Below are 57,044 nucleotides of genomic sequence, written 5' to 3'. Positions count from 1 at the left end.
AAACGTCCGGTCTTCAAAACGGCTGCGGGAGAGTGCGGTGCCGGGCTTGATCTCCTTGCAAAGCAGCGGTTCCGCCATAAAAATATAGTTATCCCCCGAATCCGGATAGATATGGCCGGATTCTCGTTGAATCAAATCGCCGATGACATCGTTCGGCACACGGCCGCAGACATAACCCGCGATTGCGCCATTTCGCTTCACCGGAGCAACGAACAAAAGCGTAACGGCGTCATGAAACGAAGAGGTTCGCGCGCCAAGCCGAAGCGTAACAGGATCGCGGTATGGTCCAAACAAACAGTAACGCCCTTTTCCCCCGTTTTTTGCATATTGCAGCGCTGGATGAAGAATACTGTCCGTGCCGTATCGCGCTCCGTAATGGTCACTGCTCGTGGTTGCCGTTACGATTCCCGCTTCGTCTATTAGAAAAAGCTCGGTCATATCCTTTGCCCGCTGATACGCATTTTGCAATAGGACGCCGATTGCAGCCGTCTGCTCAAGCGGTTTCCCTTCCTCTGCTTCCTTATCCAGCACCTGCGTCACTTCGCCGCCCAAGCGCTTCATGAGCTCCCAATTATCCGCAGCCCACTCCATTAACAGCTCTTTTCGCGTTTCGGCAATCCCTTCGAATGTTAGCGCCACATCCTCTTTTAAGTCTTCATTCAGCCGCCAAGATATATATAGCGGAAAACCTCTTTTTAGACCTAACCAGTCAAACATCGCAGTTCCCCCTCCACGACTTTCCCCTTTATAATGTTAACTATTCTAACATAACTATCTAGATATTTGGATAATTTTATTTAATCAGGAGGGAAATATATTAAAAAAAAAATTGCGAAACGAGAAATATGAACTATTTATATATTAATTTTGAATTATTCCGTCAAAATTATGACGATAAAGATAATTTAAACCTGACATGAGCAATTCACTTCTGCTTCATGACGCCTTAGTCGCGATCACCCCATTTGGGGTTCAGCCGAGTGCAGTTCTAAGAGTAAATAGCCTGCCGTATCCTTCCTCTATACTCCGCCTTAAAAAAGCAGCTACTCTATTCGCCTGCGTGACGTCCTTATATAAAATCCATCATTGCTCCCCTAGCCTCCAACATCCTATTCATTCCAGGATCAACGATCTAGTCTGTAGAAATTGAGGTGTCAAACATGTTAAAAGTAGAGAAGACTATAGCGGCATTACGTGAGCTATATTCCCAAGGAACACGTAAAGTTCAATGTGAGGAAGGCTTTGTTTATGACAGCGAGCTTATATTTTATGAACCCGCTGCATCCAGTGACCTTTCTGAACTAGCGGAGTCTTACTCTCCGTTACCTGAAGACTATTTAACGTTTTTATCCATAACCAACGGATTTAGACCCTTCTCGAATGTTGGATGCTCCGGTGAAATTGAAATTTTTTCGATTAACGAGGTGTTTCGGACCAATAGGTCCTATCGTAATCCTTCCAAGCTTATCGTTGCCTATGTGTATGATGATTATATTTTGATGGACTTAGATGCAGTGGCGGCTGGGAAGAGGGAGTATATGTTCCTGACGGAGGGTCCTTGTTCGTTTGAATATGCCCGGTCTTTATATTGTGACTTCCAGACATGACTAGATCGATTTGCCATGTCTCAAGGAAACAAATACTGGACTTGGCGCGTGGAAGAATGCAAATTTTAAAAACCGACGGGCAACCCTACGGATACTAGGGGAAGCGGCGCTCTGCGTGATCAAACGGCGCCATTTTTCTTTTGCAATAAAAAAGAAGCTGCATTCCGTGGCCTCGTAGCTTTCGGAATGCAGCCTCTTATTCGATCGGTTATTCGAGCCGATTAACGATTCGTAATTTCCAGACGGTTCATTGCGCGTTGAAGCGCACGTTCCGCTCTGCGGAAATCAATCTCATCCTGACGAGCGGCAAGGCGCTGCTGCGCCCGCTGCTTGGCAGCTTCCGCGCGCGCAACGTCAATATCCTTCGCCATTTCGGCGCTTTCGGCAAGAATGACGACTTTGTCTTTACGAACCTCGATAAAGCCGCCGTTCACGGCTACGACATCGACTTTCCCGCCATCGCGTTTGATCGTGACTGGAGCGATGCGAAGCGGCGTTACGAGCGGGATGTGATTCGGCAGAATACCGAGCTCGCCTTCCACGCCTTTTACGCTAACCATATTCGCAGTCTCTTCGTACACTTTACGCTCAGGCGTTACGATTTCTACCAGAAAGGTACTCATATAGACTCCTCCCGCCTTTCGCTATTAAAGCGACTCGGCTTTCTTCACGGCGTCTTCAATGACACCTACATAACGGAATGCTTCTTCCGGAAGATGGTCGTATTTGCCCTCAAGAATTTCTTTGAAGCTGCGAACGGATTCTTTAACAGGAACATAGATGCCTTTGTTGCCTGTGAATGGCTCCGCAACGTGGAACGGCTGGGACAGGAACAGCTGAATGCGGCGAGCGCGGGCAACTGTAACCTTGTCTTCCTCGCTCAACTCGTCCATACCGAGGATCGCAATAATATCTTGAAGCTCTTTGTAGCGCTGAAGGATCTTCTTCACGCCTTGAGCGACATCGTAATGCTCTTGGCCCAGAATTTCAGGCGACAGGATCCGAGAGGACGAAGCCAGTGGGTCAACCGCTGGGAAAATACCCATCTCGGAAATTTTACGCTCCAGGTTCGTCGTTGCGTCAAGGTGAGCAAACGCCGTAGCAGGAGCCGGATCCGTATAGTCGTCCGCAGGAACGTAGATCGCTTGGATCGATGTAACGGAACCTTTCTTCGTGGATGTGATACGCTCTTGAAGCTGACCCATCTCCGTTGCCAGCGTTGGCTGGTAACCTACCGCCGATGGCATACGGCCGAGAAGGGCCGAAACCTCGGAGCCCGCTTGCGTGAAGCGGAAGATGTTGTCGACGAACAGAAGAACGTCGCGGCCTTCTTCGTCGCGGAAGAACTCGGCCATTGTCAGACCCGTCAAGGCAACGCGTGCGCGCGCTCCCGGCGGTTCGTTCATCTGTCCGAATACCATCGCTGTTTTGCTAAGAACGCCGGAGTCTTTCATCTCGTGGTACAAGTCGTTACCTTCGCGGGTACGCTCGCCTACGCCGGCGAATACGGAGATACCGCCATGCTCCTGCGCGATGTTGTTGATAAGCTCCTGGATCGTTACCGTCTTACCTACGCCGGCACCGCCGAACAAGCCGATTTTACCGCCCTTGGTATACGGAGCAAGCAAGTCGATAACTTTAATGCCCGTTTCCAAAATTTCCGCTTGCGTGGACAGCTCGTCGAACGCAGGAGCGGTACGGTGAATCGGAAGATTTACGTCAGATACCACTTCGCCTGCTTCGTCGATCGGCTCACCCAGTACGTTAAATACGCGGCCAAGAGTCGGCGCGCCGACTGGAATCGTGATTGGAGCTCCTGTGTCGAGAGCCTCCATACCGCGAACCAAGCCGTCCGTTGTGCTCATTGCGATGGCACGTACCATGTTGTCGCCAAGGTGAACGGCAACTTCAAGCGTAAGGTTAATGTCGACACCGCCGTTTGTTGCCTTATGCTCGATCTTGAGCGCGTTCAGAATCTCCGGCAAATTGCCGCGTTCGAACTCAAGGTCGACGACAGGACCCATGACGGATACAACGCGTCCTTTTTTCATTGCTTTCCCTCCTGCTTCCTTCTAATATGCTAAGAATCTAATTACGATTGTGCGCTAGCTCCCGCAACGATCTCGGTAATTTCTTGCGTAATCGCCGCTTGACGAGCGCGGTTGTATGTCAGCGTCAGCTGGTTGATCATCTTCGTCGCGTTCTTCGTCGCGCTGCCCATGGCTGTCATACGCGCGCCAAACTCGGATGCTTTGCCGTCAAGCACAGCGCTGTAGATCAGCGTCTCCGCATACTTCGGCAGAAGCACTTCCAGTACGCCTTCCGGCGACGGCTCGTATTCGTAAGCCGATACAGCCCCGTTATCGCTCATCTCCTCGAGAGGAAGCAACCGGGATTCCGTTGGAATCTGCGTAATCGCGTTTACGAATTTGTTGTAGAACAGATAGAGCTCGTCGTATGCTCCGTCGGCGAACATCTGAACAGCCGCTGAAGAGATCGACTTAATATCAGCGAACGTAGGAGAATCCGACAATCCGATCACTTCTTCAACGATTGGCATGTTGCGGCGGCGGAAGTAATCCCGACCCTTCCGGCCGATCACGAACAACGCGTATTCGTCCGTCGATTTATGCTTCTCTTGAATGGTTTGCGTCACTTTGCGCAAGACGTTCGCATTATAACCGCCAGCAAGACCACGGTCGGACGTAATGACGAGGTAACCCGTCTTCTTAATCGGACGGGATTCCAGCATCGGATGCTTCACGTCTTTCGTACCCGCAGCAATGTTCGCAACAACTTCCTTTAGCTTATCCGCGTACGGACGAGCTGCCGTCGCAGCCAGCTGAGCTCTTCTGAGCCGGGAAGCCGCTACCATCTCCATTGCCTTCGTGATCTGCCTCATGTTCTGTTTGCTCTTGATCTCGCGTTTAATTTCGCGCATGCCTTTTGCCATTTGGTTTCACCCGCCTTCGAGAGCCCCGAAACGAGTTCGGGGCGTGGTAAGGGCCTGCGCCCGGCTGTTCACAGCCGAACGTAGGAGGTTTCTATTTGAACTTTACCTTAGGCAAAGCTTTTCTTGAAGGATTCGATCGCTGCCACGAGCGCTTTCTCGTTGTCCGCGACAAGGTCTTTCGTCTCGCGGATGGAAGCGCCGATCTCCGGATGATTGGAATCCAGGAATGCCAGGAATTCTTGCTCAAAGCGGCCGATTTTGTCGAGCGCGATATCATCCAGATGGCCTTTAACAGCCGTATAGATGGAGATAACTTGCTTCTCAACAGGCATCGGCTGGTTAACGCCTTGCTTCAGAATTTCCATTGTGCGCGCGCCGCGGTTCAGACGAGCCAGCGTCGACTTATCAAGGTCGGAGCCGAACTGCGCGAACGCTTGGAGCTCGCGGTATGCCGCAAGGTCCAGACGGAGCGTGCCGGCAACCTTCTTCATCGCCTTGATCTGCGCGGAACCGCCTACGCGGGATACGGAGATACCAACGTTAACCGCTGGACGCTGTCCGGAGTAGAACAGGTCGGATTCCAGGAAGATCTGGCCGTCTGTGATGGAAATAACGTTTGTAGGGATATAGGCCGATACGTCGGACGCTTGCGTCTCGATGAATGGCAATGCCGTGATGGAACCGCCGCCGAGCTTGTCGCTCAGCTTCGCCGCGCGCTCCAGCAAGCGGGAATGCAGATAGAATACGTCGCCCGGATAAGCCTCGCGGCCCGGAGGACGACGGAGAAGCAGGGACAGCTCGCGGTATGCCGCGGCTTGCTTCGACAAGTCGTCATATACGATCAGGACATGCTCGCCTTTGTACATGAAGTACTCAGCCATGGATACGCCCGCATATGGCGCCAAGAACAGAAGCGGAGCAGGCTCGGAAGCACTTGCCGTTACAACGATTGTGTAGTCCATTGCGCCATGGCGGCGAAGCGTTTCCACAACGTTAGCAACCGTAGATTGCTTTTGGCCGATTGCGACGTAGATACATTTTACGCCGTTGCCTTTTTGGTTGATGATCGCGTCGATCGCGATCGCCGTTTTACCCGTTTGACGGTCGCCGATGATCAGCTCGCGTTGGCCGCGGCCGATTGGAACCATCGCGTCGATCGCTTTAATACCCGTCTGCATTGGCTCATGAACCGATTTACGGTCGATAACGCCTGGAGCCGGGGATTCAACCGGGCGAGTTTGAGTCGTGTTAACCGGACCTTTGCCGTCGACCGGCTGGCCCAGCGGGTTAACGACGCGGCCAAGAAGCTCGTCGCCAACCGGCACTTCCATGATGCGGCCGGTACGTTTTACTTGGTCGCCTTCACGAATCTCTGTGTAAGGACCGAGGATAACGACACCCACGTTGCTTTCCTCAAGGTTGAGCGCCATGCCGACAACACCGTTCGCGAATTCGAGCAGCTCGCCTTGCATCGCGTTTTCAAGGCCGTGTACGCGAGCGATACCGTCGCCGACGTTGATGACCGTACCGACGTCCACGACTTGAATCTCGGATTTATATTGTTCGATCTGTTGTTTAATCAGCGTGCTGATTTCATCAGGTCTGATACTCAATTCGTTCACCCCTATCTACAGTGCTTTAGAATTTAACGATTTTTGTAAACGTTCCAGCTTGCCGGACAAGCTTCCGTCGTAGAGACGGTCGCCGATGCGGACTTGAATGCCGCCTAGCAGCGCTGGCTCGACGATTTGCTCTGCAATGATCTTCTTGCCCGTGATGCTTCCGAACTGTGCGACAACGCCTGCAAGTTCATCGTCAGACAGCTTCTGCGCCGTATAAACCGTCGCATGCGCCTGCCCGAGCGCTTCGCCCGCGATTCTTGTAAACGACTCATACACGTCGCCGATAATCGCTTGACGTCCGCGCGAGATGATAACCTTGAGCGTGTCGATCACAAGCGCCGATACTTTGTCGCCGAATGCCGATTTCAGCACGTCGACTTTGGCTGCTGGAGCAACGCTTGGCAAGGAGAGGAATTTCTCAATCTCCGCATCCTGCTTCAAAGCTTCCGCGATCAGCTTCAGCTCCGCTTCAACCTCCGCTACGGTGCCCGCCGCGGAAGCCAGTTCGAATAACGCCTTTGCGTAGCGCTTCGCTACCACCGTGTCGCGGCTCATTTGCTTCCTACCTCTTTCAGGTATTGGTCAACAAGCTCTTCTTGGGCTTTTTCGTCCACTTGCTTCTCGATAATCTTGGATGCGATTTTCACGGAAATGCCGCCAACTTCGGAACGAAGAGCAGCAATCGCTTTGTTCTTTTCGCTTACGATATCCTTCAATGCGTCGTCCTTCAGGCGATTCGCCTCGTTCTTCGCGGATTGAACGATTTCGTCCGCTTGCTTCGTGCTGGTCGTTCTTGCTTGCTCGATAATGGCGTAAGCTTCTTTGCGCGCTTGCTCAAGCGCAGCTTTCTGCTCTTCCATCGATGTCTCGGCTGCTTTGCGGCTCGTTTCCGCTGTGCTCATTTGCTCTTGAATAAGCTTTCTGCGCTGCTCCATGATAGAGAACAACGGACCGAAAGCGTATTTGTTGAGCAGCCAGTACAAGATCAGAAACGCCACGATCGCGAAGACCGTCGATTCCCATACGAAATCCATTGTGCCACTCCTTCCTTACATCCTTATAGAGGTCGCTCAAACCCGATTTTCCGCGGAAAGCCAGGTCATTTGAACATTTATCGCAATCAATTCGCAATCATAACGAAGGCGAAGAGGGCTAGGCCTTCCCCGCCAATTGCATGTGTTCTGTAATTTCTTAAGCGAAGAACGCCAAGAAGCCGATAACGACGCCGATGATCGGCACAACTTCGACGATACCAACGCCGATAAACATTGTGGTTTGCAGTTTGCCTTGAAGCTCAGGCTGACGAGCGATACCTTCGATTGTTTTGCTCACGATCAGACCGTTACCGATACCAGCGCCAAGTGCGCCCAAACCAACTGCAAGTGCTGCTGCCAAAACTCCGTAATCCATTTAAAAATCCTCCTCAAAAATAAGTTTAATATTTGTGGTGGTGCTTGTTTATAACTAATCCTGCTCAAGCAATCGAGGTTGCGATCCTTTAGGCAGGTCTTAACCCGAATTAATGCACAGCGTCCTCGTCGTGGTGGATCGTCGATTGCGAGATGTACACCATTGTGAGGATTGTAAACAGGAACGCTTGAATCGCGCCGACGAAAATACTGAAGCCCTGCCATGCTGCCAGGAACGGAACCCCGTAAACGCCCAGCATCAGGATCGTGGAGATCAGAACCTCGCCCGCGAAGATGTTCGCGTAAAGACGAAGAGCCAGCGTAACCGGTTTCGAAATCTCCTTGATGATGTTCAGCGGCAAGAAAATCGGGAACGGCTCGATATAGTGCTTGATGTAATGCTTCGTGTTCTCTTTGAGGCCCAGGAAGTGGACCAGGAAGATCACCGTAATCGCAAGACCCGCTGTAACCGCAAGGTCAGCCGTCGGCGATTTCCAGAGCGCGACGTGCATATGACCGCCGTGTTCTGCAAGCTTTTCCGCCGTTACACCCAGCCAGCCTATCTCTTCGTGAACATCGAACACGATACCGAACGGCAAGCCAAGCAAGTTCGAAATAAAGATGAACATGATTAGCGTCATCCCGAGAGAAATATAGCGCTTAACTTTCTCCAGCGGCATTGTACTTGCGATCGTGTTGTGGACGAACTCGACCACCCACTCTAGAAAGTTCTGCATCCGCGACGGATTCTCAACGGATAGCTTGCGAACGGAGAGGACGGCGAGCAGAAAAGTGATGATCGCGGAGATAATAATAGCTCCCCATGTAGAAATATCAATGTTGAAGCCACCCAATTCGACTATGGGAAATTCATGCATGTAACCATTTCACCCCTTTCACAAGTTAATGTCGCTTATGGTGAAGAAAAGCTGATACCAATAGAATAAACGGCATCACCATACTTGCCGCCAGCGTTGCCGGCAGGTTGAACGTCTCGGGATACTTGTAGGCAACCATGGCCACGCACAGCACCATCGCGATGCGGCTTCCAAGTCCCAGCCCCATCTTGCGCATGCCGCGGTTCGCCATTGCTTGTCCTACTATCTCCACTCTACGTCTTAGCAAAAGCGCATTCATAAAACTTGCGAAGGCGCCAAGCAGAAGACCAGCGCATACGCTCTTCCACTCCGGCACAATCCCCCAGAGCAGCAGGCAGGCAGCCGCAAAAAAAAGCGCCCCGCGCATCGCCGATTTAAAAATGTTATCCATCGGTATCCTTCATCACCTTCCTGACAATCAGAATGGCTGAAAGAATGCCGACAGCCAGACCGACAAGCAGCCCGGAGGCCATCCAGACCTTCGGATCGCCGAAGCGTTCACCAGCCACTCGGCCGAGCCAATATCCTAAGAAAATACAAATCCCGACATCTATGCCAAGGGCGCCGACAAGCGCAGCGGCCTTCCACGGATTGTCATTGTTGCGTTTCCCGTTCATATCGCTCCAACCCCTGTCAATCCCCATTTATTTTATCGAAGCGGCGCAAGGTTTGTCAATTGAATATACGGTAATCCACTAGGGGAAAACCCTGATTTTACAAGGTTTCGCGAGCTCTCAAAACCGTACAGTGCCACTGTATGCTGTATATTCAGGCTTTACGCCGCCTCTAAGCTGAAAACTATGAACGTTGTGTGAACGATTCGGGGCGCGCGCTCGATTTTCCAAAATGATGAAGAATCGCGTCAACAATGCGCTCGGACGCTTTTCCGTCGCCGTACGGGTTAGCCGCTTGGCTCATTCGACAATACAGCGCCGTATCGTTCAGAAGCGCCTTCGCCCTCGCATATACGTTCTCTTCATCCGTTCCGACAAGCTCCAGCGTGCCGGCCTCGATTCCTTCCGGACGCTCCGTCGTATCGCGCAGCACCAGCGTCGGCACGCCGAATGACGGCGCCTCCTCCTGCATACCGCCGGAATCCGTCATAATCATGTACGTATGCGGATAGAAATTATGGAACTCGAATACGTCCAGCGGATCAATCAGGCGGATGCGCGGATGGTTGCCGAGAATTTCGTTCGCCGGCTCGCGTACCGCCGGATTCAAATGCACCGCATATACGACAACGACATCCTCATGCTCGTCCGCAATGCGCTTAACCGCGCGGAAGATGTTGCGGTGAGGCTCGCCGAGCGATTCTCTGCGATGGGCCGTCATCAATATCATGCGCTTGCCTTTCGCCCACTCGAGAACCGGATGAGCGAAGGACTCGTCCACCGTATATTGGAATACGTCCGTCGCCGTATTGCCGGTAATATAAATCGAATTCTCCGACTTGTTCTCCTTGCGAAGATTGTTCGCCGACCATTCCGTTGGCGCGAAGTGGATATCGGATAACACCCCTGCCAGCTGGCGGTTCATCTCTTCCGGATACGGGGACATCTTGTTCCACGTGCGCAGCCCCGCCTCCACATGCCCGACCTTGATCTGCTTCAGAAACGCCGCGTAGCTCGCCAGAAACGTCGTCTGCGTATCGCCGTGCACAAGCACGATATCCGGCTTCGCCTCTTCAAGCACGGGCTCCAGTCCTTCCAGCACGCGAACCGTCGTCTCCGTCAGCGTCTGTCTGTCCTTCATCACATTCAAATCATAATTCGGTTTAATTTCGAAGAAGTCCAGCACTTGATCGAGCATCTGGCGATGCTGAGCCGTAACGCATACGATCGATTGAATCTGATCCTCTCGTTTTTGAAGCTCCAGTACGAGGGGCGCCATCTTCACCGCTTCCGGACGCGTCCCGAAAATTGTCATTACCTTTAGTTTAGACAAAAGATTCCACTCCTACATCTTAATTCACTCAATCTATTTAGTTGGTTCCAAACATGCGGTCGCCCGCATCGCCTAGTCCCGGTACGATATAACCTTTCTCGTCTAGACGCTCGTCCAGCGCGGCGATGTAAATATCCACGTCAGGATGGGCTTCCTGAACCGCCTTCACGCCCTCCGGCGCGGCGATCAGGCACATCAGCTTGATCTGATCGCAATTCCGGCTTTTCAAGGAATTAATCGCCGCTATAGCAGAGCCCCCCGTCGCCAGCATCGGGTCAATGACGATCAGCAGACGGTTCGGAGCATCCGTAGGCAGATTGATGTAGTATTCCTTGGGCTGGAGCGTTTCATGGTCTCTCGCGAGGCCGATATGCCCGACCTTGGCTGACGGGATCAGCTTCAAGATGCCGTCTACCATGCCGAGACCTGCCCGCAGAATCGGAACCAGGCCGACCATGCGCCCGGATACAACCTTTGCGTTCGTCACCGCGACAGGCGTCTCCACTTGAATGGTGTCGAGCGGGATTTCCCTCGTAATTTCGTAAGCCATTAACGTCGCAACTTCATCCACCAGCTCGCGGAAATCTTTCGTGTTCGTCTCTTTGTCCCGAATGAACGTCAGCTTGTGCTGAATTAGGGGATGGTCACAAATAACCAGTTTGCTCATGGAGCTTTAATTCCTCCCAGTATCCTTTTCGAAGGTGCCGCGCTAAGCGTTATACAACCTTTTTTCTTACAACTAGCATGGTCACAATCCCATATATTATAGCACTGTAAAGAAAGCGTTGCATCTGGGGTTAGAAAAAAATAATCTCAAGGCTGATCTGCGCTCAGGAAGAAATAATTGGCCCCTTCCCGCATACAATAGTCATCGTACCGCCGAAGCTTAAGGCGCGGCGAATATAAGCATGGCGATGCCCACGGTCAGAGGAGAGGATCCATGTGCTTGAGAAAATAAAGAAAAGAAAGATTTGGCTGGGCGTCACCGACAGGAAATCGATTCTTGCTTCTTCAGGTCGTGAGCTTGTCCAGTATGAAATCTATCTGGATAAGCCGATCCCCCCGGCATCGCATGGCACGGTGACACTGCTCGGCAAACAATAAACCTGTCGGTACGCTTCGCAAAGGGACCCCTTATTTTTTGGGGTCTTTATTCTTTTCTTGGAAAAACTTACATATCGATTTACAAAGGGGGTGCTTTCACAGCTATGAGAAAAATCGGACAAGTCGTATTCGGCACGTTGATCGGCAGAACGATCGTCTGGGTCTTGTTAATCGTTATGCTCCCGGCTGTCATCGAAGAGATGTTCGAGCTCAATCGCTTTCTCTCTTTGCCGTTTCTGCTTCTCGCCGAATGGGAAGCGGCGGGAACGCTCGCGGGCAGAGCGAAATTTCTCATCCTGTTCATCTTGTACGCGTCTCCGCTCGCTATCCTGGCCTCTTTTCTCTTATTCCGGAAGAAAGCAGCGCCGCCTTACCGCTCCTGTCACGATTACGAGAAACTAATCGCCGATGTGAAGGAAACGGTCAAAAACAGGCAGGCGCCGAAAGAATTGAAAGCGGATAAAATCGATCAATTGTTTGAAGCGCTGATCGATGATGTCTGCAACCTGTTCCGCGTGCAAAGAGCCGATGTCAGAGCCGTGCTTGTCGTGAACAACAGCCGCGGCAGGCATAAATTGACGGGGTGGCGCTGGGGCCGCTCCTGCACGCCCGATCAAGACCGGATGGACTCGAAGGCGATTGATAAATTTCTCGAAACGGAGCTGACGTATCCGATCTGGCAAGAGGTCAAAAGCCACTTCGACCATACGGACTCCGACACGCTGCTGTTCTTCCGGAACAGCGGGAAGCTTGAGCTCGGCTGTCTGATTGCGATTGCCGGCACGGTGGATGTGGAGCCTCATATCGAAGAATGGGAACAGATCGTAAAGCCTTTTACGATGCTGGGCCACATCGATAAGCTCGTTCGTTTTGTCGTAAATTATGGTTGAAGGAGTCGGATGGGGAATGAATGTGGTTGGACGGTTCCTGAATAAACGGTTGCCCGTGAAAGTGATGCGGAAGGTCAAGCGCTCCAAACATCCGGCTCTGACGAAAGCGAAGCACGGCACGGTTATTCTGCGGGGCAAGATCGAGGACGATGCGAGGCTGGCCAAATAAAAAATAATGCGCCCCTCCAGCCCTAGGCGAAAGGGGCGTTGTTCATGACGGCTTGCTTTCGGCGCCGCACCGAGAGAACGGCCTCGATTCCCCCGGCAGCCGCAGCGCTGAGGATACAAACGGCAGCATAGTGCATTATGGATTGGTCGACAGCCAGCTCGCGAAAACCTGCCGCCTCTGCCGCGCCTCGCACGACAACAATGACTGCGGGGTGAAGCAGATAGATCCACTGGCTCATGGCGCCCGCTTTGCGGAAACCGCCGATTTTCGCCTGCGCCGCGAGCTGAAGCAGCGCATACACCGCGGGCAAAAGCATGATATACATACTATCATGCCGCGGAAATTCCGCATCGCGAAGAAGAATGCCCTCGAGCAGCAATGCGCCGGCGCTTGCGAGGAACAGGACCAGGTTCCGCGAACGCCTTGGCTTGCTCGCCGGCATCTTGGCCGCATACATGCCGACCGCCAAATAAACCGGCGCAAAGAATAAGCCGTTGCGCGTATAATCGGACCAGCTGAACAGCCAGTCGTATACCGCCCCGAGCGAATCGCTGCGAGCCGCGAGTCCGTAGTAGCTGTCCCCGAGCAGTCCAATAATATACAGCAGCGTTACGAGCGGATACACGGCGGACGACGGCAGCCGTCTTTGCGCATGGTACACGATGCAGAAGCCGGTAATTAAAGCGGGCAAGTACCATAGATGATAGAAGGTGCCGTCAATTAGAATAGCTCGAACGGCGGCGGTAATATCGATCCCGTGCGCAAAATCTCCTTTATATACGTTGACGGGAAGGTAGAAAACAATAGCTGCGGCATACAATCCCGCTATTCTCCAGACGTACCGCCGGAACGCTCGGTCATCCTTCCGCCTAACGCCCGTCAGCTTGCGGAAGAACAGAAAGCCGGACGCCGCAAAAAAGAACGGCACGGCAAGTCTGGCTACTATGCCGGTCAACAGAAAATCCGCGTAAGGGTCGACCGAAAGAAGCGGTCCGGTATGGATGGCGACGACAAGCATCGCCGCGATCAGCTTGACCAGATCGATCCCGCCGAGCCGCGTTTCCCGCGCAGCGCTACGCATCGATATGGATGCCGAATGCCGTCACGATGAAGCCATCCGCGTTATTGCCGGATATCGTGTAGCGGCTGCAGACCGGGAGCGGTATTTCCGTCCATCCTTCTTCTTCGGCCCGGACATAATAAGCAGCGATCCCTTCGCCGCTATCCATCAGCAGCATCCCGCCTTCGAAGGTGAATCCTTTCAGGTAATCGATATATTCCTCCAGACAGAACTCGAGCCGCTCAATTACGGCAGCATGAGGAGCTCCGACGTATCGGAAATGCCAAGGCTCGGGAGCAATGCCTGTCCTCTCTTCCTTCCCCTCCTGGTACCGCTGAATGAACCCGTGCAGCGCTGCCAGCCGCTTAAATGTTAGACATCTTCCCCGGTCCGGGAAGGACGGAGCAATGAAATCAAGCTCCCCTTCGGTACGCTCCCCTACGTCTACGGCAAGCCCGGACTGATGCTCGCTTCTTCCAGGAAGGGCGACATAGCTAGCCGTATAGACAGGCCCGTTGTCTTGAAGCGATTGCTCGTATATCGCGGCTTGTTCGGCTGCGGTCCGGTAGCCGCTGACAACTACGATATCGTCCTTTGCCCCGGCTGCTTCCAATAGCTCCTCCAGCTTGACCGCGCATTCCGTCTCAAGGGCAATCGAAGCGTCCAGAACCCGAACGCCTGCCAGGCTGGCCAGCTCCGTTAAAGCTGCCTCCGGTTCTCCGCACGTCCGAAGCGGATGGGCGGCATTAATCAGGAGCAGCTCTCCTTGATAAACGGCTTCGCGGCTCAATCGCAGACGTTGTGCTTCTTTCCGGGCCGAATGCCTGCGCAGCGTGTAATCCAAATGATCATGTAAAATCCGCTCTTGCATGTCCAATTCCTTCCTCCTATACCGTATAAACGCGTTCGATTCGCTCCGACAACGATGTCGATATTTCCTGGGAAACACTGTCGAGATAAGACGCCAGCTCCGTGCACGTAATCACTTCATCTCCCTGGCTGCCGATAAGCACCACCTCGTCCCCCGGCTCGCACGGGCCCGGCAATCGCACCATCAGCTGATCCATGCAGATCTTGCCGACAACCGGAGCTCTATGCCCTTTCACCAGCATCTCCGAGCACCGCAAGCTTTGCGACCAGCCGTCGGCATAACCGATCGGGACCGTCCCGACCCATTCCTCTTCCTTCGCCTCATAGGAATTGTCGTAGCCGATACATTCCCCCTTGCGCAGCTTCTTCACTTCGATCAGACGGCTGTGCAGCGACAGAGCCGGCCGAAGATGCAGATCTTTTACGAGCCTCTCCGGGTAAAAGCCGAACATGGCCGCTCCAATTCGCACCATATCCATTGCAAGCTCGGGGAAACGCAGCGCGGCGGCGCTTCCCGCGCAATGGTAATGCGCGGCGCGGACGCCCGACGCTTGGCTCCAAGCCTTCATTCGGAGGAACGTGTCCACCTGCCGCTTAAGAAACCGCGTATCCTCCCTGGCTGCCGTCGCGAAGTGCGTATAGAACCCGTCAACCTCTACGAACTTAGACAATAGCCATGGAACGAGCTCCTCCCACTCTTCGCCTGTTCTCAGGCCGATTCTGCCAAGACCCGTATCTGCTTTCACATGCACCTTCAGCTTGCGACTGCACTCGGCATTTCGGAAAGGCGCCATCCGGCGAAACCAATCCGCCCCGGTAACCGTGATCATCAGATCATGCTCGATCGCAGTCATCACTTCGGCGGGATCGATCGGCGTTAGAATGAGAATGGGAAGGCGGATCCCGCCGGCCCGCAGCTTGAGCGCTTCGTCCAAATAGGCAACGGCCAGCCTGTCCGCTCCCGCCTGCTCAGCCGTTGCCGCTGATTCCAGGGCGCCGTGACCATACCCGTTCGCTTTCACGACCGCCATCAGCTTCACCCCTTCCGGCAGCCGCTTTCGGATTTTCGAAACGTTGTCCCTAATCGCGCCCAGACTCACGATCGCAACCGTATCCCTGCGCATGCCCTCACCTCGCGTGCCTTACGGCTTGTCTATCCGCATGTCTCGTCAAGGCGTAGTCCATCAGCTTCTCGATTAATTCGCCGTAAGCCGTGCCGTCCGTGCGCTCCCACATGACCGGATACATGCTGGTGCCGGTAAATCCGGGAAACGCGTTAATTTCATTTAAAAACAGCCGGCCCTCTTTGTTTAAGAAAAAGTCGACACGGGCAAGTCCCGAGCATTCGTGAAGTCCGTACGCTTTAAGCGCGGTAACGCGAACACGTTCCGTCACTTCAGGCGGAACGGCGGCCGGCACCGACATGACAAGCTCCTTATCCAAATACTTCGACTCGAAATCAAAAAAACGGCTCCGATGGATGAATTCTCCCGGCAAGGAAGCGAGCGGCCGCTCGTTGCCCATGACAGCCACTTGTATTTCTCTGCCGTCGATCTCCTCCTCAATGACGAGCTTGCTGTCGTATTGGAATGCCGTCTCGATTCCTTGCCGCAGCTGAATGGCGTCCTCACACCGGCTTATGCCGATGCTGGAGCCAAGCGACGCGGGCTTGACGTAGCAAGGGAAGCCGATTTCGCTCTCCACTTCCTCCATGAGCCGTACCGCCCGTTGCCGCCAATCCTCCAATCGAATGCATCTATATTCCGCCTGCTCGATCCCCGCCTGCTTCAGCAGCCGCTTCGAGACCTCCTTATCGAGCGTAATTGCGGCTGACAGCACTCCGTTGCCGACATAGGCGACGCCTAGCAGCTCGCACAGCCCCTGCACCGTTCCGTCTTCTCCATTGGCCCCGTGCAGCAGCGGAAGGACGACGGCCTGGCCTCCCGCCTCGGAAATCCAACGGATAAGCACGGTGCCCAGCGTATGCGCGGCCGACCTCGCTTCGGGCTGGAGCGCAAGGTCCTCGATGCGATCGGGACGGCGGTCCAGAAGCCCCTCGCAGCACCACAGGCCATCTCGTGTAATATAGACCGGATAGACATCATGTTTCCGGCGGTCAATCGAACCGAGCACGGTAAAAGCCGTTCGAAGCGAAACTTCATGTTCCGGGGACTTTCCCCCGTATAAGACGAATATTTTCAATTTCATGTATAAGAGCCTCCCCATCGACTTGTCATCTGCAACTAAAGATACCTGTTAATCGTTAAGAGGCTTGTAACCAAATCATAATAAAAGCTTAAATCATCCTAAGCTTTTAGTTAGAAATTGGCACACATGCTTGCAATCCCATTTTTAGGACTGAAGCCCTGTTCATTTTGGGCAGGGAAATGCCGTTATTAATGGGGAAAGAAAAATATTCCAAACGAAGGGGAAGGATGAAGTGAAGCCTAGAAGCAATTGGAGCAGTCCGCTCCTCGGAATTCGGAAATGGCTGGCCGCCGCGATTGCATTCGTGCTCGTCACCGGCCAAGCAGCGGGAGTTGCCTACGCGGCGGAGGAGACCGTCACGGGCATCGAGCTGAATTATGCGGCAGCGGATTACAATGACGTGACGGACGCTCTGGAATTAATCGTTGAGGATGGGACCGTCGAAGTTGCCGTGTTCGCTTCGATATCGGGAACCTCTTCCAAAAAGGATGTTACGGAGTCAGCGACTTGGAAGACCTCGAACAGCTCCGCCGTTAAGGTCGATAAAGGCGTGCTGACCGGGGTGGGCAAAGGCTCCGCCACGATTACCGCTACATATAAAGGCTATTCGGCAACTGTAAAAGCCACATCGGACTATGTCTACGACGAAGTGACGATCATGCAGGACGGCGCAGCCGCCCCTGCCGCTATTGCAGACATACAGCTTGGCGAGGAGCTTGCCTTTACCCTCGACGGGAAAAAGAACGGCAGCACGAACAACATCACGAATGAAGCAACCTGGAGCACGTCGAGCTCCTCTATCGCCACTGTCGATGAGGGGGAAGTAACGCTTATCGGAACCGGCACCGTCACGATTACGGCCAAATATAAAGGCAAGTCCGATTCGGTCAAGCTGACGGTAACTTCGCCATACAAAAAAATTGAAATGTTGCCGGAGCCGACGAATGATCTGCTGGAGCTGGAGGTAGGCGGCGATGACCACGAGCTGGAGGCTGTAGCCCACCCTAAATCCGGCGGCACGCTCACCGTCACAGACAAAGCGAAATGGACCAGCGCCAATACGAAGGTGTTAACGGTCGAAAAAGGCGTATTGACGGCTGTCGCAGCGGGTAAAACAACGGTAACCGTCTCCCATCTCGGCGTAACCGACACGTTAACCGTTGTCGTTCGCACGCCATACCAGTCGATTAAGCTGACGCCGGAGAAGGAACTCCATATGCAGCTGCATGACGAGCCGATCCAGATTCGCGCGCAGGTGCAAAGCACCAAAGGCGAGATCGAAGATATTACAACGGACGGAGCCTGGACCTCCTCCGATGTCACGGTTGCTATGGTCTCGCAAGGCAAAGTGACGCCGAAAGCGGTCGGCACAACAAAAATTACGGTCGCTCACAAAGGCATTAGCCGCAGCATCGAGGTTACGGTATATCCGAGCATTACGAAGCTGAAGGCAGCGGATAAGGAAGTTGACGGCTTCAAAGGCATCAGCGGCGAGCTCCCGGCGATTACGGCAACCACCTTCGACGGTTCTACGGTTGACGTATCCAAGCTGGCCAAGTGGTCGGTTGAGGATGAAGATATCGCGGAGATCAAGGATGGAAAGTGGAAGGCATTGGCTCTAGGCGAAACGACACTAACCGCCACGGTTCAAGGTATCAAGACGGAAGTGAAGCTGATTGTACATCTGAAACCGATTAAGCTGATCGCCGAAAGCAAAGATATGAGCATTATTACGGGAAAAGAATCGGATCTGCCGACCGTCCGTGTCGTTTATGAGGATGGCGAGGAAGCGGATATTACGAAATCGATCGATTGGACAACCAAATCCGATAACATCATCATTATGGAAGATGCGATGAAAGGGCTGGAGGCCTCCAGCGTTACGTTGACGGGCACCTACCTGACCAAAACAGTTTCGGTACGCGTCAAAATCGAGGAGGAAATCGTAAAGTTTGTCGTCGAGCCCTCCAAGATCGAGCTGAATCCGGGCAAGTCCAAATCCATTCGGGTAACTGGCTACTATAAAGACGGTAAAAAAGTATCGATCGGCACCAAAATGAACTGGGCCAGCGCCGATACGGAAATTGCCACAATTAACGGCACTTCATCGGTCAAGGCCGTCGATGTCGGGGCCACAAAGGTTAAAGGCTCCTACCAAGGCAAACAGGTCGAGGTCCCTGTTGTCGTAACGCCGAAGCTGAAATCGTTGCAGCCTTCCACCAAAGCCGTGCAGTTGTCGGCTGGGCAAAGCTACAACGTCACGCTGCAAGCCATATACTACACGGGCAGTCCCGTTACCGCCACGGAAAGCGCCGTATGGACAACGTCCAAAGCAACTGTCGCTACCGTGAAGGACGGCAAAATTACAGCCGTCGCCAAAGGCTCGACCACGATAAAAGCGGCCTATGGCGGCAAAACCGTCTCAATTCGGGTCACGGTGAAGTAACCGCAGCACAACAATAAGGACGCTTACGCAGCTTTAACCTAAAAAGGATGCCTTTTGCGCGAACGGCTAACTACCGTTAACGCAGCGGAGGCATCCTTTTCTATTCTAAAAAAAATTGCTGCAATTGTGCAGGAATTTATCGCGATATGGAGCTGCTCGAATAAAGTTCCTGCAAATGTGCATCAATTCATCAACGAACCATCCTTCTCAGCTAAATATCGTGAAAAATACTGCATTATCGCAGGATTTTTCCCATTTCCACTCATTTTCACGCCTAATTCCTGCATTTCCGCAGTAATTTCTACTGAATCAAACGGATATGCCCGACAGAAGCTAGGCGGCAGACAGGCATCCATTCGGATTGGCTGCAGTCCCGAAATAAAAAAGAGGCGAAGCGGATGCGCGGCATCCTGCTTCGCCTCTTTGTATTATGCGTAATGGCAAGCCGCGAAATGGCCTTTGCCCACATCAACAAGCTTAGGCGCATCCGTCTTACATTTGTCCGTCGCGATCGGGCAGCGAGTGTGGAACTGGCAGCCGCTCGGCGGGTTGATCGGGCTTGGCAGATCGCCCTTCAGGACGATACGCTCGCGCTCGGCTTCAACCTGCGGATCCGGAATCGGAATCGCGGACAACAACGCGCGGGTGTACGGATGGCGCGGATTCTCGTACAGCTCGCTGCTCTCCGCAAGCTCGACAATTTTGCCAAGGTACATAACCGCTACACGGTCGCTGATATGCTTAACCATCGACAGGTCATGCGCGATGAACAGATAAGTCAGACCCATCTTGCGCTGCAGATCCTGCATCAGGTTAACAACTTGCGCCTGAATCGAAACGTCCAGCGCGGAGATCGGCTCATCGGCGATGATGAACTTCGGATCAACCGCAAGCGCGCGGGCGATACCGATCCGCTGGCGCTGACCGCCGGAGAATTCATGCGGATAACGCGTCGCGTGCTCCGGATTCAGGTTAACGAGGTCCAGCAGATCTTCGACCTTGCGCTTGCGCTCGGCGCGGCTGCCGGCCAGGTTATGAATATCCAATGCTTCACCGATAATATCGGTAACCGTCATACGAGGGTTAAGCGAAGCGTAAGGATCTTGGAAAATCATCTGCATGTTGCGGCGGAGAGCTTTGAGCTCCGCGCCTTTCAGCTTGTAGATGTCTTTGCCGTCGAACGTTACGCCGCCGCTGGTCGGCTCGTACAGACGCATGATTGTGCGTCCAGCCGTCGATTTGCCGCAGCCGGATTCGCCAACGACGCCCACGGTTTCGCCACGGCCGATTTCGAAGGAAATGTCATTAACGGCTTTCAGTATATTTCCTTTGCCCAAGTTGAAAAACTTGCGCAAATCACTCACTTGAACTAACGGAGAGCTCATACCGGCACCTCCCGATTCGCGTAAGGATGCAGCATCCAGCAAGCTGCAGCGTGGGAATCGCTTCCCTTAATGGCATGCAGATTCGGATCGTTATCCACGCATACTTTCATCGCTTCGTCGCAGCGAGCGCAGAAGCTGCAGCCCGCAGGCGGCTTGATCAGATCCGGCGGCGTGCCCGGAATCGGAATAAGCGGTTCGTCCTTCTTCTGGTCCAGACGCGGCAGGGAACGCAGCAAACCGCGAGTATACGGATGCTGAGGGTTTTGGAAGATCTCCCACTTCGTGCCTTGCTCGACGATACGTCCCGCATACATAACGATGACGCGGTCGCAGACGTCAGCCACGACGCCCAGGTCATGCGTAATCAGAATGATGGAGGTGCCCATCTTCTTCTGCAGATCCTTCATGACGCGCATAATTTGCGCTTGGATCGTCACGTCGAGTGCCGTAGTCGGTTCGTCGGCGATCAGTAGGGACGGGTTGCACGCCAGCGCGATCGCAATCATCACGCGTTGTCGCATACCGCCCGAGAATTGATGCGGGTATTGTTTGATACGAGCTTCCGGATTCGGAATACCGACCAGGCTCAGCATCTCGATCGCTCTTGCTTGAGCAGCCGCTTTGCTTACGTTCTGGTGCTTAATCAGGCCTTCCATAATTTGCGCGCCTACCGTTAACGTAGGATTTAAGGAAGTCATAGGATCTTGGAAAATCATGCCGATTTTGTTGCCGCGCACAGCCTGCATTTCTTTCTCTGACAGCGTAAGAAGCTCTTGTCCGTCAAACTTAACAGAACCGTTTTTGATTCTGCTTGGCGGCGATGGGTTCAGTCTCATGATGGATTGAGCGGTAACGCTCTTACCCGACCCGGATTCCCCTACGATCGCGACTGCTTCCCCCTCCTTCACGTCAAAGGAAATGTCGCGAATCGCCTGTACTTCACCGCCGTATACGTCAAAGGAGACGCTTAGGTTTTTGACTTCCAGCAAGGTCTTCATTAGCAATGACCTCCTCTCAGCAAAAGCTGGGTTGTTATTTTTTCAGCTTCGGATCGAATGCGTCGCGCAGACCGTCTCCGAAGACGTTAAAGGCAAAAATCGTTAAGCTCAAGAAGAGAGCCGGGAATAACAAACGCCATGTGTGACCGCTAAAAATCGCTCCGACGCCGTCGTCAATCATCGTTCCCCATGAGGCAGTAGGCGACTGTACGCCTAGACCCAGGAAGCTAAGGAACGCCTCGGTAAAGATAGCGTTCGGAACCGTCAGCGTCAAGGTGACGAGAATCGGTCCCATCGCGTTCGGAATCAAGTGACGGAAAATAATCCGGAATGCGCTGGCGCCAAGAGATTTGGAGGCGAGAGCATATTCCTGATTTTTCAGCTGCATCACTTGGCCGCGCACGATCCATGCCATATTGATCCAGCCCGTTATGGACATGGCGACAATGATGGTGGTCAAGCTTGGCTCCATGACAACCAAGAGCAGGATAACGACAAGCAGGTAAGGGATGGAATAGAGAATTTCAGAGAAGCGGTTCATCACTTCATCCACTCTACCGCCGAAGTAACCCATGATCCCCCCATAGATTATCCCGATAATCAGGTCAATCAGGGCCGCTACAACACCGACAAAAATCGAAATTTGCGCGCCCTTCCATGTTCTTTCCATGAGGTCGCGTCCGAGGTCGTCGGTACCGAACCAATGCGTGCTGCTTGGCGGTTGGTTTGTATTCTGCAAATTTGTCGTATAGTGATCCTGTGGAGAAATCCAAGGTATCAATATAGAGGCTAAAATGATCAGAATGATGATCCAGAACCCAACCATCGCCAGCTTATTGCTCAGCAGTCTCATTCTGATGTCCTGCCATGCCGTTAAGCTTTTCCGTCCAACCTCATCCTTTAAAACTTCTTCTCTCTCAAGCTTCTCGAACAGCTCAGGGCTTAGATGATCGGAAGCATTTCCATGATGTTGGTTCGCCATCGTTTACTTCGCCCCCTTTCCACCAGATGCGCGCATGCGCGGGTCAACCAGCACATAGGCCACATCCGCCAAAAACCTGGATACCATCAAGATCACCGCATAGAAGATGGTAATGCCCATAATAAGCGGGTAGTCCCGATCTATAACGCTCTGAACAAAGTACTTCCCGATTCCCGGAATCGCAAAAATTTTCTCGATAACGACAGAGCCCGTAATAATACCCGCGGTCAGCGGACCAAGATAGGTTATGACAGGCAGCATCGAGTTGCGCAGCGCATGGCGCACGATGATCACGTAACCGGAAAGTCCTTTGGATTTGGCAGTTTTAATAAAATCCGCATTCAATACTTCAATCATAGTCGATCTAAGCAATCTTGCGATAAAAGCAATAGGACCAGAAGCCAGCGCAATGGTCGGCAATACATAATCCAATGGGCCTTCAAGGCCGGATACTTCAAACCATCTAAGTTTAAAAGCAAGCGTGTATTGCAGTAAAGGTCCTAATACGATACTTGGAATGGCTAAGCCGATAACGGCAATAATCATTGCTAAATTATCAAGAAGCTTGCGATGATACATCGCGGCAATAATACCTAAAATACATCCGACCACCACAGCCGTAATAACCGCGGAGATCCCCAATCTGAGCGATGGTCCGAACGAATCGGCAATCATCTTGTCAACCGATTGGAATTTCTTCTTCATGGAGATACCCATATCCCCGTGAAGGAGATTGTTCATATACTTTCCATACTGCACAATCAGCGGCTTGTCCAAGCCATAATACGCTTCCAAGTTTTTCTGAACAGCTTCGCTTGTCGCCTTCTCAGATTGCAGCGGGCTACCCGGAACTGCGTTCATAAGCATAAATGTCGCGGTAATGAGCAAAAAGAGCGACAGAAGCATATACAGAAACTTGCTTACGATGAAACGGAGCATCTCGATCACCCACTCTCTCAAAATCTTTTTAACATTTCAAAAGGGTATATATAGAGACTATATATACCCTTCTGGAACAAGTTACTCTAAGTTAGCCGCTATAGACAATCAAGGTTGAGTGACCTTATTTCTTGCTGCCGTGTACCCAGTCAATATGACCAGCGTAGTCGGAAATAACGCCTTCGAAGCCTGGCTTAATCATAGTAACAGTCGTGTAATAGTACATCGGAAGTACAGCCATGTCGTCGGACAATGCGATTTTCTCCGCCTCAGCCATCTTCGCCATGCTCTCTTCTGCAGAAGAGGATACAAGAGAATCGTCAAGAAGCTTGTCGACTGCAGGATTGTTGTACTTACCGTCGTTGTTGCCGGATTTGGAGTAAATCAGGTCATACGTGAAGTTGATCGGATGGTTGATGTCCGCACCCCAACCGGAACGCGCAATATCAAATTGACCAGCTTTTCTTGTTTCAAGGAATGTGCCCCACTCTTGGTTAGCCAGCTTAACTTCTACACCAAGGTTCGTGCGCCACATATCAACAGCCGCTTCAGCGATCGCTTTGTGGCCTTCGCTTGTGTTGTACAGTAATGTTACTTCAGGGAACTCAGACAGACCCAGTTCTTGCAAACCTTTTGCAAGCAGCGCTTTTGCTTCTTCAACGTTTTCTGTCGAAAAACCAGTGTCTGGATAAACTTCACGGAACATTTTGCCTTCTGGACCCGCAATACTTGGAGGCACCAGACCGAATGCAGGCGTTTGGTTCGCTTTCGCTACGTTGTCAATCAAAGCTTGACGGTCGATGGACATCGAGAACGCTTTACGTACATTTACGTTATTGAATGGTACTTTATTGTTGTTAAACAGGTAGTAATAAGTCGATGCAACCGCCGTGATTTCAGCTTTCTTCTGCTCAACCAGCTGAGGAATCAGGTCAGATGGCACGGAACCAGCTTGAGCGCCGATCCAGTCGATTTTGTCTGTCTCATACATTTGGTAAACGGTGTTCTCATCTTCAACCAAAGAAATCGTTACTTTAGTGAAGTTGATAGCATCAGCGTTGTAGTAGTCTGGGTTCTTCTCAAGAACCAGCTTGTCTGCGTGCTTCCATTCTGTCAAACGGAAAGGACCGTTGGAAACGATTGTGTTAGCTTCAGCAGCCCAGTCAGCAGCACCTTCTACAGTTGCTTGGTGAACCGGCAGGTACGTGTAGTGCGACAGCAAGCTTGTGAAGTATGGAGCCGGTGTATACAGCTTCACTTCAAGCGTGTAATCGTCAGTAGCTTTAACGCCTACATCATCAGCAGACGCTTCGCCAGCGTTGTACTTTTCGCCGTTCTCAAGATAGAACAGCATGTATGCATACTCGGAAGCTGTCTCTGGGTTCAGAGCGCGTTTCCAAGCAAATTCGAAGTCTTTCGCAGTGACAGGGTCACCGTTGCTCCATTTTGCGTCTTGACGGAGTTTGATTGTGTAATTCTGGTTGTCTTCCGTAATGATTTCTTGAGCAAGCGCGTTTTCAGGCTCGCCTTTTGTGTTCAAACGAGTCAAACCTTCGTAAAGGCCAGCTGCTACGATGGACGATTGCGCATCCGTCATCAGGGCTGGGTCCAAGCTTGGCGGTTCACTTGCAAGCGTGAAACGGAACTCTTGAGGCGTCTTGTTTTCTTCTGCTGCCCCATTGTTCGCTCCGTTGTTCGCCGGATCCTGCGCATTGTTTCCGCCGTTGTTGTTACCGCTACAAGCAGCAAGCAACATGCTGAAAGCAATGACCAGGACTAGCATAAAGTGCACTGGCTTTTTGAAATTTCCTTTCACCAACATCAACTCCCACTTTCTATATAATTTTTGTTAAAACCATAAGTAATGCGACGGAGCTGCTAAAAACCACGAATGTAATGTTTATTTACATGGTTTTTATATTTATTCGACGTAAAACAATATACAACTTCATTTGAACTATTGTCAACTAAAACAATCTCCCAATATCGACCCTGGCGTTGATTTTACTATAACCCGCAGATGAAAATTTATGAGTAAAAGCGCATTTACATACATACGGCTTGTACTTTAATGCATTGCTTCAATTAAGCATTAAAACATTTACGCATTACTGCATATTCGCATTAATGCGGGCTTGTATTGCCGCTTACAAGCTTTTATCCATTTTCGCGCTGACTCAATTATGCATTAACGTACATATCTTGTTATAATCCGATAAGAACCAACAAGGAGGGCGACTCAGAGCATACGCCTTGCCCCGGATTTTGTCAATGACAAGCGCGAACCATTATCCATAACTGGAAGAATAATGTATTTAATATTTATACTTATATAATGAAATAATATTTCAAGCACCCGCCGGTAAGAACATTATAAAGGCAAGGATTGTTAACAAATCATGAAATGATAGAAATGATAACACAACTTTTCCGATATATTTGTGCAGACAACTTTTCACAAAAACAAAAAGCCGCCCGCGGCATGGCTGCCAGGGCGGCTTTATTTTGTCCAAATATTAATAGGTCATGTTCGGGTACAGCGGGAACTTCGCGGTCAAATCGCGTACCATGCCTGTCGCTTTATCCAAGACCGATTGGTCCTCTGGATTTTTCAGAACAAGCGCGATAACCTCAGCAATGACCTTCATCGCCTCTTCATTCATGCCGCGAGCAGTTGCCGCCGGCGTGCCGATCCGAATACCGCTTGTTACAAACGGGCTGGTCGGGTCGAATGGAATTGCATTTTTATTCACGGTAATGCCAACTCGATCCAATACATGCTCTGCCGCTTTGCCCGTAATATTGAGGCTGCGCGTATCGATGAGCATCAGATGGTTATCCGTACCGCCGGATACGATATTGATGCCTTTGGCCATCAGCTCTTCGGACAGAACCTTCGCGTTTTTCACGACGTTCTGCGCATATTCCTTGAAGGAAGGCTGCAGCGCTTCGCCGAAGGCTACCGCCTTCGCCGCGATAATGTGCATCAGCGGACCGCCTTGGGAGCCTGGGAACACGGCCTTATCAATAGCTGCCGCCCAAGCTTTGAGGCACAGAATCATACCGCCGCGAGGACCGCGGAGCGTCTTGTGCGTCGTCGTTGTTACGAAATGAGCGTGCGGAACCGGGCTCGGATGCAAGCCTGCCGCTACAAGACCCGCGATATGCGCCATGTCGACCATAAACAGCGCGCCGACTTCATTCGCGATTTGACCAAGCTTCTCGAAATCGATGATCCGCGGATATGCGCTTGCGCCAGCTACGATCAGACGAGGACGATGCTTGAACGCCAGCTTCCGCACTTCTTCATAGTCGATCGTGAAGGAATCTTCCTGCACGCCGTATGCAACGAAGTTATACAGCAAGCCGGACGCGTTGACCGGGCTGCCGTGCGTGAGGTGGCCGCCATGCGCCAGATTCATGCCGAGCACGGTGTCGCCAGGCTGAAGCGCGGCCAAGTATACCGCCATGTTCGCCTGTGCGCCGGAATGCGGCTGAACGTTCGCATGCTCAGCGCCGAACAGCTCCTTCGCGCGTTCGCGCGCAAGGTCTTCCACGATGTCAACATGCTCGCAGCCGCCGTAGTAGCGCTTGCTCGGGTAGCCTTCCGCATATTTGTTCGTGAGCACGGAGCCCATTGCCTCGAGAACCGCTTCGCTGACGATGTTCTCCGACGCGATCAGCTCGATGTTATCGCGCTGACGTTGAAGCTCCAGGCCAAGCGCTCTCATTACCTCTGGGTCTTGCTTGCGTAAATGTTCCACTTTCAATTCCTCCCTGGACGTTTTGTATAGCAAAACTGCATCATAAGCAGCATAAGCTTCCTTCTATTAGTCGCAAAGCTCAGCGGATTGCTCCGGATTCAGGCGCTGCTCCGCATCATAGACCGCTCTCGCTCCGCCGATCAGCTTCGGCCGCGTTATCGCCATCGTCACGTGAGCCGAACCGATCGTCTTATTCGTCGGTCTGACGGGAACCGCCACCCGCTTCAAATGCATCCCGATAAACGTATCGCCGATATCGATCCCCGCATGCGCTTCAATGCGTTCCACCAAGCACGGCGACTCTAGCTTCCCATACGCATAGGCGGCCATAGAGCCTCCCGCTTTCGGTACAGGCACAGCGTGAACGATCTCCAGACCCAGCCGTTCGGCGGTATCGTGATCGATCACAAGCGCGCGGTTCAAATGCTCGCAGCATTGGTAGACCGGAACAAAGCCGATCTCCTTCCGAACGGCCTCGACGCCGGCGTGAATGGCGGCTGCCGTCTCGACCGCACCGGCCGTGCCGATCCGCTGGCCCATAACCTCGCTCGTGCTGGCGCCGATAACAAGCAGCTGCCCTGCCCGCATCTTGCCCGCCTGCGTCAGCTCCCGGACGGCTTGCTCGACTAAGCCGGCGATTTGCACGGCATTGATTTCCTGGTTCATGCTCATATCGCAGTCCTCCCCGAAGATTAAGGATGAACCGTGAACCGTTTCTCGAGCTCCATCACCTTATTTACCCGGCCGATATGGCGGTCGGCGTTCGAGAAAGGCGTCTCGAGCCATATCTTCACGATCTCGGCGGCAACGCCAGGACCAATTACGCGTTCGCCCATCGCAAGGACGTTGGTGTCGTTATGCTCGCGAGTCGCTTTCGCCGAAAACATATCATGAACGAGCGCGCAGCGAATGCCCGGATACTTGTTCGCCGCGATCGACATGCCGATCCCCGTGCCGCAAATCAGGATACCGCGGTCCGCTTTGCCGCTGGTTACCATCTCGCACACCGGCAGCGCGTAGTCCGGATAGTCGACGGACTGCTCGCAGCTGCAGCCTACATCTTCAATTTCATGACCTAATGCTTCAATAATCGGAACAAGCTCATCCTTCAGTCGGTATCCGCCATGGTCGGCGCCAATTGCAATCTTCAATGTAAACACCCTTCCCAAATTGGTAGTCCGTTATCCTTGCGGCCGAAGCCATCATGGACATGCAAATAAGCGATGTAACCCCATGAAGCTAGTATACCTGTTTCTCCCCGAAAAGACGAAAAAAGAGCATGACATGCTTATTCGCATGCTGCTCTTTGCCCAGGCGACCGGCCGTATATTCCGATGCTCCACCGTGGTTAGCCCACTTCCGTCGCCAGTTACATCGGAAACCGTTATTGTCTCCCTCATCATAGCTCAATTGGAGTAAGAAATCAATCATCAATCGCCCGCGATTCAAACCGATTATCGCCGGTTCGCGAGCTTGTCCAGCAGCTTATGCAGCGCTTCCTCGATCTCCGCCGAGCAGCTGTTATAGACGGACTGAGAGCCGCCGAATGGGTCCGCGATATCGAAGCTCGGAATTTTCTTCTCCAGCTCCAGCAGCCGCTGCCTCTCCTCCGCCGTAAGCTGCTGCCCGAGCGCGCTTTTCATCTGCATCTCCGTGTATAAGCCCTCCAGCTCCAAAATATCGCCCAACAGCGTTTCGTCCTGGTAGGCGAATTCCTTTAGCGTAAAGGTTTTATCTACAGCCTCCGGGAAGTAATGCAGCAGGTCCCGCTTATGCGCGGCTGTCATGGTCAAAATAAGATCCGCCCATTCGACGGCTTCCGCCGTCAGCGCTTTTGAAGAGCCTTTATGCTCGATTCCGCGTTCCCGGAGCGCATTCAGCGCGTTCGAGGATACCGGCAAGCCGTCCACGGTCGACACGCCCGCCGACCTGACGGCAATCGTCATTCGTCTTTGATGCGCCAACCGGTGCAGAATCGCCTCCGCCATAGGCGAGCGGCAAGTATTCCCTGTACAGATGAATAAGATTCGCTTCATGAGGCCAGCTCCTTTCGATCGTTTACGTTTTTCCGGGTGGACCTAGATAATAAAAAGCAAACCGAACACCAGCAAAATCGCGCCCCCGCACGCTTCGCCATATTCCCCGAGCTTGCCGCTTACCTTTCTTCCCAGCAGCAGACCGAGCATCGACATGAGTCCCCCGAACAAGCCGAACAGCAGAATCGTCAGCCACATATCCGCGGAGAACATGCCGAGCGTAACGCCAACCGAAAAGGCATCCACACTGACGCTCATGGCCAGCACCAGCAGCCCTATCGGCGAACGATGGTTAAAGGATTGAACGTCCTCCCCGCGGACCGAGCTGTAGATCATATGTCCGCCCAGCAGCATGAGCAGAACGCCGGCCGCGATCGTCGCCACATTCCCAAGAAGACCGCTGACCAGCTGACCCGTCAAAATGCCGCCTACCGGCATGATCATATGAAACAAGGCAATGATGATGCCGAGCTTCAATATATCGAGCAGCCTGATCCCCTTAAGCCCGATACCCAGACCTAGCGAGAACGCGTCGAATCCAAGCGCCATCGCAATAATGAGCAGCGTCAAAAATTGTCCCGCATAAGCACTAGCATCCATCAATAGAACCCTCCATGTCCGCCTGCAATCTCTAATCAACATATGCGGGCATGGGGACAAACATACTACTTGTCTATTCGAATCACTCTTCCGCCGGCCGCCTTTTGCATGCGGTTCATTAACGCCCCGCCAAGCCCCTCGTCCGAACAAGCCTCGGACCAGATCCGGTTGATACCGGCGTCGTCGAACCTTCGAAGCAGCGCATAGAGCCGGCGCGCCGCTTCATCAAGCTTGCTTTCGCTTCCAAGGTCCAGCACCAAATCCGCGTTGTAGGCGTGAACCCTCTCGCTGAACGCCAATACGCCCGTCAGCTCGCCGCGCAGCTTCGCGGCTTCCGCCAGCGGATTCACATAAGCCGGAATGTCGCCCGGCTCGCCCTGAACGACCGTCAGCTCCCCCTTCGGAGCGTAGTGGGTATATTTCATCCCCGGCGAACGAGGCTGCAGAGCCGCGTCCTCTTGCTCCCCGGCGCCAATGACTCCGATGTCGGGACAGGCTTGTCTGAAGGCTTCCTCCGTCACGCCGCCCGGGCGCAAAATACGGATCGTATGCTCATCCTCCAGCTCGATGACGGTCGATTCGAGCCCAACGCCGGTTGCTCCGCCATCGAGAACGCCATCGATGAAGCCGCGCAGGTCCTCGACCACATGGCTTGCCAGCGTAGGGCTTGGCCTGCCGGACTTGTTCGCGCTTGGCGCCGCTACAGGGCAACCCGCGCGCGACAGCAGCTCTAGCGCAACTTGGTGGTCCGGCATCCGCACGCCAACCGTCGGCAGACCGGCTGTCACGAGCGGCGACAGCGCATCGGGGACGACCGGCAGCACCAGCGTCAGCGGACCCGGCCAGAACCGCTCCATCAGCTCCTCGGCCAGCTTCGGGTAAGGAAGCACAAGCCCGTCCAGCTGGCTGACGCTTGCGATATGCACAATCAGCGGATTATCCGACGGCCGGCCCTTCGCTTTAAAAATACCGGCGACCGCCTCGCTGCTGCGCGCGTCCGCGCCGAGCCCGTACACCGTCTCCGTCGGAAACGCGACGAGCCCGCCGCTTCGGAGCATCTCCGCCGCTTCGCCGACCGGATCCGCGGATGCGGACTCCGGATCATCTAACATCCATAATTTTGTATCGATCATAATGTTATTCAATCCTTGCTTTTGCCTATAATGTCCACTTCTCCGCTATTATAGCACATTCGCTTCCAGATCGAACGGGTCCGGGAAAAGCCGCAAGGCGATTCGCCGCATACAAAAAGACTCCTTTTGCTCTTGTCACAAGATCCCCCGCTAATTTGTCTATACTATGACGCAAACTTAAAGCTATATAGAGAAGGAGAGAACGATAATGGATAAACTGCTCGTAATCAACGCTCACCCGAAAGTGGATGACGATTCCTCCGTAAGCTTGTCCGTGCTTCGCCGCTTTCTGGAGACCTATAAAACATGCAATCCGGAAGGACCGATCGAGCACATCCAATTGTACCGGGAACCCATCCCTTACATCGATCAAGTCTTCTTGCGCATACAAGAAAAAACGAGGAGCAATATGCCCTTGAATGAGGAGGAGCAGCGGCTTTCCTCGCGCATGTCGGAAATCCTCCGGCAGTTCAAAAGCGCCAAGAGGTACGTGATCGCCATGCCTCTTCATAACTTTAATGTGCCATCCAAGCTCAAAGATTACATCGATAATATTTTGATCGCCAAAGAAACATTCGCTTACACGGAAAACGGCTCGGTCGGTTTGCTGAACGACGGCAGGAGCGTTCTCGTCATTCAAGCGAGCGACGGCATTTATACGAACCAGGATTGGTATTCGGAGGTCGAGTACTCCCACAAATATTTAAAATCGATGTTCAACTTCATGGGAATCGACTATCAGATCATTCGCGCGCAGGGGAATTATGTCTTGGGCAGAGAAAACGTATTGGCAAAAGCATTCGAAGAAGCAGATACGGCCGCGGCGCTCCTGGCTGGTCAAGCAGTAAAAGGCGCCCTATAAACCAATATCCCCGCACCAACAAAAATAAACCGCACCTTCTTCTAACCCAGAAGGTGCGGTGTTCGCGTTTATAACGTCTAGAACAAGGATTTGATCCAATCGATAAGCGATTGCAGCAGCTCCCAAAGGAAAAATTTCGCTTTCGGCGCTTCGCCCGCTCCTGCGTCTGCGCTGTCCGCAGATGCCTTCTGAACGGCGGCGTCATCGCCGGCAGCTGCCGCAGCGACTTCCGCGTCTGCCGACGCCGCCGAAGCCTCGCCTGTCGCCGCGTCGACGAAACAAAGCGGAGGGAACAGCACGCACCACCAGTTTTGCCCTTTGCCTTCGCCGATCGTAATGAGCAGCGCTTCGTATTCGCCGGCCGGATACACCTTGCTGCCGTACATTTTGGTCGGGAACTCCACCATGCCGAGCTCAGCCGTTGAGTCATACGAGAAGCCTCTGCTCGCCAGCACATCCGCCACAATGCCTTGCAGCTCCGGCAGCTTGGTGCGGATCGTTTCGCGAGCCTGCTCGATCGTTTGCTGACCGGCCGCCCAGCTGTTCATCGCCTTTACGATTTCATCGCGGACAATACGCTTCACCAGCTGATCGGACGGACTGTCCGAGTTGGCCAGAATGCGCAGGCGGATCGCTTCTTCCGGAATGCCGCCCTGCACGACGGCAGCATCCATTTTTTGAGCTTCCCAGCTCATGATCAGAACCATAATTGCCATTATAATAAAACCATAGGATTTACGGTAAGGGAATCGATACGGCCTAGCGGAATAATGGGATGAAAGGGAATAAGTACGGGACATGACACAAGCTCCTCTCGCGCACCCGCCGGTGCGTCTGCTTGCGTTCCGGAACGTCTCTATCCGTCATTATGTCCGGACTGTCCGCTCTATAAACCTATCAATTTTAAAAAATAGAGTTGGCGCGCGAATGAAGGAGGCTTGGCGCTTATGACCGCTGCATCGCCTTACGAAAGGTACCGCCCGCTGCTTACGAATCTAGCCTATCAAATGCTCGGTTCGATGAGCGATGCGGAGGACATCGTTCAAGATATTTTCCTCGACTATTATCAGCTTGACCAAAATGCGATCCAGAACGAGAAGGCGTTTCTCGTCCGCATGGCGACCAACCGCTGCTTGAACCTTTTGAACTCCGCCCGCAAACGGAGGGAGACGTATGTCGGCAACTGGCTGCCGGAGCCGGACGTTACGTACGGCGGGAGCGGCACGCCGGTCGATCCCTTGGCGTATTCGGAACGGAACGAAAGCGTCACCTATGCGATGCTGGTTGTGCTGGAGCGGCTCAGCGGTATAGAGAGGGCGGTGTTTTTGCTTCGCGAAACCTTTGCGTTCGACTACCATGAGATTGCCGACATCGTAGGGAAATCCGAAGCAAACTGCCGCAAAATATTAAGCCGGGCCAAAGAAAAGCTCGGCGCCTCCGCCGAAGTGCCCCCGTTCCGAAGCGAACGGGCGGATCAATTGGCGAAGGCGTTTATCGACGCGGTGGAGATGGGAAATACGGAGTCGCTTATCGGTCTGCTGACGGAAGACGCCGTTATGGTATCCGACGGCGGCGGCAAGGTGCGCGCGGCTATCTTCCCGATTAAAGGCCGAGACCGTATCGGCGCGTTTTTCGCCGGGCTCTCGCGCAAAGGCCTCACGGCGCGCGGTTATATTCCCGCTTACGTTAACGGACAGTCCGGCTTCCTCCTTCTGCAGGACGGTAAGCCGGCGCGCGTTATGACGTTCCGCTGGGACAGCGCGGGCGAAAAAATCGAAGAAATTTATCTCATGATGAACCCCGACAAGCTCACCTCTGTCACAAACGCGGACGCTATCTTGTCATAGAAGAGAGCCGAAGCCGCAAGGGCTTCCGGCGCGATGATGACAAGGAGTGATGGAGAATGAAAACAAGAATGTCGCTGTTCAATGAACTCCCCGGCGGTTATGAAGCTATGTCGGGCTTGGAGAAATTTGTGCGTTCGTCCAGCCTGGAGCATAGCTTGATTGAGCTTGTGAAAATACGCGCTTCGCAAATCAACGGCTGCGCTTTCTGCATCAATATGCATACGGTCGACGCCAGAAAGGCGGGCGAAACGGAGCAGCGCATCTATGCGCTCAACGCTTGGAGGGAAACGCCGTATTTCTCGGAGAGGGAACGAGCTGCGCTCGCCCTCACGGAATCGGTTACGCTCATCGCGGGCAGCCATGTGCCGGACAGCGTCTACGATGAAGCCGCCCGCCACTTCGACAACAAACAGCTAAGCGAGCTGATTATGGCCATCGTGACGATCAACGGCTGGAACCGTATCGCGATCGCGACGGGCATGATGCCGGAGTAATCCGGCGAGGTTCCCAGGACGATTCCGGCCTCTTGTATTGATCATAACCGGCAGCGATACATCCAATTCCGAGCAAAATAACGAAGATAGACATAGCAGCAGCCTCCCTTGTGCCATACATGACGGGAGGCTGCTGCTTTTCATTCCATATCTTAGCCCTTAACGATGCCGCCGCTTACTCCTTCGTCCGCACCGCGATAATATGCCGCTCGATCCCGCCGTAGTCGGTGATGATGCGGATCTCGTCCCACGCGCCGAGCTCGCGCATCCGCTCGGCGACGATGCGGGGCTGGCCCATGCCGAGCTCGAAGGCGACGATGCGCGGCATGGCCGGGAGCAGCGGCAGCTGCTCCAGCATGCGGCGGTACGGCTCCATGCCGTCCGCCCCGCCCTCCAGCGCGAGGTGCGGCTCATAATCCCGCACCTCGCGCTGGAGGCCCGGCATATCCGCCGACGGAATGTACGGCGGATTGCTCACGAGCACGTCGACGCGCGCCTCCGCGCCATCGACGGCCGCGCCGCCGCGCCCTGTAGCGATGAAGGGCGCGAGCAGGTCGCCCTGCGCGAACGCGAGTCGGCCCGCTACGCCGTGGCGGGCCGCGTTCGCGCGGGCGACTTCAAGCGCGTCCGGCGACAGGTCGGACGCGCACACGCGCCAAGCGTGACGCTGCGCGGCGAGCGTCACGGCGATGGCTCCGCTGCCGGTGCCGACGTCGACGACCGTCGGCGCCGCAGCGCTCGCGTCAGCCGCCGCCGAAGGCCACAGCCGGTCGGCGGCTTCCAGCACCGCTTCCACGAGCAGCTCCGTCTCGGGGCGCGGAATCAGCACGGCGGGCGTCACCGTGAACGGACGCCCGTAGAACCACTCCTCGCCGATCAGGTACTGGAGCGGCTCGCCGGCCCCTCTGCGGCGCACCAGCGCCGTCCAGGCCTCCCCCTTCTCGGCGGGGAAGGGGTCGTGCCAGGCCAGCAGCAGTGCCGCCCGTTCAAGCCCCAGCACATGCATGAGCAGGCGCTCCGCCTGGCTGCGGCCATCCTCGACCCCCTGCGCATCCAGCCAGGCGGCCGCGCGGTCTCGCGCCTCTCTAATCGTCATTCCCGGGGTAAACCAATCTTCGCCCCGCCCTTCTTGACCCGTCATCGAATCTCCTCCTGAAACGTTTTGCAGGAAGTCCGGCATTCCCTATGGATGCGGACAAGCCCTTCGTTTGCTTGCACAAAAAAGCCGGCCCGCCGCGCCGCTTGCTGATCAGCAAACCGCACGGCACACCGGCACTCGTTCATGCATATTACGCCTGCGCGCCCATCGTCTCGCGCTCCAGCGCCTCCGCCTGCTCCGCAATCGTCAGCGAATTGATAATATCCTCCAAATCGCCGTTCATAACGGAATCCAAGCGATGCAGCGTCAGGTTGATCCGATGATCGGTTACGCGGCTTTGCGGGAAGTTGTACGTGCGAATCCGTTCGCTGCGGTCGCCTGTACCCACTTTGCTCTTCCGCTCGCCCGCGTATTTCGCCTCTTCCTCTTGGCGGCGCATATCGTAGATACGCGCGCGAAGAACTTGAAGCGCCTTCGCTTTGTTATCGTTCTGCGATTTGCCGTCCTGGCAGGTCGCCATAATGCCCGTCGGCACGTGCAGCACGCGTACCGCAGACTTCGTCGTGTTGACGGACTGGCCGCCCGCGCCGCTGGAACAGAAGGTGTCGATCCGGATATCCTTATCCAGAATCTCCACTTCCACCTCTTCCACCTCAGGCATCACCGCAACCGTCGAGGTCGACGTATGAATGCGTCCGCCGGATTCCGTAACCGGGATGCGCTGCACGCGGTGCGCGCCGCTTTCGAACTTCAGCTTGCTGTACGCGCCTTTGCCGTTGACCGAGAAAATAACCTCTTTGAAGCCGCCGAGATCGTTCTCGGTAAATTCCATCAGCTCAACCTTCCAGCCTTGGGAATCCGCATACTTTGTATACATCCGGTACAGCTCGTAAGCGAACAATGCCGCTTCGTCGCCGCCTGCCGCGCCGCGGATCTCGACGATAACGTTCTTGTCGTCGTTCGGGTCCTTCGGCAGAAGCAGAATCCGCATTTTCTCTTCCAGCTCCGATTTGCGCGCGGACAGCTCCTCGATTTCCATCTTCACCATCTCGCGCATCTCGTCGTCCAGCTTCTCGCCTTGCATCAGCTTGGCGTCCTCCAGCTGTTCGTTCACTTGCTTATATTCCGTATAGGCGTCATGCGCCTCTTGCAGGTCGGATTGCTCTTTGGACAGATCCCGCAGCCGCTTCGGATCGCTGGCTACGTCCGGATCGCATAGAAGCTCGCTTAGCTTCTCATAGCGGTCGGCGAGTGCTTGTAATTTGTCAAACACGTCTTTTCACCTCTGTTAATTTCCATAAGATATACCTTATTATATCACATTGCGAATGGTGTATCGATATGAGGATTTATCCACATTCGCTGGAATATCCACAACTCGTCCACATGTTGTGCACAAGCTGTGCACATCTTGTCCACATCGACGTTATTTCTTAAAAAAGAGAGCGCATGAGAACCTCCTTTTGAGGTTTCCCACACGCTATCCACAATAGGAGCAAGCGCCGGTAAAAGCGCAGCCCCTCCGTATCCCGTTTAAACGTTGAAACGGAAATGCATAACGTCGCCGTCGCGAACCACGTAGTCTTTGCCTTCCAGGCGCAGCTGCCCCTTCTCGCGCACGGCAGCCATCGAGCCGGCCGCAGCCAGATCCTCGTACGAGACAACCTCCGCGCGGATAAAGCCGCGCTCAAAGTCCGTGTGAATGACGCCTGCCGCCTGCGGCGCTTTCGTGCCTTTGCGAATCGTCCAAGCGCGGACCTCTTGCACGCCGGCTGTGAAATACGTATACAAGCCAAGAAGCTTATAGGCGGCGCGAATGAGACGGTTCAAACCGGACTCCGCCATGCCGAGCTCCTGCAGGAACATCTCCTTGTCCTCGCCCTCCAGCTCGGCGATCTCCGATTCCACCTTCGCGCTGATCGGCACTACCTCCGCGCCTTCCTGCGCCGCGAATTCGCGAACCCGCTGCACATATTCGTTGCTGTCGGAGTTTGCGGCTTCTTCCTCGCTGACGTTCGTCGCGTACAGCACCGGCTTCATCGTAAGCAGATGCAAGTCGCGCACAAGCAGCTTCTCGTCATCCGACAGCTCCAGGCTGCGCGCAGGCTTATCATTGAACAGCGTGTCCTTCAGGCGCTCCAGCACTTCAACCTCTTGCGCGACCTTCTTGTCGCCGCCCTTCAGGTTTTTGCGCGCGCGCTCGATGCGCTTCTCAACCGTATCGAGATCCGCCAGAATCAGCTCGAGATTAATGGTCGTAATGTCGCTGATCGGATCGACCTTGCCCGCGACATGCGTAATGTTCTCGTCCTGGAAGCAGCGGACGACATGCACGATCGCGTCGACCTCGCGAATATGCGCAAGGAACTTATTGCCCAGGCCTTCGCCTTTGCTCGCCCCGGCCACCAGACCGGCAATATCGACGAATTCAAAAGCGGTCGGCACGATGCTCTTCGGCTGCACCAGCTCAACCAGCTTGTTCAGACGTTCGTCCGGAACCTCTACGACCCCAACGTTCGGATCGATGGTACAGAACGGATAGTTGGCCGATTCCGCCCCCGCCTGCGTAATCGCGTTAAATAAGGTAGACTTGCCGACGTTCGGCAATCCCACGATTCCTGCTTTCAAAGCCATGTATCAAAACACTCCCTATTGTCCGAAAAGTAAACAACTTCCGTCATTATACCCTAGCGACCTGCACATTGAAAGGGCAAACGTCGGATCCGTCTTCCTGAATGTCCCGGCCCGCGCGGGCAATACTATGCAAAGCGAGGAGGTGACCATCCTATGGAAAATCAAAACCATAAAGGCAACTACAAAGGCACGACGAATATGAATGCCGAAAATCAGGATATGGCGTTTGTTAACGATAATGTCGAGGACGCAAAATCAGTCAGCAATTTCGACACCGTGAATAAGAAGACAGATCCGAAGCGCTAGGACCGAGGCTTACGCAAACACACGCAGCCACGTCATAACCGGGTTCTTACCGGTTACAGCGTGGCTGTATGGCGCAAGCAATCATATTTATCAAGCACGCGACGAACCATTAGCCTTTGATCGCGCCTTCCGTCAAGCCCTTCTCGATATATTTCTGGATAAACAAATACACGATCAGCACAGGAATAACGGTCAGCGACACGGCTGTCGCCATCAGACCGAAGTCCGTGCCGTATTGCGAGCTGATCTCGCTCAGCAAGGCAACGATCGGACGAACCTCTTCCGCGCTCACGAAGATTAGAGCGGAGAACAAATCGTTGTAGGACCACAAGAAGACGAAGATCGCAGCCGAAGCGAACGCCGGTCGCGAGATCGGAAGAAGCACCCGCATGAAGAGAGTCAGGCGGTTGCAGCCGTCCATAAACGCCGCTTCTTCCAGCTCCTTCGGGATCGTCGACATATACCCTGCCAGCACGAGAATCGCAAAGGTCAAGTTGCCTGCGGTTTGCGGAAAAATCAACCCCCCATACGTATTCACGATCTCCCATTTAATCAGAAGCTCGTAAACAGGCACGACGGTCGCAAACGCCGGAATAAGCAAGCTGGCGTACAGAATGGAGAACAGCGCTCTTCTGCCGCGGAATTGGAACCTGGAGAGCACGTAAGCCGCAAGGCCGCCGAACAACAGCACAAGCAGCACCGTGCCGCCGGACATGATCAAGCTGTTCAAATAACTTCTGCCGATATTGATGCGGTCGAAAGCATTTGTATAGTTAACCATAACAGGATCAAATGCGAGTTTAAATGAGCTGTTCATGACATCCCGCGATACTTTGAACGAGTTGTTCACGATCCAAAACAAAGAATAAATCGTCGTCAGGGCCCACCCGAACAGCACAACATAAATGAAGATTATACCGGGCTTGATCTGAACCCGCTTCTTATTAACAACGGTAACTGATTGCATAGTCGTACACCCCTAATACCAGCTTAGTATGTGATTTCATCCCGTTTCAAAAGACGGTTCGCGAGCAGCGACAGCACGACGCCGAATACGACGATATAAATCGCGATTGTTGAACCGTAACCGAAGTTTTGGTCTACCAGCGCTTTCTTGTAGATGTAGGTACCCAGCACTTCCGTTCCGTTCTGCCCCCTCGACAGGACGAAAATAAATTCGAACACTTTGAGCGTACCCGTAATCGCCAGCGTGATGACAACCTTGATATCGCTCAGAATGAGAGGAATTGTCAGCAGGAACGTCTTTTTGAAGCCTGAAATACCTTCAAGCTTAGCCGCTTCGTAGAAATCGGATGGAATCTTGGACATCGCGGTCAGGAACAATACGAAGTAAAAGCCGACATAATGCCATACGGTCGGGATCGCTATAGCCTTCAAAGCCATACTTTCACTAAGCCAGTTCACTTTATTAAAGCCCATATCTTGCAAAATGGTATTCAGCAAGCCGAATTGGAAATTGTAAAAAAGCACAAACAGCAAAGCGATTGCCGTACCGGAGATGACGACAGGGAAGAAGAACACCATCCGGAAAAAGCCTTTGCCCCATTTGATATTGTCGACGAGAATGGCTAGCAGTAATGCTATTCCCACCTGGAACACGATGACGTAAAGCATCAATTCCAAAGTATGAAGGGTCGCGGCGCCAAGGAGATCGTCACTGAACATACGCGAATAGTTGTCGAACCCAACAAACGTTTTGCTATAAAATCCGCTTGTTCGGAAGAAGCTCAAGTACAAGCTCTTGAAGAACGGGTAATAGAGAAAGATTGTCAAAAATGCTGCCGCCGGCAACAGAAACATCAAAATGTATTTGCGGTCGCCCTTCATCATTTATCACCTTTGGTGTTTATTTTTATGGCGCAAGGCTCTGAAATGACGCCGCCGCCCTTGAATCAGAGGGGCGGCGGCTATTCAACTTACGCTAAGAAGCGATTATTTTGCTGCTGTCTCAATTGCCATCGCTTCTTCGAGCGCCTCTTTAGGCGTTTTCTTGCCTGTTACGACCGGCTGGATATTGGCGCGGATTGTCGAGAACGTCTCAGGCGTAACCTTGGAATCGATCGGCGAGTTGATGGAAGTCGCTTCCGATACCATCTTGAATCCGTCAAGCGCCGCTTGCGGCAGACCTTCCGGTTGAACGCCGGCAGCCGCAGGCGTACCGCCGTTAGCCGTAGCGATCGATTTGATGGAAGCAGGATTCGTCAGATGCTTCAGCAATGCGATTGTTGCGTCTTTTTTCGCTGCATCGTCATAAGCCGCTTTCGACATGTAGAAGCCGGAACCGAAGCCGCCTACGACGTCTTTGCCTGTGCCTACGCCGCCAGGAATGGCAGGGAAAGGAAGAACGGTTGTGTTCGCTTTTGTCTCTTCAGACCAGCCGCCGATTGCCCATGAGCCTTCCAGGATCATCGCAGCGAGACCTTCGGAGTAGTAGTTGCCTGCCATGCCAAGGTCGATTGTGGCAGCGTCTTCTGGGAACGCGCCGAGGTCATACACTTCTTTCATCGCGGCAAGACCTTTCTCCCAGTTTGGATCGATGCCGTCTTTCAGTCCTTTCGCTTGGCCTTCAGCTCCGGCGGCAGCCAGCACGAAGTGCTCGATCAGATAGTGCGATTGGTCGAATGGACCGGACAAAGGAATGATGCCTTTTGCTTTAAACGCGGATACTGCAGCTTTGAACTTCTCCCAGTCAGTCGGAAGCTCAACGCCGTTCTCTTCGAACAGCTTCTTGTTGACGAACAGACCTTCATAGTAACCAGTCAAAGGAATCGCATAAATTTTGCCGTCAGCCGTTCTGACCGATTCAAGAGCCGCTGGAGCGAAGCCGTTCTTCCACTCTGCGTCAGCGTCCAGGATCTCATCCATGGCCACAACTTTGCCGGAGTTAATAATTTCCGTTGCGTCCGTTCCGATAAAGTAGAACAGCAGGTCCGGCTCGTTGCCGCTAGTCATGTCTGTGTTTACTTTCGTGCGGAAGCCGTCATCGTTTGCGGACATCGTATCGTTTTTCACTTTTACATGCGGGTTAGCAGCGGTGAACTCGTCGATCGCTTTTTGGAACGCCTCGCGAGCGGCGTCCGTACCGCCGAATGTCGAGAAGACGCGAAGCTCGACAGGTTCCGGAGCTTTCGACGGCTCTGTCGACTCTTCAGGCGCGCTCGAAGGCGTATTCGTAGAGCCTGAGTTGTTGTTGCTGCCGCCATTGTTGCCGCAAGCAGCAAGGAACATCGTCATGACGAGCAGAAGGCTTAGCAAAGTCAAAGCTGATTTCTTCACTTGTAAATCCCCCTAAATGTTATTAGGACCAGTACCGGGGTTTCGAACGCCCGTTTTTGTGTGTCCCACAATAAAAATTCTAGGCCACTACAGGAGAGCGGTCAACGGCTAAAAGGGCGTTTTTGGGGGGATATTCCTCTAAATTCAGGGGGGATATTCCTATGGGCATGAGGGGTACAATTCTCTAAAATGAGGGGTAAATTTTATATTTTTTTATAAAACGATACCGGGGCTTACAGGGCACAAGAGAAAAGTATCCCTCACGCAAACAGGGACTTTCCGCCTACCGGAAAGTCCCTGTTTGTTCGATTCTCCTGTCTTACTTACATACGCAGCGGCGCTTCTTGCAGCTCCGCCCGCTTCTGCAGATAACGGTAGAAGGCGATTGACGCTTCCGCTCTCGTTACCGATTTGTCCGGCAGGAATTTGCCGTCCGACAAGCTCATAATTTTCAGCCCGACAACGATGGCCGCTTGGCCTTTATTGTCGATTTCCGCCTCATCCTTGAAGCTCGCTTTAAAGATATGGTCGTAATTCGCCAGCGTATTGTAGCCAAGCGCTCGAACGATCAGCTCCGCCATTTCATCGCGCGTTACGGTCGCATCAGGATTAAACGAACCGTCGCCAAGATCGATCAAATTCTGCTCCAGAGCGCTTTCTACGTAAACGAAATAGGCGGAATCCGCGGCTACGTCGTTGAAGGACGCGCTTTCTTTGGCAGCGCCAGCCAATAATCCGCTGTCGTCCCTGCTGTAATACCCGCCGCCGCTGCGCGCCAGCACCAGCATTTTGATAAGCTCGCCTCTTGTAATCCGCTCGTTCGGGCGAACCTTGCCGTCCTCCAAATCCAGCGCCTTATACGCGACCATCAGTCCAAGCGATTCCTCCGCCCAGTGTCCCGCCGCGTCCGTCGCTTTCGGCACCTCGAGCGTCGTTACGGCGCCTGTCTCATGGCTGCGCCACTGGCCGCTCACCGCGTCAAGGAAGACTGATTCGTGCCGCGGCTTTTGCTGCAGAAGGTAAACCAGCTCCACCTTAGCGCGTTCCTCGACTTGGTCTTCATTGATTTCGCCGGAAGCCCGCATAAGATTATACTTCTCGATCGGAAGCGGAACGCCGCCCATCCAATATTCGGAGAATACACGGTAGGTTAACGCGATATCGTAATAATCCATGTAACGGTCGAGCGCTTCCGACGTTTTGATGGTTGCCGGCGCTTTAGCCGGGTAGTCGTGCTCCGCGATCGACGCGTCGTAATACTCCACTTTGCCATTGCGGGCATTGATGGATACGGAGATGCGGTCGTAGCTTACGTCCGCGCCATGAATTTTGTGGCGGAACGTGATCGAATACGAGCCGATCTCCTCCGGCTTCTTGCCTTCGTAATGTTTAGCGTCCGGCTTCACGAGGTAAAGCTCATCCGTTATCCACGGCAGCTGCTGCTTCACCGTTTCAACCGCTTTTTGGATCGCGGCGTCAAGCGTAACGGACGTTCCCGACTGGTCATTCTCCCGATTGCTCCAGCCGTAATAGCTGAGGATGGCGCCCGTGCTGCCGTTTACATTAGCCTGGAGGTACCCGACTTCTTTCCCTTCCTTCATAAGTCTCCAGCTCAGGTCCCATCTCGTGCTGATCTCGCCGGAATCCAGCTCGTATTCATTATAGTTGGTGCCCTGCAGCTCCGCGCCCTCCGGCACGCCGAACGCCTTCTTCACCGCTTCAACGGCTTCTTCTTCCGTCAGCTTGCCTCCTTTAGGCGGCAGAGACAGAGGCTTCTCCGTAAGCGGCTGCTCTTCTACGGCCCCATCGCTCCAGCTGTCATAACCGTTCAGCGGCAGCTCCTCGCCCGTCGCCGCGTCGATGACAATCGGCGAGAAGTTGTACGCAAGGGCCGGCTCCGGCTTGCCGTTTGGACTGCCAGGCACGATATATGACAGCTCCGGCACGCCGATCTTCCGGATGATTTCTTCCGCTTGTGCTGCGGGTATCGTTTTATCTGCTTTTGGAAATTCGATCGTGTTATCCCAATTCAGCTGGAAGCCAAGCACGTGGCCTTCGCTGTCGATGGAGAGCTGGATGTAGTTGCCCAGGTAAGGAACATCGCCGACGATGCGGTCGAAGCGGATCTCATGCCGCACCTCGCCGGAGAGCGGCGGGAGGGCGTTGACGCCGACCGACTCATTCAGCTTGATTTGAGAGACGTAATCCTTCGCGACCTCTTCAATGAAGTCCTGGGCCAGCCCCTTCGCGGCCTCGCGGTTCACCTTCAGCGGATAGGTCGGCGCGGCTGCCGGATTATTCACATAGGAATCAAAGCTGAGCAGCTGTCCGGTATTCGCGTCCAGCGACGCATAAATCGTGCCGGAGTGCTTGCCGTTTACCGTCTTGACGAAATCCATGCGCCAAACCTTTTGCTCGCCTTTGAACAGCTCCTGGCGGGAGAAGCTTGAGCTCTGCAGCTTGTATTCCTTCGGTATGCTGATGTATTGCCGCAGCAGCTGCTCCGCGCGGGCTCTCGTTATCTCGCCGTCGGCTTCGGCTTCCTTCTGCTCGGCGGCATTTGCCGCTCCGTCCTTCTGCCCCGTCTCCGCGGCGGAGTCCGCATAAACAGCAGGAACGGTATATGCGCTGACCAGCATGGCAGACGCAAGCAGCAGCGCCATCTTCTTCTTCATCTGCTCGTTCACGAATGTACCTCCTCTAAATTGTAAATATCTTCAACATTTAGACGAGGCTGGCCCTTAACCGGTTGCAGTCTTTAATAGAAAAAACAAAAAAAACGCCACGCTGGCATGGCTGCCTCGCGTGACGTTCATTTTGAGCATGCTGGATTACAGTTGGTTCGAAATTTTCGCTTTCAGAGCGTCCTTGCTTTGCAGGCCGACCATCTTGTCGACAGGCTGGCCGTCCTTGAACAGAATCAGAGTCGGAATGCTCATAACGCCGAATTGGGATGCGAGCTCCGGCTCCTCGTCAACGTTGATTTTGCCGATCGTCGCCGTGCCCTCCAGCTCCGTGGAAAGCTCCTCTACGATTGGAAGCTGCATTTTGCAAGGTCCGCACCATGGCGCCCAGAAGTCAACCAAGGTAACGCCGCTTTCTACTTGTTGATTGAAATTCTCTTTGGTCATAACTACTGCCATTTTCAATCATCCTCTCTATCCAAATGTATGATTAAGGGAAGTCCCGTCTCACCCTAGCCCAACTTCTAGCAAGCGCGAATCTGCTTTAGCACGTCTCCGATCGTAATGCCGCTGAAATGCTCCTCTAGCTGCTGCTCCGCCCGGCAGAAGATGCCATGCATCACTTGCTTCATGTTGGAGCCTACGACGCAATTCATCTCCGGATTGCCGGAACACCAGCTGGGGATAAGCGAGCCCTGCGCCATTACGCGGTAAATGTCGGCCAGCGTAACGGAATCCGGATCGATTGTCAGGCGGTATCCGCCGCCGGATCCTTCGCGGGTATCGACAAAGCCGCCTTTGCGCAGGCCGCTCATCACTTTGCGGATGCGCGCGGAATGCGTGCCCACATTCTCGGCGATCATGTCGCTGCTTGCCATATTGTCCGGCAAATATGCTAAATAGACGAGACTGTGTACGGCGATTGTAAATTCACTATTCACTGTCGGCGGGCCTCCCTGCTTAATACTGTAATAATATCAGTTACAGTTGTTGTTGTCAAGAGTGCTTCCACCCGCGCACATCTTATTGTGGGAAAGGAAGGCCGCGCTTATTCGAAAATTTGGACCATGAGCTTTTTCTCATTATTCCGGAGCGCCGTCATGTTTCCATCCCCTTCGCGAATATACATGAAATGAGTCTCCAAACATGAGTCTTCAAAGAGCCTCGAGGAGGTGAATGCGATGGGTTTGTTTGGAAATCGCTGGGTGGCCGTTCGAACCGAAAGCGGCGCAAGAGCGGATGATATCGATCGTCTGGACGCTTGGTTCAAAAGCCATGGATTGAAGTCCAAAGTTACGCTCGAAGGCAATGACGTGAAACGTGTTCACGTGCGGAAGAACGACACCGCGCGAGCGGCGGAGCTGATGGCCTCCTTCGATCAAGAAAGATAACGACTACAAAGCGGCGGCGGCCAGAAATGGCTGCCGCCGCTTTTTTTACAAATCGTTAAAGTTTGGCAGCGCAACTTCTAATCTTCCAATACCGTCATATTTATATCACCCTCGTATTCTTGCATTTCGGAATGCTAGGGTGATACCATTTAAAAGATTTATACCGAAATACCCGCGCAAGAGGAAAGGGAGGATTATGTCACAACCGAATACGAAGAAAGAACATATACCCGAGCTTCAGCTTGTCCGCGCCATCGCGATTTTAGGGGTGCTGTCCGTTCATGCAAGCTCCAACGCGCTTTTGAATATGAAAGATTCGGCGTACTACTTCTTTTACCATCTCGCCAATACGTTCATGCGGTTTGGAACGCCAACCTTCATATTGCTTAGCAGCTTTGTGCTATTTTACAGCTATTACAACAGGCCGCTCGACGGGAAGCTCGTTGCCGGCTTCTACAAGCGGCGTTTGCTTTATATTATTTTGCCTTATCTTTTATTTTCCGTTATTTATTTCGTTTACACGAATCTTACGTACCATCTTCCATTTACGCTCGATGCGATGGGGGAGTTTTTGAACAACCTCATACGGGGTAAAGTCTCTTTTCATCTTTACTTTATTTTTATCAGCATCCAGTTTTATTTGCTCTTCCCGGCCGTACTGTGGGCGGCGAAGCGCTGGCCTCGACTGGCTTACGGTTTCATTCCGTTCGGCTTTATCGCCCAATGGGTGTTCGTGCTGTTCAACTTTTACGACTGGCAGCTTGCGGACAAGGCAAGCTGGGCGCCTGCGTATTTCTCGTTCTTTTTCACAGGCGCGTTTCTGGGCATCTACTTCCCTAAGCTGAAGACGTGGCTCGCCATGACGAAGGAACATGCGTCGGTCTCCCGCGTCATCTTCTGGGTGCTCTTATTAGGCGCATGGCTTGCGCTCGCCATGGCGCATGTGATGGTCTATTACCGGCAGTATAAGTTCAATGCCTCTTATCACGGACTGCTGTATGAATTTTTGTGGAATTTCCATTCCTACTTATCCGCGTTTGCGATACTGGGCCTGTCGTTTTTTATTTACCGCCATCTGCCAGGATTTATTTCGAAAATTTTATATCGGATCGGCCAGCTGTCGTTCGGCATTTATTTGATTCATGTGCTATTCCTGCTGCTGTACGAGCGGTATATGCCGACCTTCGGCTCTGCTTTGCTTACGCATCTTCGGTATTTCGGGCTTTGGGCTGTGATGCTTGCCGGCTCATGGATCGTTGTCGCGCTGGTCTCCCGCTATGTGCCATTGGGATGGATGCTGTTCGGCAACGTGCCGCGGCAGGGACTTCAGCGTCATGACCATAAACCCCGTACTTCCGCAAAGAAAAAAGTCGTTGTCGCCAGCGTGGCCGTCGTACTGATCGGCGTTGCCGCGTCGGCAGCCGGTTACGTATGGCTGCGGGGGAACGACACCGTGAATCACAATCAACGCCAAGAGCTGGCCGCTGTGGAATCGGCTCAGGAGCTTCGCGAAAGCTACGACGTTATCGTTGCGGGCACGGATCCCGAAGGCATCGCGGCAGCGATATCCGCCGCGCGCAACGGACTTAGCGTCCTGCTCGTCGACGGCAAAAATCGGGATATTCTCGGCGGCCTAATGACCGTCGGAGGACTCAATACGCTCGACTTGAATTACTCGCCGAAGGAGTCCGTCATTCCCGGCAAGCATAATTTCTTGAACAAAGGTATTTTCCAGGAGTGGTATGACCAGATCGAAGGCACTTCCTTCGACGTGAATACGGCCGCGAACGTGTTCTACAGCATGGTGAAAGCGGAGGATAACATCGATCTGCTGATGAAGACGCAGTCGATGGAGCCGATCGTGGAGACTGCCGCTGACGGCAATGTGACGGTAAAAGGCATGCGCATCGTGAAGGAAGACGGGACAAGCTTGGATGTAGCGGCTCCTTCGGTTATCGACGCGACGCAGGACGGCGATATTGCCGCTGCGGCAGGCGCTCCGTTCACGCTTGGGAGAGCGGACATCGGCGACCCGGAAGCGCAAATGGCCGTTACGCTCGTCTTCGCCATGAAGGGCGTCACGCAGGAAATCTGGGATTCCTTCGATGATATCCCCGAAACCGACATCGACGCGATGAGCGCTTGGGGCTTCAAAGAAGCCAAAGACTACGTGTCGAGCAACCCGGAGCGCGTGAAGATCCGGGGACTCAATGTCGGCCGGCAAAATGACGATACGATTCTCATTAACGCGATGCATATTTTCCAAATCGATCCGCTTAATCCGGAAAGCCTGGAAGAAGCGCTGGAGATCGGGCGGGCCGAAGCGCCGCGGATCGTCGATTATTTGAAGCAAACGTACGATGAATTCAAGGATTTGGAGCTTGCCTATACGTTCGACGAGTTGTATGTGCGGGAGTCCCGGCATATTCAAGGCGAATACCGGCTGACGATGGCCGACCTCATCGCGAACCGCGATCACTGGGACGCCATCGCTTACGGCTCGTACGATGTCGACATCCAGGCGGCCAGCCATACCGACACCGGCTTTGTGCTGTATTCGCCGGAGCAGTACGGCGTGCCGTTCCGCGCGCTGGTTCCGCAGAAGGTCGACGGCTTGCTAGTCGTCGGACGCGCGGCCAGCTTCGACTCGCTGCCGCATGGCAGCGCGAGGGTCATCCCGCTCGGCATGGCGACTGCCGAAGCCGCAGGCGCGGCCGCTAAGCTGGCAGCCGAGAACGGGTTGACGTTCCGGGAGCTGTCGCAGTCTAAGGAGCTCATCGCCGAGCTGCGCGCCCGGCTTACCGATCAAGGCATGGATCTGACGATGAACCCGTTCGAAACGCCGTATTATATGAACCACAAAGCGTACAAAGGCTTGGTCGCCGCAGCAAGCATGCTGATCACAAGCGGCAATTACGATAACCTGTCGTTCGACCTCGACGGCAAATCGAACATGCAGCGCGTCGTCTATAGCATGAACCGCGTGGCGAAGCAGCATCCCGACTTCTTCCATGGCGATCCGTCCGCTGCGATCGCCGGCGTCGATGCGCCGGCAGAACAGCCGCTATCGCTTGAACAAGCCGTGAAGACGATCGCCAACGGCATCAGCAACGAGGAGGCGCCGGCGCTTACCGTCGACGAATTTCTGAAACGCGGCTGGCTCGCCCAAGAGACGGTTGACGCCATTACGGATAAAGCCGCCATTACAAACGGCGAGTTCTTTATGATCATCCGCGACGTTGTGGAATATTATGCGGGCGTGGTGTACGAGTGAAGGTTTGCGTAATAACTGGCAGCTGTTCGTTAGAGTAGCAACAGAGCAGCTGCCTTGCCATTGGCGGAATAAGGACAAATCTGCATTATTTTTACCGTTTCGCTTTCAGGCCTAGAAATAGCGCCATTTATACACTTATTCCGACGCTTCTTGATGGTTTGGAGCTGACAGCAACGATTTACGTGCACTTTTGTCCTTATTTTTCGTTTTATCGGTATGTTGGGAGAAAATAAGCGCCCTTTTGGCGCTATGAAGTTCTGGAAATTAAGGTCGATTGGTTTAATCGGCTGTAACGGCTGACAGGGCGCCGCGTTGGTCCGAATAACGGACTTGCGCGGGGCCTTTCTAATTTCGGCTTCAGAATACGATGGATCATGGGCCATTATAGGGCGGTAACGAACGCGAACGCTGTTCATCAGCCATTGCAACGGCCGATACCGCCGCAATCAAGCTAAACTGAAAAAAGATGCCGCGCCGCCCATCATCGGGCAGCGCGGCATCTTTTTTTGCGGCAGGCGGTTACCGCAGCTCCTTCACGCACGCCTCGAGTGCGGTCAGGAACGCGTTCATCTCCTCGTCGGTGCCGATGCTTACGCGCAAATAATTGTCGATGCGCGGCGACGCGAAATAGCGAACGAGCACGCCTTTCTCCCGCAGCCGGAGGAACAGCTCCTTCGCCGCGATGTCAGGATGCGAAATGAACAGGAAGTTTGCCCTGGAATCGGTCGCCTTAAAGCCCAGCTCGACAACTTGACGCGAGACGCGCTCCCTCGTGCGGATTACCTTGTCCGTCGTCTCGCGGAAGTAGGCTTCGTCCTGCAGCGCCGCGACGGCTCCATGAAGAGCCAGCCTGTCCAGCGTGTAGGAGTTGAAGGAATTTTTGATCCGGTCGAGTCCTTCGATCAGCTCCTCGGAGCCGAACGCGAAGCCGACGCGCAGACCTGCCAGCGATCTCGACTTGGACAGCGTCTGAACGACGAGCAGGTTCGGATATTGCGGAACCAGCTTCACTGCGGATTCCCCGCCGAAATCGATATACGCTTCGTCAATGATTACAACGCGGTCCGGATTGCTTTCCAGCAGCGTCACGATATCGCGAAGCGGCATCAGCTTGGCCGTCGGCGCGTTCGGATTCGGCATAATGATGCCGCCGTGCTCCCCGCCATCCGTGAAGGACCCGAGCGGAATGTTGAAATCGTCATCCAGCGGAATCAGCTTCGGCGTCAATCCGTAAAATTTGGCGTACACCTTGTAGAAGCTATAGGTAATATCGGGGAACAGAACAGGCTTTGCCGGATCAAAAAACGCCGCAAAAGCAAACGCCAGCACCTCGTCCGACCCATTTCCCACAAAAACCTGCTTCGGGGACAAGCCGTAATAGCGCGCCGTCTCCCGCACAAGTAAATCGCAGGTCGGATCGGGATACAGGCGCAAATCGGCGTCGGCCGCGTCGGCTATCGCCTTCAGCGCCTTCGGCGACGGCGGATACGGATTTTCGTTCGTATTCAGCTTAATATAAGTCTTATCCTTGGGCTGCTCTCCCGGCACGTAAGGCTCGAGAGCTCCGGCAAGCGGACTCCAGAACTTGCTCATTTTCGACTTCCTCTCCTCATGAAGGGCCTGGTCAGCAGCAATCCAATCCATGCTCCGGCCGTATTCAATATAATATCGTCAATATCGAAGCTGCCTACCTTCAGCAGCATTTGCATAAGCTCAACGGCGCCGATCAAGCAAATACACGCGGCCACAAGCATATGGCTGCGCTTGTATCTCGTATTGAGCAGCGGAAGGAACATCCCGATCGGGATAAATAGGACCAAGTTGCCGAATAAATTTTTGAACCAGGTATCAAAGTTGAAATGGTCGCGGTACACCACGTAACGCTCAATCGTGTCGAACGGAACGAGATTGTAGGCGTAGCCGTCCATCAAGTAACGGTCGCGCAAAAATAAGAGATTCAACATAATGCTCGCGTACAGTAGAGCAAGCAGCATGATCGTCACGTTAAATCCGATATTTTTGCTGTAAGCCTTCCGAAAAAGCACTACGTTCCTCACCTCTTTCCCTTATTGCTGCGATTCTTCTCCAACTCTGAGGCCCATGATCACAAGGTCGCGCTCCACTCCGTCCAGCACCGCCACGCGCGGCAGGAAGCCGTATTCCTTGAAGCCGTACTTGCGCAGCAGCCTTAGGCTTGGCTCATTATGGCCGAACACAAAGCCCAATAGCGTTGTTAATCCGAGACGCGGGCATTCCGCCAAGGCCTTCTCGATCAGCAGCGAGCCGAGCCCGCGCGCCCTGTACTTCTCCGCTATGTATATGCTGATCTCCGCCGTCGCTTGATAGGCCGGACGACCGTAAAACGATTGATAGCTCAGCCAAGCCCCAATCTCGCCGTCCTCCATGCGCACGACCCAGATCGGCCGCTTCTCTGGCGAATGCGCGTCGAACCATGCCCGCTTGCTCTCCACCGTCGCCGGCTCCAAATCGGCGGTAACCATGCGGCTGGCAATGGTAGAGTTATATATCGCTACGATGCTCTCCAGGTCGGATAGCTCCGCGTCTTGAATCTGATAGGTTGGCAAGCTCATCTTCCATCTCTCCGCATTCTCTTGATATAATCCCGATAATCTTCCGGCGTATTTAAATTCATGAGGCCTTCGAGCGAATCCTGCGCATCTCCCTCGACAGCTGCGGTATGCAGCCCGCGGAGCAGCTGCATCACTCGAAAGCTTTTGCTTTCTAACGCTTCTCTCAGCTTTGCCGCCATACGAGTGTGATAGAGCGCATGAAAGGGCTGGCCCTTCACATGCACAACATCCGCCGCGCTATTGCCCGCTTCCTCGGCAAGACGCGCGAGCAGCGGCTCGGATACCGCCGGCATGTCGCAGGCAATTACGAAAACGTAGCCTTCCGGCAGCGCGGACAAGCCGGCATGCAGGCCCGCAAGAGGACCGTCGCCCGGATAGATATCCTCCACAAAGCTTAGTCTTTCCCTGCCTTCAGCTATGCTCGAGCCCGGGCTTTTGCTGCTGTCTAGCCTGTCTGCTTTCTGCACTTCCCCAGTCTTAAGCAGCGGTAGCGGCCCGTTCAGCGCTTCGCGGTACGCCGCCGCCCGCGCCGAGGAGCCCGCCGCTATCGTCACGGACTCACTGAGCGCTAGCAGCTGTCCGGCGAGCCGCGCCAGCAGCGGCTCGCCGTCAATAGGCAGCATCGCCTTATCCGTGCCCATCCGGCTGCTTCGGCCTCCCGCAAGGATCAGGCTATGAAACGGCCAGCGTCCGTCTTTCCTTCTCACTCCGGCGTCCCCCTTAGCTCCCGAGATGCGAGAGCAGCCCGCCAAGCGGGATGCTTGACGGGCTGCTGCCGTATCGTCCTTCTCGCCTACGCCTTCGAAGGGTCGAAGGAGCTCTTCAAGGATACGATACGGTTGAACGCCAGCTTCTCCGGCGTAGAATCCTTCGGATCGACATTGAAGTAGCCGTGGCGGAAGAATTGGAACTTGTCGCCGCCCGCGGCATCCTTCATATTCGGTTCAACGAAGCCGCGCTCGATCTGCAGCGAATTCGGATTAATGCGGTCCAGGAAGGAAAGCCCCTCCTCCTTCGATTCATCCAAAATAAGCGGCTCATACAGCCGGAAGTCCGCCGGTATCGCTTGCGACGCTTCCACCCAATGAATCGTGCCCTTCACCTTGCGCTCGTTAAAGCCGGTGCCGCTTTTCGTCTTCGGATCGTACGTGCAGCGCAGCTCCACGACTTCGCCGTTCTCATTCTTGATCGCTTCTTGGCACGTAATGAAGTACGCGTGCTTAAGCCGCACTTCGTTGCCCGGGAACAAGCGGAAATACTTGCTTGGCGGGTTCTCCATGAAGTCGTCCTGCTCGATATAAATCTCGCGGGAGAACGGAATTTGGCGCGTGCCCATCTCTTCGTTCTCCGAGTTGTTCTCCGCCTCGAGCATTTCAACTTGCCCTTCCGGATAGTTCGTAATGACGACCTTCAGCGGGCGAAGGACCGCCATCGTGCGCGGCGCTTTCAGCTTCAGGTCCTCCCGGATGAAATGCTCCAGATTCCTCTCGTCCACCACGCTGTTGGCTTTCGCGACGCCGATTTCGCGGCAGAAGCTGCGCAGCGCTTCCGGCGTGTAGCCTTTGCGGCGCAGGCCGCTGATCGTCGGCATGCGAGGATCGTCCCAGCCGTCGACGATTCCTTCATCCACCAGCTGCTTCAAATAGCGCTTGCTCATCACGGTATTCGTCAGATTCAGGCGCGCGAACTCGTATTGGCGAGGAGTCGAGCTCATCTCGCATTCCGCGATGGTCCAATCATAGAGCGGACGATGGTCCTCGAACTCGAGCGTGCAGATCGAGTGGGTAATGCCTTCAATCGCATCGCTGATCGGATGCGCGTAATCGTACATCGGATAGATGCACCACGCGTCGCCGGTGCGGTGATGATGCGAATGCGAGATCCGGTAGAGAACCGGGTCGCGCATCGTAATATTCGGCGAAGCCATATCGATCTTCGCGCGCAGCACGCGCTCGCCGTCTTTGAATTCGCCCGCGCGCATACGCGCGAACAAATCCAGGTTCTCTTCTACGCTCCGGTTCCGGTACGGGCTTTCTTTGCCCGGCTCCGTGAGCGTTCCTCTCGTCTCTCTCATCTGCTCGGCGGTTAAGTCGCAGACATAAGCCTTCCCTTTTTTGATCAGAAGAACGGCGCGGTTGTACATTTCCTCGAAATAATCAGACGCGAAGCGCAGCTCATCCCATTCGAAGCCCAGCCACTTCACATCCTCCTTAATCGATTCCACGTACTCCGTATCTTCCTTCACCGGGTTCGTATCGTCGAACCGCAGATTCGTTTTGCCCTTAAATTCATCCGCCAGCTCAAAGTTCAAGCAGATCGACTTCGCGTGGCCAATATGAAGATATCCGTTCGGCTCCGGAGGAAAACGGGTAATCACTTCCTGCACGCGGCCGCTCTTCAAATCTTCTACGACGATATTTTTGATAAAGTTTGAGGATGATGTCTTGTTCTCAAGCGCATTCTCCATCGCGACCCAACCTTTCCCACGGAAAATAATTATCTATTTATAATACACAAATTTTTACGAAAATACACGGGGACGCCGCACAAACGCTTGGACGAAATGCGGATTCTATACGCTTTCGTCAAAAATCCGTCCTTTTTGCCTAGTATAAAAATGAGAAAAGGATCTTTTTTATTAGAATCTTCTCACTTTCAACACGAATCTACAATTACCATTTATAGTAGTATCGTAGATGTTCAAATTAGAATGCCTAATTCCCGATCGGGAAACGGGGGAACCATTTTTGGGTGAATTGATTTCGACGATCGCGCAGCGGTCGCCTGAGAAATCATAGGGTACCTTCAACCGAACCCCACAGCTAACCTCGTCGGCACCGGAAGGAGTTTCACCAGTTGAAGAAGAAAGTTGGCTTGATCTTGGCAGGCCTTGTCCTGCTGCTCGCGTTCCAGGCTGGAAGCGTTTTCGCAAGCGCATCCAAGATGGACGCCATTATCGGTGACTTAATCGGAACAAAGTACTCGTACGGCGGCACCACGACTAAAGGCTTTGACTGCTCCGGATTTACGAGCTACGTGTTCGACAAGATGGGCATCGACCTGCCGCGCAGATCGGCAGACCAAGCAACGGTCGGTACGAAAGTCGCAAAGGCTGACCTTCAGCCGGGCGACCTGGTATTCTTCGACACAAGCGGCAAGAACAACGGCGGCATTTCGCATGTCGGCATTTATGTGGGAGACGGCAAGATCGCTCACGCTTCCACAAGCAATGGCGTAACGTATGACAAGCTCGATTCGTCCTACTACAAATCGCGTTTCGTTACAGCCCGCCGCGTAATGGATGACCAAGACATCGCAACATACACCACAGCCGTCGAGGCGAAATAGTAAGAAAAGAAGAGGTTGCCCGGTCGCAGTTAGCTGCGAGCGGACAACCTCTTCTTTTTGCTCAAGTTACCGCATACTTTCGCTTTCTCCCTACCGCAACCAGCAGCAGCAGCACGCCTACCATCATGACGACGAGTACAGCAATGAACCATAAAGTGGACTGAACCGTGTACCGGTCCATGAACCATCCGGTCAGCCTCGGGAATATCGCTCCTCCGACGCCCCCTAACGCAACAAGCAGGCTGGTCGTTCGCTCCGTCATTCCGGGAAGCAATCCGTTCGCGTACACAAGCGCGATGCCGAAGATGCCCGAGAAGCATAGGCCGCTAAGCGCGGTAAGAATAAGCAAACCGCTCTCCTGGTCGAGGATCGCCATCAGAACAAACGCCAATGCGGCTCCGCCGGCAGTCGTAACCAAATAGACGGCATGGCCCATCCGATCCGCCAATAGCCCCGCAAACAAGCGGCCGATCACCATCATCCCCCAGAACAAGCTGAGGGCGGCAGTCGCGTTCGCTTCTCCCATCCCCGTCCGCGTAATGAGAATAGAAGGCAAATAATTCGAGAAGCTCATCTCCATTCCGACATACAGCAGGAAAAATACCGCGCTTAGCGCCAAGAAAGGCAGCGCTTTGGCCGGATACCCTAACCACGAGCGCGCGCCGGCATCTCTAGCGCCGGCCGAGTTAACTAAGCCTCCGTCACGGTCTTCTGCTGCTGCGGCAGCTGTGCGGGGGCCAAGGCTATCATCCAGACTGCCGAAGGACAAGGTCAGCCATAACACAAAGGAGATGCCCGCCATCGCGGCCAGGATCGGAAAGGACAGCTGCCACACATGCTGCTGAATTAGAAACGCTGCCGCCGCGGGAATGACGAGAGCCCCGAGGCCGAAGAAGGTTTCCAATCGGCTCATCGCCGAAGCCTTGCCTTTCATCAGCTCGATGATCATGGCGCCGACGACCGCTTCCGTCATGCCGAAGCCGATTCCAGCCAGCGGAGCGACAGTCAGCATAAGGCCCCAAGGCAGGAGCAGGCTGTAAGCCGCCTCGCTTACCGTCAATACCCCCATCGCGATAAGCACCGCCCCGCGCTTCCCGACCTTGGCCGTCAAAGCGGGAGCGAACAGCGTACCGACGAGAAATCCGAGAAATTGATTCATAATCCACTGTCCGCCTGCTTGGTAGGACATACCGTAATGATCAATGAGCTGTTCCAACACGGAACCGCCTATGACATGCGCGATCCCGATCACAAGATAAGAATAGCATCCCAGCCATAAGAGCCTATTCATGACAATCGATTCCCCTTATTCTGCACGCCCCGCGACGTTCTTCTGCTATAATTCAGGTATGACGAACCAACATAACTTCTCCTATTATAAAACAAAAAAGCGGCCAATGACCATCAAGCCTTTGACCCAGGAGCTTGCAAGCGAGCTTTGCCTCTGGCGCTATACGCCTCCATACGATGTCTATAATTGGCCTGCATGGGAGGACATGCAGAAGGACGGGTTCGAATTCGGCGACCCTGTCCTGCGCGACCGGCAATATTCGGCGGTCCTCGATTCAGACGGCTCGCTTATCGGCTTTGCTCAATTTTTCCCGCTTGGCGCGAGCGTTGTCCGGCTTGGACTTGGTCTAAGGCCTGATCTATGCGGCCGGAAGCTTGGCCCTCTCTTCGTCAGCGTCATTACGGAAGAAGCGCTGAGAAGATCGCCGGGCTGTGAAGTGGACCTTGAGGTTTACACCTGGAACACTCGGGCCATCCGCACCTATGAGAAAGCGGGCTTCCGCATCGAGGATACGTATAGGAGACCGACATCTCACGGATTAAAAGAGGTTCACTGCATGGTATACGACCGGGCGCAAGCATTCAAATGGTAAAGGCAACAAGGGCTGCTGCTTAAACAGCAGATTCGCTTGTTGCCTTCCTTTTTGCGCTCTTTCTAGATCAGCCGGATTATACGGATCACATTGTCGCCCTGCGAAACCTCAATTACATGGTGCTTGCTGTTATGCGTAATGACGCTGTCGCCGACTTCAATAACGGGGCGCTCCCCGAGTCCGTAGAACACATCGTCCGCCAGCGCCTCCATCACCTCGTGCCGCTCCTCCGTCCCGAGCCCCTCCCATTCCTCCGGCTCCATCTCGAAGAACGAATAGCTCCCTTCGATTTCGCCTACCGCATCCGTCAATTCCTTCAAAATATCCGCGTATT

General features: G+C 53.7%; 58 protein-coding genes and 2 riboswitches (2 of these 60 cut by a window edge). Of the genes, 13 read left to right on the top strand and 45 right to left on the bottom strand.

Features of this window, described 5'->3' with window-relative positions:
• Positions 1-717, bottom strand: the 5' portion of a protein-coding gene (locus D3P08_RS18205) for a methyl-accepting chemotaxis protein (RefSeq protein WP_119601138.1). Its footprint begins 1,509 nt before the window's first position; the window shows 717 of its 2,226 coding nt (coding positions 1-717); its start codon is at positions 715-717; its stop codon lies off the left edge, out of view.
• Between the two features lie 443 nt (positions 718-1,160).
• Between D3P08_RS18205 and D3P08_RS18200 the strand changes: the two genes are divergently transcribed.
• On the top strand, positions 1,161-1,607 hold the full coding sequence (locus D3P08_RS18200; RefSeq protein WP_119601137.1) for an SMI1/KNR4 family protein: 447 nt from the start codon (positions 1,161-1,163) through the stop codon (positions 1,605-1,607).
• A gap of 221 nt (positions 1,608-1,828) precedes the next feature.
• Here the strand turns inward: D3P08_RS18200 and D3P08_RS18195 are convergent, their stop codons facing one another.
• From D3P08_RS18195 to upp, 12 genes are all read right to left on the bottom strand, one after another.
• Positions 1,829-2,230 (bottom strand): F0F1 ATP synthase subunit epsilon, encoded by a 402-nt coding sequence (locus D3P08_RS18195; RefSeq protein ID WP_119601136.1) that lies wholly within the window; start codon positions 2,228-2,230, stop codon positions 1,829-1,831.
• A 24-nt stretch (positions 2,231-2,254) separates the two neighbouring features.
• Positions 2,255-3,658 carry a F0F1 ATP synthase subunit beta gene (gene atpD / locus D3P08_RS18190; RefSeq protein WP_119601135.1) on the bottom strand — a complete coding sequence of 468 codons (1,404 nt, stop codon included), beginning with the start codon at positions 3,656-3,658 and terminating at the stop codon, positions 2,255-2,257.
• Positions 3,659-3,699: 41 nt separating this feature from the next.
• Positions 3,700-4,560 carry an ATP synthase F1 subunit gamma gene (atpG, locus tag D3P08_RS18185; RefSeq protein ID WP_119601134.1) on the bottom strand — a complete coding sequence of 287 codons (861 nt, stop codon included), beginning with the start codon at positions 4,558-4,560 and terminating at the stop codon, positions 3,700-3,702.
• Positions 4,561-4,667: 107 nt separating this feature from the next.
• Positions 4,668-6,173: a F0F1 ATP synthase subunit alpha gene (gene atpA, locus D3P08_RS18180; RefSeq protein WP_119601133.1), complete on the bottom strand. Its 1,506-nt coding sequence runs from the start codon at positions 6,171-6,173 to the stop codon at positions 4,668-4,670.
• Between the two features lie 15 nt (positions 6,174-6,188).
• Entirely contained in the window at positions 6,189-6,737 is a 549-nt protein-coding gene (locus D3P08_RS18175) for a F0F1 ATP synthase subunit delta (protein ID WP_119601132.1), read from the bottom strand.
• Positions 6,734-7,216, bottom strand: a complete 483-nt coding sequence (gene atpF / locus D3P08_RS18170; protein ID WP_119601131.1) for a F0F1 ATP synthase subunit B — start codon at positions 7,214-7,216, stop codon at positions 6,734-6,736. Before atpF ends, D3P08_RS18175 begins: the two co-directional genes overlap by 4 nt.
• Before the next feature lie 157 nt (positions 7,217-7,373).
• The gene (gene atpE, locus D3P08_RS18165) at positions 7,374-7,592 is read right to left on the bottom strand and encodes a F0F1 ATP synthase subunit C (RefSeq protein WP_119601130.1); all 219 of its coding nucleotides are present in this window, start codon (positions 7,590-7,592) and stop codon (positions 7,374-7,376) included.
• 109 nt (positions 7,593-7,701) lie between these two features.
• The gene (gene atpB / locus D3P08_RS18160; protein ID WP_119601129.1) at positions 7,702-8,469 is read right to left on the bottom strand and encodes a F0F1 ATP synthase subunit A; all 768 of its coding nucleotides are present in this window, start codon (positions 8,467-8,469) and stop codon (positions 7,702-7,704) included.
• Between the two features lie 25 nt (positions 8,470-8,494).
• On the bottom strand, positions 8,495-8,860 hold the full coding sequence (locus D3P08_RS18155; protein ID WP_119601128.1) for an ATP synthase subunit I: 366 nt from the start codon (positions 8,858-8,860) through the stop codon (positions 8,495-8,497).
• Positions 8,853-9,086, bottom strand: a complete 234-nt coding sequence (locus D3P08_RS18150; RefSeq protein ID WP_119601127.1) for an AtpZ/AtpI family protein — start codon at positions 9,084-9,086, stop codon at positions 8,853-8,855. Before D3P08_RS18150 ends, D3P08_RS18155 begins: the two co-directional genes overlap by 8 nt.
• A 181-nt stretch (positions 9,087-9,267) precedes the next feature.
• On the bottom strand, positions 9,268-10,416 hold the full coding sequence (wecB, locus tag D3P08_RS18145; protein ID WP_119601126.1) for a non-hydrolyzing UDP-N-acetylglucosamine 2-epimerase: 1,149 nt from the start codon (positions 10,414-10,416) through the stop codon (positions 9,268-9,270).
• Positions 10,417-10,453: 37 nt separating this feature from the next.
• Positions 10,454-11,083, bottom strand: a complete 630-nt coding sequence (gene upp, locus D3P08_RS18140; protein ID WP_119601125.1) for a uracil phosphoribosyltransferase — start codon at positions 11,081-11,083, stop codon at positions 10,454-10,456.
• A 275-nt stretch (positions 11,084-11,358) separates the two neighbouring features.
• On the opposite strand from upp, the gene D3P08_RS27365 reads away from it, so the two are divergent.
• The 3 genes from D3P08_RS27365 (at position 11,359) to D3P08_RS27360 (ending at position 12,579) form a co-directional block, all read left to right on the top strand.
• Complete coding sequence (locus D3P08_RS27365) at positions 11,359-11,520, top strand: hypothetical protein (protein WP_162848525.1); 162 nt, start codon at positions 11,359-11,361, stop codon at positions 11,518-11,520.
• 104 nt (positions 11,521-11,624) lie between these two features.
• Complete coding sequence (locus D3P08_RS18135; protein ID WP_119601124.1) at positions 11,625-12,410, top strand: hypothetical protein; 786 nt, start codon at positions 11,625-11,627, stop codon at positions 12,408-12,410.
• A 16-nt stretch (positions 12,411-12,426) separates the two neighbouring features.
• Entirely contained in the window at positions 12,427-12,579 is a 153-nt protein-coding gene (locus D3P08_RS27360) for a hypothetical protein (protein ID WP_162848524.1), read from the top strand.
• Between the two features lie 22 nt (positions 12,580-12,601).
• Here the strand turns inward: D3P08_RS27360 and D3P08_RS18130 are convergent, their stop codons facing one another.
• Genes D3P08_RS18130 through D3P08_RS18115 form a run of 4 tightly spaced genes read right to left on the bottom strand, consistent with a single transcriptional unit; the run spans position 12,602 to position 16,717 of the window.
• Positions 12,602-13,660, bottom strand: a complete 1,059-nt coding sequence (locus D3P08_RS18130) for an acyltransferase family protein (protein WP_119601123.1) — start codon at positions 13,658-13,660, stop codon at positions 12,602-12,604.
• Positions 13,653-14,510, bottom strand: coding sequence for a D-alanyl-D-alanine carboxypeptidase family protein (locus tag D3P08_RS18125; RefSeq protein WP_119601122.1), 858 nt, complete (start codon positions 14,508-14,510; stop codon positions 13,653-13,655). Before D3P08_RS18125 ends, D3P08_RS18130 begins: the two co-directional genes overlap by 8 nt.
• Before the next feature lie 16 nt (positions 14,511-14,526).
• The gene (gene alr / locus D3P08_RS18120) at positions 14,527-15,633 is read right to left on the bottom strand and encodes an alanine racemase (RefSeq protein ID WP_119601121.1); all 1,107 of its coding nucleotides are present in this window, start codon (positions 15,631-15,633) and stop codon (positions 14,527-14,529) included.
• Positions 15,634-15,637: 4 nt separating this feature from the next.
• On the bottom strand, positions 15,638-16,717 hold the full coding sequence (locus tag D3P08_RS18115) for a D-alanine--D-alanine ligase family protein (RefSeq protein ID WP_119601120.1): 1,080 nt from the start codon (positions 16,715-16,717) through the stop codon (positions 15,638-15,640).
• A 232-nt stretch (positions 16,718-16,949) separates the two neighbouring features.
• Between D3P08_RS18115 and D3P08_RS18110 the strand changes: the two genes are divergently transcribed.
• A complete protein-coding gene (locus tag D3P08_RS18110) occupies positions 16,950-19,163 on the top strand; it encodes an Ig-like domain-containing protein (protein ID WP_119601119.1) in 2,214 nt (737 codons plus the stop codon).
• A 428-nt stretch (positions 19,164-19,591) separates the two neighbouring features.
• Here D3P08_RS18110 and D3P08_RS18105 read toward each other — a convergent pair whose 3' ends face one another.
• The 11 genes from D3P08_RS18105 to D3P08_RS18055 all read right to left on the bottom strand — a co-directional run bounded on the left by D3P08_RS18105 (position 19,592) and on the right by D3P08_RS18055 (position 31,000).
• Positions 19,592-20,548: an ABC transporter ATP-binding protein gene (locus D3P08_RS18105; protein WP_119601118.1), complete on the bottom strand. Its 957-nt coding sequence runs from the start codon at positions 20,546-20,548 to the stop codon at positions 19,592-19,594.
• Positions 20,545-21,546 (bottom strand): ABC transporter ATP-binding protein, encoded by a 1,002-nt coding sequence (locus D3P08_RS18100; RefSeq protein WP_119601117.1) that lies wholly within the window; start codon positions 21,544-21,546, stop codon positions 20,545-20,547. Before D3P08_RS18100 ends, D3P08_RS18105 begins: the two co-directional genes overlap by 4 nt.
• Positions 21,547-21,580: 34 nt before the next feature.
• Entirely contained in the window at positions 21,581-22,528 is a 948-nt protein-coding gene (locus D3P08_RS18095) for an ABC transporter permease (RefSeq protein WP_119601116.1), read from the bottom strand.
• Between the two features lie 3 nt (positions 22,529-22,531).
• On the bottom strand, positions 22,532-23,467 hold the full coding sequence (locus D3P08_RS18090; RefSeq protein ID WP_119601115.1) for an ABC transporter permease: 936 nt from the start codon (positions 23,465-23,467) through the stop codon (positions 22,532-22,534).
• 124 nt (positions 23,468-23,591) lie between these two features.
• Positions 23,592-25,283, bottom strand: a complete 1,692-nt coding sequence (locus D3P08_RS18085; RefSeq protein WP_240647638.1) for a peptide ABC transporter substrate-binding protein — start codon at positions 25,281-25,283, stop codon at positions 23,592-23,594.
• 700 nt (positions 25,284-25,983) lie between these two features.
• On the bottom strand, positions 25,984-27,231 hold the full coding sequence (locus D3P08_RS18080) for a serine hydroxymethyltransferase (protein WP_119601114.1): 1,248 nt from the start codon (positions 27,229-27,231) through the stop codon (positions 25,984-25,986).
• Positions 27,232-27,297: 66 nt separating this feature from the next.
• Entirely contained in the window at positions 27,298-27,897 is a 600-nt protein-coding gene (locus D3P08_RS18075; RefSeq protein ID WP_119601271.1) for a TIGR01440 family protein, read from the bottom strand.
• A gap of 26 nt (positions 27,898-27,923) precedes the next feature.
• Positions 27,924-28,382 carry a ribose 5-phosphate isomerase B gene (gene rpiB, locus D3P08_RS18070; RefSeq protein WP_119601113.1) on the bottom strand — a complete coding sequence of 153 codons (459 nt, stop codon included), beginning with the start codon at positions 28,380-28,382 and terminating at the stop codon, positions 27,924-27,926.
• Positions 28,383-28,532: 150 nt separating this feature from the next.
• A riboswitch (ZMP/ZTP riboswitch) is annotated at positions 28,533-28,614 on the bottom strand.
• A gap of 71 nt (positions 28,615-28,685) precedes the next feature.
• Positions 28,686-29,267: a low molecular weight protein arginine phosphatase gene (locus D3P08_RS18065; protein WP_119601112.1), complete on the bottom strand. Its 582-nt coding sequence runs from the start codon at positions 29,265-29,267 to the stop codon at positions 28,686-28,688.
• A 42-nt stretch (positions 29,268-29,309) separates the two neighbouring features.
• Positions 29,310-29,870: a manganese efflux pump MntP gene (locus D3P08_RS18060; protein WP_119601111.1), complete on the bottom strand. Its 561-nt coding sequence runs from the start codon at positions 29,868-29,870 to the stop codon at positions 29,310-29,312.
• A gap of 62 nt (positions 29,871-29,932) precedes the next feature.
• Complete coding sequence (locus D3P08_RS18055) at positions 29,933-31,000, bottom strand: L-threonylcarbamoyladenylate synthase (RefSeq protein WP_119601110.1); 1,068 nt, start codon at positions 30,998-31,000, stop codon at positions 29,933-29,935.
• Positions 31,001-31,208: 208 nt separating this feature from the next.
• Between D3P08_RS18055 and D3P08_RS18050 the strand changes: the two genes are divergently transcribed.
• Positions 31,209-31,862 (top strand): FMN-dependent NADH-azoreductase, encoded by a 654-nt coding sequence (locus D3P08_RS18050; RefSeq protein ID WP_119601109.1) that lies wholly within the window; start codon positions 31,209-31,211, stop codon positions 31,860-31,862.
• 77 nt (positions 31,863-31,939) lie between these two features.
• Here D3P08_RS18050 and spoIIR read toward each other — a convergent pair whose 3' ends face one another.
• Positions 31,940-32,662 carry a stage II sporulation protein R gene (spoIIR, locus tag D3P08_RS18045; RefSeq protein WP_206098975.1) on the bottom strand — a complete coding sequence of 241 codons (723 nt, stop codon included), beginning with the start codon at positions 32,660-32,662 and terminating at the stop codon, positions 31,940-31,942.
• A gap of 147 nt (positions 32,663-32,809) precedes the next feature.
• Between spoIIR and D3P08_RS18040 the strand changes: the two genes are divergently transcribed.
• Positions 32,810-33,709, top strand: a complete 900-nt coding sequence (locus D3P08_RS18040) for an RNA polymerase sigma-70 factor (RefSeq protein ID WP_119601108.1) — start codon at positions 32,810-32,812, stop codon at positions 33,707-33,709.
• Positions 33,710-33,765: 56 nt separating this feature from the next.
• Positions 33,766-34,203 (top strand): carboxymuconolactone decarboxylase family protein, encoded by a 438-nt coding sequence (locus D3P08_RS18035; protein ID WP_119601107.1) that lies wholly within the window; start codon positions 33,766-33,768, stop codon positions 34,201-34,203.
• 175 nt (positions 34,204-34,378) lie between these two features.
• Here D3P08_RS18035 and prmC read toward each other — a convergent pair whose 3' ends face one another.
• The 3 genes from prmC to ychF form a co-directional block, all read right to left on the bottom strand.
• A complete protein-coding gene (prmC, locus tag D3P08_RS18030; RefSeq protein WP_119601106.1) occupies positions 34,379-35,344 on the bottom strand; it encodes a peptide chain release factor N(5)-glutamine methyltransferase in 966 nt (321 codons plus the stop codon).
• Positions 35,345-35,492: 148 nt separating this feature from the next.
• Positions 35,493-36,575, bottom strand: a complete 1,083-nt coding sequence (gene prfA / locus D3P08_RS18025) for a peptide chain release factor 1 (protein WP_119601105.1) — start codon at positions 36,573-36,575, stop codon at positions 35,493-35,495.
• A 260-nt stretch (positions 36,576-36,835) separates the two neighbouring features.
• Positions 36,836-37,936 (bottom strand): redox-regulated ATPase YchF, encoded by a 1,101-nt coding sequence (gene ychF / locus D3P08_RS18020; RefSeq protein ID WP_119601104.1) that lies wholly within the window; start codon positions 37,934-37,936, stop codon positions 36,836-36,838.
• Positions 37,937-38,089: 153 nt separating this feature from the next.
• Here ychF and D3P08_RS27355 point away from each other — a divergent pair, with 153 nt between their 5' ends.
• Positions 38,090-38,242: a hypothetical protein gene (locus D3P08_RS27355; RefSeq protein ID WP_162848523.1), complete on the top strand. Its 153-nt coding sequence runs from the start codon at positions 38,090-38,092 to the stop codon at positions 38,240-38,242.
• 109 nt (positions 38,243-38,351) lie between these two features.
• Here D3P08_RS27355 and D3P08_RS18015 read toward each other — a convergent pair whose 3' ends face one another.
• From D3P08_RS18015 to D3P08_RS17990, 6 genes are all read right to left on the bottom strand, one after another.
• On the bottom strand, positions 38,352-39,209 hold the full coding sequence (locus D3P08_RS18015) for a carbohydrate ABC transporter permease (protein ID WP_119601103.1): 858 nt from the start codon (positions 39,207-39,209) through the stop codon (positions 38,352-38,354).
• Between the two features lie 23 nt (positions 39,210-39,232).
• Positions 39,233-40,090, bottom strand: a complete 858-nt coding sequence (locus D3P08_RS18010) for a carbohydrate ABC transporter permease (protein WP_119601102.1) — start codon at positions 40,088-40,090, stop codon at positions 39,233-39,235.
• Positions 40,091-40,195: 105 nt separating this feature from the next.
• The gene (locus D3P08_RS18005) at positions 40,196-41,539 is read right to left on the bottom strand and encodes an ABC transporter substrate-binding protein (RefSeq protein ID WP_119601101.1); all 1,344 of its coding nucleotides are present in this window, start codon (positions 41,537-41,539) and stop codon (positions 40,196-40,198) included.
• A gap of 323 nt (positions 41,540-41,862) precedes the next feature.
• Complete coding sequence (locus D3P08_RS18000; protein WP_119601100.1) at positions 41,863-44,226, bottom strand: S-layer homology domain-containing protein; 2,364 nt, start codon at positions 44,224-44,226, stop codon at positions 41,863-41,865.
• 144 nt (positions 44,227-44,370) lie between these two features.
• A complete protein-coding gene (trxA, locus tag D3P08_RS17995) occupies positions 44,371-44,682 on the bottom strand; it encodes a thioredoxin (RefSeq protein WP_119601099.1) in 312 nt (103 codons plus the stop codon).
• A 65-nt stretch (positions 44,683-44,747) separates the two neighbouring features.
• A complete protein-coding gene (locus D3P08_RS17990; RefSeq protein WP_119601098.1) occupies positions 44,748-45,164 on the bottom strand; it encodes an RrF2 family transcriptional regulator in 417 nt (138 codons plus the stop codon).
• A 240-nt stretch (positions 45,165-45,404) separates the two neighbouring features.
• Between D3P08_RS17990 and D3P08_RS17985 the strand changes: the two genes are divergently transcribed.
• Positions 45,405-45,614 (top strand): hypothetical protein, encoded by a 210-nt coding sequence (locus D3P08_RS17985; protein ID WP_119601097.1) that lies wholly within the window; start codon positions 45,405-45,407, stop codon positions 45,612-45,614.
• A gap of 196 nt (positions 45,615-45,810) precedes the next feature.
• On the top strand, positions 45,811-48,888 hold the full coding sequence (locus D3P08_RS27730; RefSeq protein ID WP_240647637.1) for an FAD-dependent oxidoreductase: 3,078 nt from the start codon (positions 45,811-45,813) through the stop codon (positions 48,886-48,888).
• 519 nt (positions 48,889-49,407) lie between these two features.
• Here the strand turns inward: D3P08_RS27730 and hisC are convergent.
• The 5 genes from hisC to D3P08_RS17955 all read right to left on the bottom strand — a co-directional run bounded on the left by hisC (position 49,408) and on the right by D3P08_RS17955 (position 53,946).
• Positions 49,408-50,481: a histidinol-phosphate transaminase gene (gene hisC / locus D3P08_RS17975; protein ID WP_119601096.1), complete on the bottom strand. Its 1,074-nt coding sequence runs from the start codon at positions 50,479-50,481 to the stop codon at positions 49,408-49,410.
• Positions 50,478-50,933 carry a VanZ family protein gene (locus tag D3P08_RS17970; protein ID WP_240647636.1) on the bottom strand — a complete coding sequence of 152 codons (456 nt, stop codon included), beginning with the start codon at positions 50,931-50,933 and terminating at the stop codon, positions 50,478-50,480. Before D3P08_RS17970 ends, hisC begins: the two co-directional genes overlap by 4 nt.
• A gap of 21 nt (positions 50,934-50,954) precedes the next feature.
• On the bottom strand, positions 50,955-51,479 hold the full coding sequence (locus tag D3P08_RS17965; RefSeq protein ID WP_420819044.1) for a GNAT family N-acetyltransferase: 525 nt from the start codon (positions 51,477-51,479) through the stop codon (positions 50,955-50,957).
• Positions 51,476-52,186 (bottom strand): molybdenum cofactor guanylyltransferase, encoded by a 711-nt coding sequence (locus tag D3P08_RS17960; RefSeq protein ID WP_119601095.1) that lies wholly within the window; start codon positions 52,184-52,186, stop codon positions 51,476-51,478. The genes D3P08_RS17965 and D3P08_RS17960 overlap by 4 nt, the downstream gene beginning before the upstream one ends.
• Before the next feature lie 86 nt (positions 52,187-52,272).
• Positions 52,273-53,946, bottom strand: coding sequence for a glutamine--tRNA ligase/YqeY domain fusion protein (locus D3P08_RS17955; protein ID WP_119601094.1), 1,674 nt, complete (start codon positions 53,944-53,946; stop codon positions 52,273-52,275).
• A gap of 234 nt (positions 53,947-54,180) precedes the next feature.
• A riboswitch (cyclic di-AMP (ydaO/yuaA leader) is annotated at positions 54,181-54,331 on the top strand.
• A gap of 4 nt (positions 54,332-54,335) precedes the next feature.
• On the opposite strand from D3P08_RS17955, the gene D3P08_RS17950 reads away from it, so the two are divergent.
• A complete protein-coding gene (locus D3P08_RS17950) occupies positions 54,336-54,827 on the top strand; it encodes a C40 family peptidase (protein WP_240647635.1) in 492 nt (163 codons plus the stop codon).
• Positions 54,828-54,888: 61 nt separating this feature from the next.
• Here D3P08_RS17950 and D3P08_RS17945 read toward each other — a convergent pair whose 3' ends face one another.
• On the bottom strand, positions 54,889-56,118 hold the full coding sequence (locus tag D3P08_RS17945) for an MFS transporter (protein ID WP_119601093.1): 1,230 nt from the start codon (positions 56,116-56,118) through the stop codon (positions 54,889-54,891).
• A gap of 106 nt (positions 56,119-56,224) precedes the next feature.
• On the opposite strand from D3P08_RS17945, the gene D3P08_RS17940 reads away from it, so the two are divergent.
• Entirely contained in the window at positions 56,225-56,710 is a 486-nt protein-coding gene (locus D3P08_RS17940; protein ID WP_240647634.1) for a GNAT family N-acetyltransferase, read from the top strand.
• Between the two features lie 62 nt (positions 56,711-56,772).
• Here the strand turns inward: D3P08_RS17940 and D3P08_RS17935 are convergent, their stop codons facing one another.
• A protein-coding gene (locus D3P08_RS17935) for a hypothetical protein (RefSeq protein ID WP_119601092.1) crosses the window boundary here: on the bottom strand, positions 56,773-57,044 show its 3' portion. It continues 22 nt past the right edge of the window; 272 of the gene's 294 nt are visible here — the last part of the coding sequence; its start codon lies beyond the right edge, outside the window; its stop codon occupies positions 56,773-56,775.

Source organism: Paenibacillus nanensis (assembly GCF_003583765.1).
Lineage (GTDB): Bacteria > Bacillota > Bacilli > Paenibacillales > Paenibacillaceae > Pristimantibacillus > Pristimantibacillus nanensis.
This window is presented reverse-complemented; position numbering and strand designations above follow the sequence as displayed.

Bases quoted from the DNA above. Each gene is read 5' to 3' on its own strand.
- D3P08_RS18200 (WP_119601137.1), top strand. From the start codon at position 1,161: ATGTTAAAAGTAGAGAAGACTATAGCGGCATTACGTGAGCTATATTCC.
- D3P08_RS18195 (WP_119601136.1), bottom strand. From the start codon at position 2,230: ATGAGTACCTTTCTGGTAGAAATCGTAACGCCTGAGCGTAAAGTGTAC.
- atpD (WP_119601135.1), bottom strand. From the start codon at position 3,658: ATGAAAAAAGGACGCGTTGTATCCGTCATGGGTCCTGTCGTCGACCTT.
- atpG (WP_119601134.1), bottom strand. From the start codon at position 4,560: ATGGCAAAAGGCATGCGCGAAATTAAACGCGAGATCAAGAGCAAACAG.
- D3P08_RS18175 (WP_119601132.1), bottom strand. From the start codon at position 6,737: ATGAGCCGCGACACGGTGGTAGCGAAGCGCTACGCAAAGGCGTTATTC.
- atpF (WP_119601131.1), bottom strand. From the start codon at position 7,216: ATGGATTTCGTATGGGAATCGACGGTCTTCGCGATCGTGGCGTTTCTG.
- atpE (WP_119601130.1), bottom strand. From the start codon at position 7,592: ATGGATTACGGAGTTTTGGCAGCAGCACTTGCAGTTGGTTTGGGCGCA.
- atpB (WP_119601129.1), bottom strand. From the start codon at position 8,469: ATGCATGAATTTCCCATAGTCGAATTGGGTGGCTTCAACATTGATATT.
- D3P08_RS18155 (WP_119601128.1), bottom strand. From the start codon at position 8,860: ATGGATAACATTTTTAAATCGGCGATGCGCGGGGCGCTTTTTTTTGCG.
- D3P08_RS18150 (WP_119601127.1), bottom strand. From the start codon at position 9,086: ATGAACGGGAAACGCAACAATGACAATCCGTGGAAGGCCGCTGCGCTT.
- upp (WP_119601125.1), bottom strand. From the start codon at position 11,083: ATGAGCAAACTGGTTATTTGTGACCATCCCCTAATTCAGCACAAGCTG.
- D3P08_RS18135 (WP_119601124.1), top strand. From the start codon at position 11,625: ATGAGAAAAATCGGACAAGTCGTATTCGGCACGTTGATCGGCAGAACG.
- D3P08_RS27360 (WP_162848524.1), top strand. From the start codon at position 12,427: ATGAATGTGGTTGGACGGTTCCTGAATAAACGGTTGCCCGTGAAAGTG.
- D3P08_RS18130 (WP_119601123.1), bottom strand. From the start codon at position 13,660: ATGCGTAGCGCTGCGCGGGAAACGCGGCTCGGCGGGATCGATCTGGTC.
- D3P08_RS18125 (WP_119601122.1), bottom strand. From the start codon at position 14,510: ATGCAAGAGCGGATTTTACATGATCATTTGGATTACACGCTGCGCAGG.
- alr (WP_119601121.1), bottom strand. From the start codon at position 15,633: ATGCGCAGGGATACGGTTGCGATCGTGAGTCTGGGCGCGATTAGGGAC.
- D3P08_RS18115 (WP_119601120.1), bottom strand. From the start codon at position 16,717: ATGAAATTGAAAATATTCGTCTTATACGGGGGAAAGTCCCCGGAACAT.
- D3P08_RS18105 (WP_119601118.1), bottom strand. From the start codon at position 20,548: ATGAGCTCTCCGTTAGTTCAAGTGAGTGATTTGCGCAAGTTTTTCAAC.
- D3P08_RS18100 (WP_119601117.1), bottom strand. From the start codon at position 21,546: ATGAAGACCTTGCTGGAAGTCAAAAACCTAAGCGTCTCCTTTGACGTA.
- D3P08_RS18095 (WP_119601116.1), bottom strand. From the start codon at position 22,528: ATGGCGAACCAACATCATGGAAATGCTTCCGATCATCTAAGCCCTGAG.
- D3P08_RS18090 (WP_119601115.1), bottom strand. From the start codon at position 23,467: ATGCTCCGTTTCATCGTAAGCAAGTTTCTGTATATGCTTCTGTCGCTC.
- D3P08_RS18075 (WP_119601271.1), bottom strand. From the start codon at position 27,897: ATGAACCAGGAAATCAATGCCGTGCAAATCGCCGGCTTAGTCGAGCAA.
- D3P08_RS18065 (WP_119601112.1), bottom strand. From the start codon at position 29,267: ATGAAGCGAATCTTATTCATCTGTACAGGGAATACTTGCCGCTCGCCT.
- D3P08_RS18055 (WP_119601110.1), bottom strand. From the start codon at position 31,000: ATGATCGATACAAAATTATGGATGTTAGATGATCCGGAGTCCGCATCC.
- D3P08_RS18050 (WP_119601109.1), top strand. From the start codon at position 31,209: ATGGATAAACTGCTCGTAATCAACGCTCACCCGAAAGTGGATGACGAT.
- spoIIR (WP_206098975.1), bottom strand. From the start codon at position 32,662: ATGTCCCGTACTTATTCCCTTTCATCCCATTATTCCGCTAGGCCGTAT.
- D3P08_RS18040 (WP_119601108.1), top strand. From the start codon at position 32,810: ATGACCGCTGCATCGCCTTACGAAAGGTACCGCCCGCTGCTTACGAAT.
- D3P08_RS18035 (WP_119601107.1), top strand. From the start codon at position 33,766: ATGAAAACAAGAATGTCGCTGTTCAATGAACTCCCCGGCGGTTATGAA.
- prmC (WP_119601106.1), bottom strand. From the start codon at position 35,344: ATGACGGGTCAAGAAGGGCGGGGCGAAGATTGGTTTACCCCGGGAATG.
- ychF (WP_119601104.1), bottom strand. From the start codon at position 37,936: ATGGCTTTGAAAGCAGGAATCGTGGGATTGCCGAACGTCGGCAAGTCT.
- D3P08_RS27355 (WP_162848523.1), top strand. From the start codon at position 38,090: ATGGAAAATCAAAACCATAAAGGCAACTACAAAGGCACGACGAATATG.
- D3P08_RS18015 (WP_119601103.1), bottom strand. From the start codon at position 39,209: ATGCAATCAGTTACCGTTGTTAATAAGAAGCGGGTTCAGATCAAGCCC.
- D3P08_RS18010 (WP_119601102.1), bottom strand. From the start codon at position 40,090: ATGAAGGGCGACCGCAAATACATTTTGATGTTTCTGTTGCCGGCGGCA.
- trxA (WP_119601099.1), bottom strand. From the start codon at position 44,682: ATGGCAGTAGTTATGACCAAAGAGAATTTCAATCAACAAGTAGAAAGC.
- D3P08_RS17985 (WP_119601097.1), top strand. From the start codon at position 45,405: ATGGGTTTGTTTGGAAATCGCTGGGTGGCCGTTCGAACCGAAAGCGGC.
- D3P08_RS27730 (WP_240647637.1), top strand. From the start codon at position 45,811: ATGTCACAACCGAATACGAAGAAAGAACATATACCCGAGCTTCAGCTT.
- hisC (WP_119601096.1), bottom strand. From the start codon at position 50,481: ATGAGCAAGTTCTGGAGTCCGCTTGCCGGAGCTCTCGAGCCTTACGTG.
- D3P08_RS17965 (WP_420819044.1), bottom strand. From the start codon at position 51,479: ATGAGCTTGCCAACCTATCAGATTCAAGACGCGGAGCTATCCGACCTG.
- D3P08_RS17955 (WP_119601094.1), bottom strand. From the start codon at position 53,946: ATGGAGAATGCGCTTGAGAACAAGACATCATCCTCAAACTTTATCAAA.
- D3P08_RS17945 (WP_119601093.1), bottom strand. From the start codon at position 56,118: ATGAATAGGCTCTTATGGCTGGGATGCTATTCTTATCTTGTGATCGGG.
- D3P08_RS17940 (WP_240647634.1), top strand. From the start codon at position 56,225: ATGACCATCAAGCCTTTGACCCAGGAGCTTGCAAGCGAGCTTTGCCTC.